General features: G+C 37.5%; 50 protein-coding genes, 1 tRNA gene and 2 pseudogenes (1 of these 53 running past the window's edge). 27 read left to right on the top strand and 26 right to left on the bottom strand.

Going from position 1 to position 57,671, the window contains the following annotated elements; all coding sequences use genetic code 11:
- The first annotated feature begins 211 nt into the window (after positions 1-211).
- The 7 genes from VXS03_RS15390 (at position 212) to chbG (ending at position 6,642) form a co-directional block, all read left to right on the top strand.
- Positions 212-1,219, top strand: a complete 1,008-nt coding sequence (locus tag VXS03_RS15390; protein WP_327764773.1) for a LacI family DNA-binding transcriptional regulator — start codon at positions 212-214, stop codon at positions 1,217-1,219.
- 245 nt (positions 1,220-1,464) lie between these two features.
- Entirely contained in the window at positions 1,465-1,788 is a 324-nt protein-coding gene (locus VXS03_RS15395) for a PTS sugar transporter subunit IIB (RefSeq protein WP_327764774.1), read from the top strand.
- Between the two features lie 4 nt (positions 1,789-1,792).
- On the top strand, positions 1,793-3,127 hold the full coding sequence (locus VXS03_RS15400; protein ID WP_327764775.1) for a PTS sugar transporter subunit IIC: 1,335 nt from the start codon (positions 1,793-1,795) through the stop codon (positions 3,125-3,127).
- Positions 3,128-3,508 (top strand): PTS lactose/cellobiose transporter subunit IIA, encoded by a 381-nt coding sequence (locus VXS03_RS15405; RefSeq protein WP_327764776.1) that lies wholly within the window; start codon positions 3,128-3,130, stop codon positions 3,506-3,508. It begins immediately after the preceding gene.
- Entirely contained in the window at positions 3,489-4,370 is an 882-nt protein-coding gene (locus VXS03_RS15410) for a DUF7916 family protein (RefSeq protein ID WP_327764777.1), read from the top strand. Before VXS03_RS15405 ends, VXS03_RS15410 begins: the two co-directional genes overlap by 20 nt.
- 160 nt (positions 4,371-4,530) lie before the next feature.
- Positions 4,531-5,841, top strand: a complete 1,311-nt coding sequence (locus VXS03_RS15415) for a 6-phospho-beta-glucosidase (RefSeq protein WP_327764778.1) — start codon at positions 4,531-4,533, stop codon at positions 5,839-5,841.
- Between the two features lie 63 nt (positions 5,842-5,904).
- The gene (chbG, locus tag VXS03_RS15420) at positions 5,905-6,642 is read left to right on the top strand and encodes a chitin disaccharide deacetylase (RefSeq protein ID WP_327764779.1); all 738 of its coding nucleotides are present in this window, start codon (positions 5,905-5,907) and stop codon (positions 6,640-6,642) included.
- A gap of 114 nt (positions 6,643-6,756) precedes the next feature.
- On the opposite strand, the gene norW is transcribed toward chbG, so the two are convergent.
- From norW to VXS03_RS15435, 3 genes are all read right to left on the bottom strand, one after another.
- Positions 6,757-7,902, bottom strand: coding sequence for an NADH:flavorubredoxin reductase NorW (gene norW / locus VXS03_RS15425; protein ID WP_327764780.1), 1,146 nt, complete (start codon positions 7,900-7,902; stop codon positions 6,757-6,759).
- Positions 7,903-7,919: 17 nt separating this feature from the next.
- A complete protein-coding gene (norV, locus tag VXS03_RS15430) occupies positions 7,920-9,440 on the bottom strand; it encodes an anaerobic nitric oxide reductase flavorubredoxin (protein ID WP_327764782.1) in 1,521 nt (506 codons plus the stop codon).
- 206 nt (positions 9,441-9,646) lie between these two features.
- Entirely contained in the window at positions 9,647-9,979 is a 333-nt protein-coding gene (locus VXS03_RS15435) for a hypothetical protein (protein WP_327764783.1), read from the bottom strand.
- A gap of 246 nt (positions 9,980-10,225) precedes the next feature.
- On the opposite strand from VXS03_RS15435, the gene VXS03_RS15440 reads away from it, so the two are divergent.
- Together VXS03_RS15440 and VXS03_RS15445 are read left to right on the top strand one after the other, a co-directional pair.
- Positions 10,226-10,316: transfer RNA gene (locus tag VXS03_RS15440), tRNA-Ser, on the top strand.
- A gap of 281 nt (positions 10,317-10,597) precedes the next feature.
- Positions 10,598-11,026, top strand: a complete 429-nt coding sequence (locus VXS03_RS15445) for a hypothetical protein (RefSeq protein WP_327764784.1) — start codon at positions 10,598-10,600, stop codon at positions 11,024-11,026.
- Here the strand turns inward: VXS03_RS15445 and VXS03_RS15450 are convergent.
- From VXS03_RS15450 to VXS03_RS15470, 5 genes are all read right to left on the bottom strand, one after another.
- Positions 11,023-11,169: a hypothetical protein gene (locus tag VXS03_RS15450; protein ID WP_297476840.1), complete on the bottom strand. Its 147-nt coding sequence runs from the start codon at positions 11,167-11,169 to the stop codon at positions 11,023-11,025. The genes VXS03_RS15445 and VXS03_RS15450 overlap by 4 nt on opposite strands.
- Positions 11,170-11,183: 14 nt before the next feature.
- Positions 11,184-11,489 (bottom strand): hypothetical protein, encoded by a 306-nt coding sequence (locus tag VXS03_RS15455; protein ID WP_327764786.1) that lies wholly within the window; start codon positions 11,487-11,489, stop codon positions 11,184-11,186.
- A gap of 260 nt (positions 11,490-11,749) precedes the next feature.
- Positions 11,750-11,932 (bottom strand): hypothetical protein, encoded by a 183-nt coding sequence (locus VXS03_RS15460; RefSeq protein ID WP_327764787.1) that lies wholly within the window; start codon positions 11,930-11,932, stop codon positions 11,750-11,752.
- A 232-nt stretch (positions 11,933-12,164) separates the two neighbouring features.
- On the bottom strand, positions 12,165-12,458 hold the full coding sequence (locus VXS03_RS15465; protein ID WP_297476838.1) for a hypothetical protein: 294 nt from the start codon (positions 12,456-12,458) through the stop codon (positions 12,165-12,167).
- Between the two features lie 176 nt (positions 12,459-12,634).
- Entirely contained in the window at positions 12,635-13,393 is a 759-nt protein-coding gene (locus VXS03_RS15470) for an enoyl-CoA hydratase/isomerase family protein (RefSeq protein WP_327764788.1), read from the bottom strand.
- Positions 13,394-13,518: 125 nt separating this feature from the next.
- Between VXS03_RS15470 and VXS03_RS15475 the strand changes: the two are divergent.
- Together VXS03_RS15475 and VXS03_RS15480 are read left to right on the top strand one after the other, a co-directional pair.
- Positions 13,519-13,632, top strand: a pseudogene (locus tag VXS03_RS15475) (LysR family transcriptional regulator); the annotation flags it as partial.
- Between the two features lie 362 nt (positions 13,633-13,994).
- Positions 13,995-17,321, top strand: coding sequence for an Ig-like domain-containing protein (locus tag VXS03_RS15480; protein ID WP_327764789.1), 3,327 nt, complete (start codon positions 13,995-13,997; stop codon positions 17,319-17,321).
- 130 nt (positions 17,322-17,451) lie between these two features.
- On the opposite strand, the gene corA is transcribed toward VXS03_RS15480, so the two are convergent.
- Positions 17,452-18,405, bottom strand: a complete 954-nt coding sequence (corA, locus tag VXS03_RS15485; protein WP_327764790.1) for a magnesium/cobalt transporter CorA — start codon at positions 18,403-18,405, stop codon at positions 17,452-17,454.
- Positions 18,406-19,177: 772 nt separating this feature from the next.
- Between corA and VXS03_RS15490 the strand changes: the two genes are divergently transcribed.
- From VXS03_RS15490 to VXS03_RS15530, 9 genes and pseudogenes are all read left to right on the top strand, one after another.
- Positions 19,178-20,404, top strand: a complete 1,227-nt coding sequence (locus tag VXS03_RS15490) for an acyl-homoserine-lactone synthase (RefSeq protein ID WP_327764792.1) — start codon at positions 19,178-19,180, stop codon at positions 20,402-20,404.
- The gene (locus VXS03_RS15495) at positions 20,397-23,327 is read left to right on the top strand and encodes a hybrid sensor histidine kinase/response regulator (RefSeq protein WP_327764794.1); all 2,931 of its coding nucleotides are present in this window, start codon (positions 20,397-20,399) and stop codon (positions 23,325-23,327) included. The genes VXS03_RS15490 and VXS03_RS15495 overlap by 8 nt, the downstream gene beginning before the upstream one ends.
- A 640-nt stretch (positions 23,328-23,967) precedes the next feature.
- The gene (locus VXS03_RS15500) at positions 23,968-25,347 is read left to right on the top strand and encodes a D-alanyl-D-alanine carboxypeptidase family protein (protein WP_327764795.1); all 1,380 of its coding nucleotides are present in this window, start codon (positions 23,968-23,970) and stop codon (positions 25,345-25,347) included.
- Positions 25,348-25,705: 358 nt separating this feature from the next.
- Positions 25,706-25,831, top strand: coding sequence for a hypothetical protein (locus tag VXS03_RS15505; RefSeq protein WP_327764796.1), 126 nt, complete (start codon positions 25,706-25,708; stop codon positions 25,829-25,831).
- A gap of 109 nt (positions 25,832-25,940) precedes the next feature.
- Positions 25,941-26,756, top strand: a complete 816-nt coding sequence (locus VXS03_RS15510; RefSeq protein ID WP_327764797.1) for a hypothetical protein — start codon at positions 25,941-25,943, stop codon at positions 26,754-26,756.
- 259 nt (positions 26,757-27,015) lie between these two features.
- Positions 27,016-27,318, top strand: a pseudogene (locus VXS03_RS15515) (GIY-YIG nuclease family protein); the annotation flags it as partial.
- Between the two features lie 308 nt (positions 27,319-27,626).
- Positions 27,627-28,496 carry a hypothetical protein gene (locus tag VXS03_RS15520; RefSeq protein ID WP_327764798.1) on the top strand — a complete coding sequence of 290 codons (870 nt, stop codon included), beginning with the start codon at positions 27,627-27,629 and terminating at the stop codon, positions 28,494-28,496.
- Positions 28,497-28,612: 116 nt separating this feature from the next.
- A complete protein-coding gene (locus VXS03_RS15525; RefSeq protein WP_327764800.1) occupies positions 28,613-28,888 on the top strand; it encodes a type II toxin-antitoxin system RelE family toxin in 276 nt (91 codons plus the stop codon).
- Complete coding sequence (locus tag VXS03_RS15530) at positions 28,885-29,511, top strand: Shedu anti-phage system protein SduA domain-containing protein (RefSeq protein WP_327764801.1); 627 nt, start codon at positions 28,885-28,887, stop codon at positions 29,509-29,511. The genes VXS03_RS15525 and VXS03_RS15530 overlap by 4 nt, the downstream gene beginning before the upstream one ends.
- Positions 29,512-29,719: 208 nt before the next feature.
- On the opposite strand, the gene VXS03_RS15535 is transcribed toward VXS03_RS15530, so the two are convergent.
- Positions 29,720-31,588: an ABC transporter ATP-binding protein gene (locus VXS03_RS15535; RefSeq protein ID WP_327764802.1), complete on the bottom strand. Its 1,869-nt coding sequence runs from the start codon at positions 31,586-31,588 to the stop codon at positions 29,720-29,722.
- A 346-nt stretch (positions 31,589-31,934) separates the two neighbouring features.
- On the opposite strand from VXS03_RS15535, the gene VXS03_RS15540 reads away from it, so the two are divergent.
- Positions 31,935-32,555, top strand: coding sequence for a cold shock and DUF1294 domain-containing protein (locus VXS03_RS15540; protein WP_327764803.1), 621 nt, complete (start codon positions 31,935-31,937; stop codon positions 32,553-32,555).
- Positions 32,556-32,635: 80 nt separating this feature from the next.
- On the opposite strand, the gene VXS03_RS15545 is transcribed toward VXS03_RS15540, so the two are convergent.
- The 3 genes from VXS03_RS15545 to VXS03_RS15555 form a co-directional block, all read right to left on the bottom strand.
- Positions 32,636-33,955, bottom strand: coding sequence for a DUF1501 domain-containing protein (locus VXS03_RS15545; protein WP_327764804.1), 1,320 nt, complete (start codon positions 33,953-33,955; stop codon positions 32,636-32,638).
- Positions 33,952-35,466 carry a DUF1800 domain-containing protein gene (locus VXS03_RS15550; RefSeq protein ID WP_327764805.1) on the bottom strand — a complete coding sequence of 505 codons (1,515 nt, stop codon included), beginning with the start codon at positions 35,464-35,466 and terminating at the stop codon, positions 33,952-33,954. The genes VXS03_RS15545 and VXS03_RS15550 overlap by 4 nt, the downstream gene beginning before the upstream one ends.
- 191 nt (positions 35,467-35,657) lie before the next feature.
- Positions 35,658-35,990, bottom strand: a complete 333-nt coding sequence (locus VXS03_RS15555) for an SMR family transporter (RefSeq protein ID WP_442957457.1) — start codon at positions 35,988-35,990, stop codon at positions 35,658-35,660.
- Positions 35,991-36,511: 521 nt separating this feature from the next.
- Here VXS03_RS15555 and VXS03_RS15560 point away from each other — a divergent pair.
- The gene (locus tag VXS03_RS15560) at positions 36,512-37,000 is read left to right on the top strand and encodes a septal ring lytic transglycosylase RlpA family protein (RefSeq protein ID WP_327764807.1); all 489 of its coding nucleotides are present in this window, start codon (positions 36,512-36,514) and stop codon (positions 36,998-37,000) included.
- Positions 37,001-37,057: 57 nt separating this feature from the next.
- Here VXS03_RS15560 and VXS03_RS15565 read toward each other — a convergent pair whose 3' ends face one another.
- Positions 37,058-37,843, bottom strand: coding sequence for a DUF2076 domain-containing protein (locus VXS03_RS15565; RefSeq protein ID WP_327764809.1), 786 nt, complete (start codon positions 37,841-37,843; stop codon positions 37,058-37,060).
- Positions 37,844-38,248: 405 nt separating this feature from the next.
- A complete protein-coding gene (locus tag VXS03_RS15570; RefSeq protein WP_327764810.1) occupies positions 38,249-38,968 on the bottom strand; it encodes an HAD family hydrolase in 720 nt (239 codons plus the stop codon).
- A gap of 249 nt (positions 38,969-39,217) precedes the next feature.
- Here VXS03_RS15570 and VXS03_RS15575 point away from each other — a divergent pair, with 249 nt between their 5' ends.
- Positions 39,218-39,556: a hypothetical protein gene (locus VXS03_RS15575; protein WP_327764811.1), complete on the top strand. Its 339-nt coding sequence runs from the start codon at positions 39,218-39,220 to the stop codon at positions 39,554-39,556.
- A gap of 55 nt (positions 39,557-39,611) precedes the next feature.
- Here the strand turns inward: VXS03_RS15575 and VXS03_RS15580 are convergent, their stop codons facing one another.
- Positions 39,612-39,935, bottom strand: a complete 324-nt coding sequence (locus VXS03_RS15580) for a hypothetical protein (protein ID WP_327764812.1) — start codon at positions 39,933-39,935, stop codon at positions 39,612-39,614.
- 232 nt (positions 39,936-40,167) lie between these two features.
- Here VXS03_RS15580 and VXS03_RS15585 point away from each other — a divergent pair, with 232 nt between their 5' ends.
- Positions 40,168-41,907 carry an amidohydrolase gene (locus VXS03_RS15585; protein ID WP_327764813.1) on the top strand — a complete coding sequence of 580 codons (1,740 nt, stop codon included), beginning with the start codon at positions 40,168-40,170 and terminating at the stop codon, positions 41,905-41,907.
- 125 nt (positions 41,908-42,032) lie between these two features.
- On the opposite strand, the gene VXS03_RS15590 is transcribed toward VXS03_RS15585, so the two are convergent.
- Entirely contained in the window at positions 42,033-42,530 is a 498-nt protein-coding gene (locus VXS03_RS15590) for a hypothetical protein (RefSeq protein WP_327764814.1), read from the bottom strand.
- 186 nt (positions 42,531-42,716) lie between these two features.
- On the bottom strand, positions 42,717-44,102 hold the full coding sequence (locus VXS03_RS15595; protein WP_327764815.1) for a class II fumarate hydratase: 1,386 nt from the start codon (positions 44,100-44,102) through the stop codon (positions 42,717-42,719).
- Between the two features lie 310 nt (positions 44,103-44,412).
- Here VXS03_RS15595 and VXS03_RS15600 point away from each other — a divergent pair, with 310 nt between their 5' ends.
- The gene (locus VXS03_RS15600; protein WP_327764816.1) at positions 44,413-44,712 is read left to right on the top strand and encodes a PepSY domain-containing protein; all 300 of its coding nucleotides are present in this window, start codon (positions 44,413-44,415) and stop codon (positions 44,710-44,712) included.
- 133 nt (positions 44,713-44,845) lie between these two features.
- Here the strand turns inward: VXS03_RS15600 and VXS03_RS15605 are convergent, their stop codons facing one another.
- The 4 genes from VXS03_RS15605 to VXS03_RS15620 form a co-directional block, all read right to left on the bottom strand.
- Positions 44,846-45,028 carry a hypothetical protein gene (locus VXS03_RS15605; RefSeq protein ID WP_327764817.1) on the bottom strand — a complete coding sequence of 61 codons (183 nt, stop codon included), beginning with the start codon at positions 45,026-45,028 and terminating at the stop codon, positions 44,846-44,848.
- Positions 45,029-45,391: 363 nt separating this feature from the next.
- Entirely contained in the window at positions 45,392-46,651 is a 1,260-nt protein-coding gene (locus VXS03_RS15610) for a GGDEF domain-containing protein (RefSeq protein WP_327764819.1), read from the bottom strand.
- Between the two features lie 128 nt (positions 46,652-46,779).
- A complete protein-coding gene (locus tag VXS03_RS15615) occupies positions 46,780-47,379 on the bottom strand; it encodes a DUF1415 domain-containing protein (RefSeq protein WP_327764820.1) in 600 nt (199 codons plus the stop codon).
- A gap of 108 nt (positions 47,380-47,487) precedes the next feature.
- On the bottom strand, positions 47,488-49,500 hold the full coding sequence (locus VXS03_RS15620) for an exoribonuclease II (RefSeq protein WP_327764821.1): 2,013 nt from the start codon (positions 49,498-49,500) through the stop codon (positions 47,488-47,490).
- A 744-nt stretch (positions 49,501-50,244) separates the two neighbouring features.
- On the opposite strand from VXS03_RS15620, the gene VXS03_RS15625 reads away from it, so the two are divergent.
- Positions 50,245-52,188 carry a DEAD/DEAH box helicase gene (locus tag VXS03_RS15625; protein ID WP_327764823.1) on the top strand — a complete coding sequence of 648 codons (1,944 nt, stop codon included), beginning with the start codon at positions 50,245-50,247 and terminating at the stop codon, positions 52,186-52,188.
- A gap of 68 nt (positions 52,189-52,256) precedes the next feature.
- On the opposite strand, the gene VXS03_RS15630 is transcribed toward VXS03_RS15625, so the two are convergent.
- Positions 52,257-53,174 (bottom strand): LysR family transcriptional regulator, encoded by a 918-nt coding sequence (locus tag VXS03_RS15630; protein ID WP_327764825.1) that lies wholly within the window; start codon positions 53,172-53,174, stop codon positions 52,257-52,259.
- Between the two features lie 234 nt (positions 53,175-53,408).
- Here VXS03_RS15630 and VXS03_RS15635 point away from each other — a divergent pair, with 234 nt between their 5' ends.
- Positions 53,409-54,143, top strand: a complete 735-nt coding sequence (locus VXS03_RS15635; protein ID WP_327764827.1) for a beta-ketoacyl-ACP reductase — start codon at positions 53,409-53,411, stop codon at positions 54,141-54,143.
- Between the two features lie 558 nt (positions 54,144-54,701).
- On the opposite strand, the gene VXS03_RS15640 is transcribed toward VXS03_RS15635, so the two are convergent.
- The 3 genes from VXS03_RS15640 to VXS03_RS15650 form a co-directional block, all read right to left on the bottom strand.
- A complete protein-coding gene (locus tag VXS03_RS15640; protein ID WP_327764829.1) occupies positions 54,702-55,502 on the bottom strand; it encodes a TOBE domain-containing protein in 801 nt (266 codons plus the stop codon).
- A 179-nt stretch (positions 55,503-55,681) separates the two neighbouring features.
- A complete protein-coding gene (locus tag VXS03_RS15645; protein WP_327764831.1) occupies positions 55,682-57,025 on the bottom strand; it encodes a TldD/PmbA family protein in 1,344 nt (447 codons plus the stop codon).
- Positions 57,025-57,671: the 3' end of a TldD/PmbA family protein gene (locus tag VXS03_RS15650; protein WP_327764833.1), read on the bottom strand. Its footprint extends 739 nt past the window's final position; only the last 647 of its 1,386 coding nucleotides appear in the window; its start codon lies off the right edge, out of view; the stop codon is at positions 57,025-57,027. Before VXS03_RS15650 ends, VXS03_RS15645 begins: the two co-directional genes overlap by 1 nt.

The raw sequence follows: 57,671 nt of genomic DNA on the forward strand, positions 1-57,671 counted from the left end.
TTGAAATTTGTCAATTGTGAATGATAAAGAAGCGAATCCTTCTCCCACCATCATATAATTTCTTCTTAGTTCAGTTGGTACTCTTTATTGGGGAGCTTAGCGGCCTGTTAATTTAAATCTTATTATTGTGACCGAAGGTAATCTATCTGTTAAATAAATATAATTCTGGTATTCTGCATTGGTAGTAAATTAATGCTTAACAGAGGAATGAATGGCAACAATTTCTGATGTATCTCGTATCGCTGGTGTGTCAAAAGCAACAGTATCACGTGTAATTAATGGCACAGGGCAAGTAAAAGAGAGTACGAATTTATTAGTTAGACAAGTAATGTCTGAATTGAACTATAAGCCATGCTCGGTAGCTCAAACCTTAGCAACAAAAAGAGGTAATAGTGTCGGATTGGTACTTTCTGATTTTACGGGTAGTTACTTTGGCATCTTATTGAAAGAAGCCTCAATGAGTGCTGATCGCATGGGTAAGCAGCTATTGATTGCCGATGGAAAAAATCATGCAGTATCTGAATTAAAAGCAGTACACTCTTTAGTTGATAAGAAATGTGATGTTATTGTACTTTATAGCCGTCAATTATCCTCTGAACAAGTTGTCGCACTTAATCAGTCAATTGATATTCCATTAGTCCACATTGGTAGAGAGTTACCTGTTGAGGCTGGTTATTCTATTTCATTTGATCAAAAGCACGCAATTGAGTTAGCGGTTGATCATTTAGCTAAAGCTGGACACCGATCTATGATGTATTTAGGTCCTGAGCCAACAACACCCACAGCAATGTCACGTTTAAATGGTTTTAAACAAGCTATAGAAAGACGTTCAGAATTAGACATATGTGTTAACTATGCTATGAGTGGATTCGGTTATATTGAAGGTTATAATGCAACGAAAGATATACTAAAAAATAGAATTTTACCATCAGCGATGGTTATAGCGTCAGACGATATAGCGATTGGCTGTATAAAAGCATTAAGTGAAAAAGGTATATTAGTACCTAAAGATGTTTCTATTGTTAGTATTGATAATGATCCTTGTAGTCTTTTCACTATACCATCACTTACTACTGTCGATGTGCCAATTCAAGAAATTATGGCTCAAGCGATGTTAGTTGCTCAACAATTATCTGAAGGTCAAAATAAATTTAATTCTGAAATCATTCGAGGAAAATTAATTCAGCGCGATTCAACACAAATTGTAAATATAACTTAACTCATATTTTATTTGCATTCGCTTGGTTAGATTTTCGTATAAGTAAAGCGTCTTCTAAATATGCCTACCATCTCAAATCCCATAATGTTACTCACTTAGTTGCACTATAAAAAATTGACAGCACTTGCATTTACTATTAATTAAAGCTGCATAGTTATTCATTGCTTGTTATAAATGTAACCGGTTTCTGAAACCGGTTACATTTGTTTGGTTATTTAAATTATAACGACCTAAGGATGGATAATATGAAGATATTTCTTTGTTGTGCCGCTGGTATGTCAACCAGTATGCTCGTTAGTCGCATGGAACAAGCAGCGAAAGAGAAAGGAATTGAGTGTGAGATTTCAGCTCATTCTATTAATGAATTTAATGATTGTATTCAGTGGGGAGATGTCTGTTTAGTTGCACCACAAGTAAAATTTAAATATGAAGAATTTAAACATATCGCTAATGAGCAAGGAAAGGGATGTGCGCTTATAGATATGATGAATTATGGTTTATTAAAAGGTGATCTTGTGTTGGATCAAGCTGTGAGTTTATATCACAGACATGCAATTGTAGAGGGATAAAACAATGGCTATATTTGATCGTGTCCTTATTTTTGTAGAAAATGTTGTTGCACCAACAGCTGGGAAAATATCAGCACAAAGACATATTAATGCAATTAAAGATGGTTTTGTTTCTACGATGCCATTTCTAATTGTTGGATCATTATTGCTTGTATTAGCATCACCACCATCGACGGGTAACTTCTTTTTTGATGGTTGGCATGGTTTAATTGAGATAATTGGTAAAGATAATATCTTGGCACCATTTCAATTAAGTATGGGAATATTTGCATTATATGCGGCATTTGGTATTGGTTTTAGCCTAGCCGAGTCATATAAGTTACGCGCGATGAATACTGGTATGTTATCGATGTTTGCATTTTTACTTGCTGTGGCTCCGATGATCAGCATAGAAAGCGTTGGTGGTGTGATACCGAGTACGTTTTTAGGTGGAATGGGCGCTTTTACTGCAATTATTTGTGGATTACTTGTTCCTGAAATGCAACGTTTATTGATCAAATATAATATTCGAATCAAAATGCCTGAAGCTGTTCCTCCTAAAATCTCAGCTTCATTTGATCTTCTTATTCCTATCGTATTTATTTCCGCTATTGTTATGACAATTAATATTTTTCTAGGTGGATACGATCTTCAAATTCCATCTGCAATTATGAAAATATTTCAGCCTATTGTTTTAGCATCTGATAGTTATATTGCTTGTTTGATTGCAGTATTACTTGTTCAGCTATTATGGTTTAGTGGAATTCACGGTGGTTCTGTTGTTGGTGGCATTATTGGCCCGATGTTACTTATAAATCTTGGATTAAACCAAGATGCATTAGCTGCAGGTCAACCGTTACCATCAATATTTATTAATCCTGTTATGGACTTCTTTATTTTTGTCGGTGGGGCTGGCGGTACATGGGGATTAGTCGTATTAATGATGCGATCTAAAGCAACGCAGCTTCGAACTATAGGTAAAATGTCATTTGTTCCGGGCACATTTAATATTAATGAACCAGTAATATTTGGTACGCCTATTGTAATGAATCCAATCTATTTTATTCCATGGTTACTTGCTCCTGCACTAAATACAACTATTGTGTGGTTAGCATTTAAAACAGGATTTGTTGCCAAAATTATTGCAATTCCACCTTGGACAATGCCTGCACCTATTGGTGCTATTATCGCAACAAATTCAGGAACTGCTGCTTTAGTTGTATTAAGTAGTGTTGTGGTAAGCAGTATAGTTTTCTATCCATTCTTAAAAGTTCATGAAAGGCAATTACTTGCTGAAGAAAAAGCAATAGATGTCGTTACTGAACAAACAGATAATTTAATACCTAGGGAAGCGAATTAAATGAATACTGTTATTCAATGTAGTGAAGATATCACCGAAGAATTTTTAATGATGCTGTTATGCCAAGTCGGGGAAGCCCGTTCTGCTTGTATGGAAGCTATGCGTGCTGCTCGTCAAGGTGATCACTCTAAAGCGCTTGAGCTATTAAAAGAAGGTGATAATTCTTTAATTGCTGTACATAAAACACAGACATCTTTAATTGGATTTGATGAAGGTATCGGCAAAGTCAAAATGACTCTGATTCTTACGCATATTCAAGATCATATAATGACGACGATGCTTTGCCGAGAACTGGCAGAAGAAATTATTGCGATACAAGCAAAAATACAGCATCAAGCAATACATCAAAGGAGTGATAGTTATGCAGAAGAGAATATTTGATTATACAGCACAAGATTTTAAAACAGCGTCGCGTAATCAATTGGTTGATAGCATTAAAAACTCTGAAGGTCGAACTATCATGGTTGAAAATGTTGTTGCTATTGCACCACCAATAGATATGGTTTCAGGAGCTGAAATTGCTGCTGCATTTGGTGCTGATATGATTACATTAAACTGTCTGGATGTAATGAATCCGATAATTAAAACGTTGTCTGAATCTCCTGACGATGTGATGAATATCGAACAAATTAAAGCATTAACAGGACGTTTAATCGGGTGCAATTTAGAACCCGTACCAAGTAATGTTACTCATGTTGATGTTGGTCGAACGGTAACTAAAGAAACGATTGAGCAAGCTATAAAAATAGGACTCAATTATGTAATGCTAACGGGAAATCCGGGTAATTGTGTCACTCAAGAGACTATTCTTGATGCGATATCTCTAGTACGTAGTGTATCGAAAGATATCATTGTTATCGCTGGTAAAATGCATGCTGGCGGCGTTGGTAATGATTATAATTTGAGTATTATTGATCAATTTGCCGAGGCTGGAGCTGACGTCATGATGTTCCCTGCGCCATATACTACGCCCGGTGTAGATTCGAATTTAGCAAAAAGTATGATGATGAAAGTTCATGACAGTGGCATGTTAGGAATGTTAGCCATTGGTACTTCTCAAGAAGGTGCGACTGAATCATATATAGAAAAGGTTGCAATGGCTTGTAAGGCTGCGGGGGCTGATATTGTTCATATTGGTGATGGCGGTTATAGCGGTATTGCACCACCAGAAAATATTATGCGCTTGGGTATTACTTTGCGTGGTCGACGTCATCAATATAAGCGAATGGCAAATAGACGTTAATCATATTTAAATAATGTAAATATTTCATCATCGATATATAGAGGCATCTGTATTTAGCATTTGCCTCTGGTTTAGTGTATATGCAGATTATACCTGAATATGTTTATTATGTGGTTTCTATTAATAAAAAATCATACCATGTAAATATGAGGATTAAATAATGATTAGAAAACCGATAAAATTAGCAGTAATTGGTGGGGGGAGTAGTTATACCCCTGAGTTAGTTGAAGGTATATTAAAAAGAACTAATTCATTACCTATTACTGAAATTCATTTTGTTGATATCGAAGCAGGTCAGGAGAAGCTAGATATTATTGAAGCACTAGTTCAGCGAATGGTATTAAAAGCAAATGCTAATATTATCGTTAAAGCTTCCCTTGATCGTCGTACGGCAATAAAAGATGCAGACTTTGTTATGACTCAATTTCGTGTTGGTGGATTACAAGCACGAGCTAATGATGAACGTATTCCTCTTAAGTATAATGTAATTGGCCAAGAAACAACAGGTCCAGGTGGATTTGCAAAAGCATTACGTACTATTCCTGTAATCTTAGATATCTGTAAGGATATTGAAGAGTTAGCACCTAATGCTTGGATGTTAAACTTTACAAATCCTGCAGGCTTAGTGACTGAAGCGATATTAAAATATACTAATGTGAAAACAATAGGTCTTTGCAATGTGCCAGTCGCTATGACGATGATGATTGCTGAAATGATGCAATGTTCTACTCGTGATTTATCTTTAGAATTTGCAGGATTAAATCATTTAGTGTGGGTTCATCAAGCTTGGCTTAATGGTAAAAATATTATGGTGGATATTTTAGAAAAGATAGCTGATGGTGCTAATTTTAGTATGAATAATATCTTTGAAGAACCTTGGGATCCTGATTTTATTAAAGCATTAGGCGCAATTCCGTGCCCATATCATCGCTATTTTTATCAAACAGAGGAGATGCTAACAGAAGAAAAGTATGCCGCTCAAAATGAGGGGACTCGTGCAGAGCAAGTTATGCTAACAGAAAAAGATCTCTTTAAGTTATATCAAGATCCTAATTTGGCAGATAAGCCAAAGGAGCTTGAGCAGCGTGGTGGCGCATATTATTCTGATGCATCATTGAATTTAATGGATGCGATAGTTAACAATTTGAATACAATCAATGTCGTTAATGTGCGTAATAATGGTACTATTTCAGGGTTGTCTGATGATGTAGTGATCGAATGTAGTGCTATTGTTGGAAGTTGGGGGGCTCGACCTTTAGCTGTTGGTGAATTAAATCCAGAAGTAAGTGGATTAATTCATCAAGTAAAAGCCTATGAGCAATTGACAATTGAAGCTGCAGTGCATGGTGATTATAACAAAGGCCTAATTGCGTTAGTTAATCACCCTCTCGTTGGGGGGATTACTCAAGCAAAAGAAATTTTGGATGATATATTGCGAACCAATCGTGATTATTTACCACAATTTAAATAATACATAGATAGTTAACAAATCAAATTGCCAAGATGCCCCAATACTTTATATTTAGGAGATATCATGCATGTTATTTTTAATGCCGATGATTTTGGCTTAACTCCGGGGATCAATTTAGGGATTATTGCAGCTAATCAGGTTGGCGTTGTTCGTTCAACTACTTTAATGGTCGGTATGACCGCAGAAAAACAAGCGATTGAGTTAGCAAAAAATACACCATCACTTCATGTAGGTATTCATTTACGCTTTACAACTGGAGTTCCGTTGACTTCGGCATCAAGCTTAACTGATCAGAACGGAAGTTTTTTTTCTTGCCACCAATTTAGACAAAAACAACATTTCAGTGAACAACAGATCACTGATGAAATTACAGCTCAGATAGAATATTTTCTGACAACAGGAATACAACTGAGTCATATAGATAGTCATCATCATGCACATGTCCACCCACAAATATTACCTATAGTGAAAGATTTCGCGCGTTATTATAATGTACCATTAAGAGAATCTGGTTATCTTAATTCAACTAAAAAGCAAGCAAAGTATTATTTTTATAGCGGTTTTTATGGTGAGAATGCTACGATCAACACCATTTTAAATATTATCAATCAGCATCGTAATGATACAGATATATTAGAAATAATGTGTCACCCTGCATATATAGATCAATTATTATTAGATTCTAGTAGTTATGCTCTTCCCAGAGCAAAAGAGCTAGAAATATTAACCGATGAAAAATTTATTATGCAGTTACAAGAACAAGATATTATATTAAGTGATTATTCTGTTTTATTAGATTAATCGTGATGTAATAGGGTAATTATAGTTGTTTTAGATGGAGTAAACTTGATTTTAGTAAGTAATACCCAGCAATAAGCCCACAAGAAAGTGGGCTTAATTGTAATATTGTTCTGTTTATAATGCAGGCGGTAACTGTCTTAATAATGCAAAGACTTGTTTTTGTTTATTATGAGAAGCGATAAATCCAATAAGAGTCTGATCTGCTGTATGTGCCTTTGCAATATAGCCTTCATGATCTCGTTCAACTTGCCAATGAATATCTATAGCGGTTGTGATTCCCGCTAAACTTAACGGTAACCAAGGTGTTTTTGCTTTGATTAACATTGGAGGCAGAGATAATTGCGTTGGTGTACCTGCTAATGTTTTTGCAAGTGCCATTGCTGATAACATAATAGGCTGTATAAATGCACTGACTTTACCGCTGATTTCAGCACAATCGCCAATAGCATATACATTCTTAGCGGAGGTTTGTAGCATATTATTGACTATAATGCCTCGATTAGTACTGATTCCAGCTTGTTTTGCTAAATCAATTCTTGGTGCTAGTCCCATCGCTGCAATAACGATATCTGTATTTATATCCTTTCTACCTTGCTGTGAAATTATCATCTTTTCGCCATCAAAATTAATTTCATTTATGGTAGCGTTTAGCTGAAGATCTATTTCTTTTTGACTTAATATTTGCTGCAGTTCTGCGGCAATAAACTCCGGCAGTAAAGCGGGCATCATGGCAGCGGCTTTATCACACAGTGTAATTTTTTTACCCGCGGTAGCTAAATCAATTGCTATTTCAGTGCCAATTAAGCCAGCCCCTAAAATAGTAATATGTTTTGCGGCATTTATTTGTAATTGGTTCTGCTGAAGCTCAGATAGACTATTTAATGTGATTATCTTATTTGTCGCATTACCTGCAAAATTTGGTATAAATGATGTAGCACCCGTTGCAATAATTAATGAAGAATAGTGCAATTGTTGCTGATCAAAATATACCCATTGTTGTTCGGTGTTAATTTCGTTAATAACTGTTTCTGTTATTAATTTAATATTCTGCTCTGCCGCAAATTCAGCCGCTGTTTGTTTTATAAGATCTGTCGCTTGTTGGCTACGACTAAATACATGGCTTAATTCAGGTTTAGAGTAATCCGCACCTTGATCCGCGGTTACTAAAGTAATGGCAGTTTGTGGATCTAGTTTTCTAAATGATTTCACCCATTGGTAAGCAGCGAAGCCACTACCAATGACAATAATTGGATTTGACATTGTTAGCTCTCATTTATTTAGTTGATTGGCTCAAATACTTCTTTACCAATACCACATTCAGGGCATAGGAAACTATCAGGTACATCTTCCCAAGCAGTACCAGGGGCAACATCTTGATTTGGTTCACCAAGTGCAGGATCGTAAACCCACTGACAAACCGTGCATAACATTTTCTGGCCACCCGCTGCTTGTGCACAACATTTAACTGCCATCTCAGTTGTTGGCTCTACTTCAACAATACTTGCTTGTTCGATTATTTCAGGAACATCAATCGCGACTTGTATTGTCGCAGCTGGCGTTACTTCAGTAGTAAAAGGTGTGTAATGATCATAAGGGCGTACACTTTGAGCCCATTCTTTAGCGATTTTTTTACCATGCTCTCGACATTCTTGTAATGCTTTACCATCTGGGCGCCATTTAGTTTTAAGACCAACAGTCGTGAAGAAACCTGCATCAGTTAAACGCGCGTGAATACGATCAACAGCACCACCATTCCAACCGTAACTACCAAAGGCACCAGCTTTTTTATTTTTAAAACGTAAGCCTGTGATTTCTTCTAGTAAACCAGCAACTTTAGGCATCATAACGTTATTCATTGTTGATGAGCCAACGAGTACCCCTTTAGAACGGAACATATTAGCAAGAATTTCATTTTTATCATGACGAGCAACATTGAAAATACGCACAATTACTTGGTCGTCTTCTTCAGTGATCCCTTGGGCAATAGCATCAGCCATCATGCGGGTATTATTTGACATAGAATCATAGAAAATAGTGATACGGTTTTCTTGATATTGATTAGCCCATTCAAGGTATTTTTCAATAATTTGAGTTGGGTTATCACGCCAAATAACACCGTGTGAAGTGGCAACCATATCAACTGGAAGGTTAAAGCTTAGAACCTCTTTAATCTTATTGGTAACAAGTGGACTAAATGGCGTCAAAATATTTGAGTAATAACGTAAACACTGATCAAGCAATTCGTTTTGGTCAACTTCGTCATTAAATAAACGTTCATCACAGTAATGTTGACCAAAAGCATCATTACTAAATAGAACGGCATCTTCAGTCATGTAAGTCATCATACTATCAGGCCAGTGCAACATTGGCGTTTCAATAAACACTAATGCTTTACCATTACCAATATCAAGCGTGTCACCCGTTTTTACGGTGTTGAAGTTCCACTCTGGGTGGTGATGATGACCAACGATTGAGTCAATTGCGTTTTCAGTACAATAGATAGGTGTATTAGGAATACGGCTCATTAATTCACTTAGCGCACCAGCATGATCTTCTTCTGCATGGTTAATAACGATAAAATCAATGTCGTTAAGATTAATTTCTTGTTCTAAATTTTGTAGGAAAGCTAATGTGAATTTGTGATCAACGGTATCGATGAGCACATTTTTGCCTTCACGAATTAGATAACTATTATAGCTCGTACCACGGGTTGTTTTATATTCTGTGCCATGAAAATCACGTACTTCCCAATCACGTTGTCCAACCCAAGTAATATTGTTTTTAACATGAACAGCCATTTTTAAATTCCTTTAGCGCTTTAAGTTGTATTTTGAATGCATGTTATTCTTCGGATTGGTGGTTGTCAATGTAAAGAGTCATTTAAAATACATGTTATAAATTATTTGTTTATTATCATTGTGTTATTTGTTTGAACCGTCAGTGAGTTGGCGGTTCATTATCGAAAGGAAATAATGTGAGGCGAGAAACACACTAAGGAGGATGGTTAGTTAAGATTAAAAACGAGCCCTACAATAGTGATAAGACTCACCGCATTGAGTACTGAATAGAGAATTGTTTTTGGCATGCTAAATGCCAAACTATTAAAATCCCGTTTTGAACCAATAACTGTAATTGTTAAGGGTAATATAACCAATAAGCCAAATATCCAGCGGATAGTATCAGTGATGGCGTAACCTATTTGAGTTTCAGCAATAACAAAACCTAGGATAGATAAAATGAGAGTAGTGAGTGAAACTGCAAAGGTTCGATTATAGGAATCCATTAGCTGAGCAAAAGCTTGATATTCTTCTTCCGTAAAATCGGGTTTGTTTGCCATGTGTTTTTCAGCCTAGTAATGAGATAACTGTTTCTATTATAACGGATCATTACTGAGATAACGAAAATAAAGATAGCAACGCTAAAAGAGAAACATAGAAAGTGATCATTTAATAAGCATAGATGAGCGGTTTTAGTTATTTATGTGTGTGACTTTGGTAAAAAACGCTAAAAAATGTTTTAAAATTAATCAGTTGACAGTTTTTGAGTTTACAGAATTAAATGGTAATTGTATTATACGCCCCATGGAGAGATGGCTGAGCGGTTGAAAGCACTGGTCTTGAAAACCAGCATACGTTTATAGCGTATCTAGGGTTCAAATCCCTATCTCTCCGCCAAATTACTAAAAAAGCCAACATTTAGCTGTTGGCTTTTTTTCGTCTGAATAAAATAGTGATGTATTTAATTGGTGCAATAAAAAGCGGGTTCAAATCCTCTAATGCCCAAACCAACCCCACTAAATAACTTGGTTATTTGACTGGTACTATAAAGTGGACTTAAATTTTCGCACCTCGCACCTCGCACCTCGCACCTCGCACCTCGCACCTCGCACATAAATAGATGAAATACATCACTATTTATGTGAATATAGGCGTTATTTATTTGGAAAATACCAATAATGACTTTTGAACAATGGGCTTTTGTTGCTGATCTTTATACTCCAATGATTGCAATAATGTGCGTTATTTGTATGACGCGATTAGGACGTGAACAGGGGATGAGAAGTAGGTTATTCGCGCTGGGTGGGGTCTTGCTGTCAACGGCTTTTATTTATGTGGTTATGTTTGTTGATAATACGTTGGGGATTTGGCCGGCATTTAATTTGGATTACAGTACCCATACCGCCATTGCGCTTGTTTTTATTGGTTACTTTCTTGTATATACCCCTAAATTAAGAGGGGGGATGGTGCTTTCTATGGTGGGTTATGCCGCTTTAATGATGCATCAGAAGTACCATACGTTAAGTGACATTATTACTACTACTGCCTGCGTTATGCCTGTAATATTGTTGTGCCAATATAAATTCGCTGTTATTGCTAAACGTTAGTTTTTCTTAGTAATAATAACGTAATTGAATAAGATTAATCCGAGTACAAAACAACCAAATTGAAAAGTGGGCAATACTGTTGCAACGGAACCGATAAGTAATCCTGAGCCTAGTCCAAGTGCAATTTTTTGTCGAGTATTCATTATTAAAATCCTTTTTAGTCATAATTTTTTTTTGTAGTATGTGAATTGTATTTTTCATTATGGCGATGATATTTACGTTCATTCCAGCACCAAAAAAAAAGGCCAACTAATGGAATTATAATGCTAAGAGTCATAAATGTGATTAATAATTCTTTGGCGAACAGTAAATCTAAATCATTATCAGAGAATGATAATCTTTCCAGTGTTTTTCCTCCTAAGAAACCTAAACATCCTAGAAAATAATGGCTTATGATAAAATGAAATAGCCCTTTTTTACGTTGTTGCCGCCATTGAGATATTTTAAGATCAGAATCTAACATTAATTTATCCATGAAAATGTGAAAGTTATGGTTATTATAAGAGGTGAGCTTTTTATATCAGGTGCCGATATGTGAATAGAGAAGCTAGTGACATTATTGGTGATATGACAGGATTAATTACATCAATAATTGAGACATTGAAGAGGCTGTGTACATAAGGTTAGTTTGCTGTTTTTTCAAACCCGCTGTTGTAACAGCGAGTACGGTATGAATATTGAGTGATGGTAATCAAAGATTAGTTGGATAGAATATGAGTAGAGTTAGTCTGTTAAGATCTCGCTTTTATTAAAATGAATACTGATAATATCGTTAAAATGTGTATGCTCATAAATGAAAGGTAATTTAATATCAATAGCCTCAGATGGACTCAGTGGTAACCATTGGCCATCAGTTGTAACTTTCCAAATAATACCGTCTAGTTTGATATAAATTTTGAGTTGCATCCTTTGCCTTATGCTATTTATCATAGAATAGCGATTATAAGTGATTGGTACCCTATGGTATCGAACATAAATCAATCTTCAATTGATATTTATAATAATTAGAGATTTTAATGCAGAATTTGCTTATGGAACATTGTTCATTTGGCTAATCATTGTAATAGAACATGTTATTTATAATTCAAGGCTAACAGTAATAACGGTTAGCTTTGAATGTTAGTTGTTAGCCGTGGGGCTAATCTTCAAAATCAACAATTAGCTCATCTTCTAAGTAATCAATAAGACAACCTAGTGCGGGAGCAGAAACAATATAAGATGTTATTTCAGCAACTTCAGGTGTTGCTAATTGTAATACATCTAATACTGTATGTTCTGGGTTATAAGCAACATCAAATTCTTTGGCAATGGTGCAACTGTCGTTATATTCATCAACAGATAGCTCAATTTTACCATTATACTCGCCAATATCTGTATCAAAATTATCTACTAATATTTCGATCATAGCTTCATAGTAATGTTGGTAATCCATTGATTATACCTTAATCTTATTTAGAAAAATTGCTATCTAATACGTTAGCAGTATTGGCGCTATGTTACCTTATTTTAGAGTGACAAAAAGCTTTATTAGAAAATAATTGTAGTTTTAATCATTATTGTTTTTAGACGCTTATCTTATTTAATAATAGGTCTGGTTTATTGGTATGCCTAAAATAATGAAGGCCCAGTAAATTGTTTATTAACAAGGCCAACAAAGATACCTTGAATATCTTTTGCTCGCTCTAAAAAATAACGTAACTCTAGTTCAGCACCTGCATTTTCATCTTTAATTGAAGCGGCGATGATTTCTTTATACATCACGATATCACGTACTTCTAAGTGGCAAATAGTTCCAAGCGTCGTCGCCAAAAATGCATCGATTTCAGCTTTAGGAACAAATTGAGTAATAATATTTAATTTTTCAGCCTGTTGTGCTGTAAAATCATTGCCTAATAGCAATGCTTGTAATGCTTTATTTTTACCCATTCTTCTTACAAATTGAACAGCACCTTGGCCTCCTGTTGGAATGTTAACGTGAACTTCTGGTTGAGCAAATGCCGCATTCTCAGTGGCATAAGCAAGATCACATGCCATTACAAATTCATTACCGCCACCACGAGCAACACCATCCACTAAGGCAACCGTTACTTGTTTCATCGCTTTAATATTCATGATCATATAATTGAATTCAATCGACGCAGCTTGTCCTCTTTGCGTACCATTAATCACATTAAGATCAAGATGGGATAAAAAAAAGGTCTCATGTAAAGATTTAAAGACCACGACTTTAGTGGTTCGATCATCTTTTAAAGAAAGTAGAAACGCATTAATTTCGTTGATTAAGTTAATTGTTAAAACATTCACTGGCGGATTGTTGATAGTCACAGTTGCAATGCCGTTTTGATTCGTAATTGATAATGTTTTCATAATAATTTCCTTCAAATACTCGATAGAATGTCTAAATTTCCTAACTCTAAAAAGCTTTACTCTCAGTTAGTGAGATGACTATAAGTAATCTATTAGATGAAAAAATAGCATTATTTTCAGTAGGGAATTTCGGCACTCTTTATGCGGTATACCCACATCGAGATGCTCCTATAAAAACCAAATTATTTATTGATGTTTTAAAATCTATCATTGGGAATGAGTCGCCTATTTGGGAATAAAATAGACCTCAATTTGAAACATTATATGGGCATTAGCCTTTATTTTATTATTGGCGCTGTTATTGATGACTTAAGACCTAAAACATAGATTCAGTATAAAAATCGCGTGTTAATGCTCACCGATGGTCATTGTTGTTACATATATTGCAGTATTCTAATTTTTTGTTACATATTCTATCGATAAAATTAATTATAGATATAATATTTAATTATAAACTATATGCAACTGCATTGGTTGATGACGCTTCATAAGTGAAAACAAAGGCTAAATATAAGTAAGTTGTACGGAATACAACAATGATACTTATAAAGGATAAGCGCTTTAGGTTTGTTAAAACGAGTGAGCATACTTAGGAAATTAAGTGAAAAAAATAAATAAAATAACAGCAGCTATTTTTAGCGCGATTCTTAGCGGTAATGTTTATGCTGCTGATGCTCGTATTGTCTCTTTTATTCCTGGAGAAACGATCGTTCAGAACGGTGATATGGTTTCTTATAATGGTACCTGTTTTGTTGCCAAAAATAATCCTGGAATATGGGAATCGCCAAGTGCTGATTCATGGTTTTGGAATAGCGTAGAATGCTCTGGTGAACCAAATCCGAACCCAACCCCCGATCCTGAACCCAACCCTGATCTTGATGGAATTATTCCTTTCATTCCAGGCACAACACAAGTCAAAAATGGTGATGTTGTATCCTATGACGGGCAGTGCTTTATTGCTCAAAATAATCCAGGTATATGGGAAGCACCAAGTGCCAGTTCATGGTTCTGGAAGTTAACCGAATGTTCTGATGAGCCGTCGCCTGAGCCTGATGTGACCGAGTTATCAATTTTATCACCAGTGACTGGTCAGTTAGTTAAAGTTAATGAAGCTGTTGTAATTAAAGCAAACATTGATGGCGAATTAGCATCTAAAGTTGAGTTTTGGGTTGGCAATACTAAATTAGCGGAAAAAGCGATTGACCAAAACACTATGCTTTATTCTCAAACTTGGACGCCAAGTGAAGCGGGCAGTGCTGTCATTAATGTGTTTGTGTTTGATAAAAATAATCAAAAGATCGAACAGCAATCTGTTTCTGTGACAATTGAAGCTGAAACTACTGAAGATTTTACTGCGCCAGTGGTGAGTTTTAGCTCTCCAGCAAATGGCTCAACCATCAATAAAACAGACACCGTTTCAATTGCAGTTAACGCATTTGATGCAGATAAAGATTTAACGACAGTGGTTGTTAATGCAAATAATCAACAAATTTGTAGTTTTGATGCTGCAGCAACAAATACATTTAGTTGTGATTGGCTGCCAACTCAAACAGGTAGTGTAACACTGAGTGCTATTGCAACGGATGCACAAGATCTTTCTGCTACTACAAATTTAATTATTACCGTTAAAGAAGAAATCGTGGAGCCACCGGTAACACCACCAGGTGGGTTGTGTGAAGAGTTTAATGTTTACCCAGACTGGACGCGTGGCGATCATGCAACAGGTGGTGACATTATGGTACACAATAATATTGCTTACTCAGCTATTTATTGGACTCAAACAGCACCAGGTAGTGATAGCTCATGGGCGCTTCACCTAAATTGTGATGGCTCAGAACCTGGCACTGCGCCACTACTTTCGCTACCAAACCCGATGGATCCTGTTCGTTTAGAAGTTGCTGGTTGGCCAAATACATTTGTCGTTGCAAGTCCATCTTCAACGGCTCCTGCTACATTAACTTTTGAAGCAAGCAGTAGTGCAGATTTAACCAATGTTGATAAGCTAGTAGCATCGTTTGTATCGATGATTGAAACAGCGACTCAAACGGATTCTGCATCGATTATTATCAGTAGTGATGTGCTTGATAAGGCAACACAAGATAAGACTTTATCATCACAAAATATTGCGGTTAAAGAAGCACTAATCAAAGCCGTTGATAGTACTGGTAGTAACATTGATATTGATGCGATCAATGCCCTGAGCAATGATCTACAAGGCTGGGCGCAAGCACATAACTTGATCGTATCAACTGTTGCACCACAATCTTCATTTGGTTGGTCACTATCGATTGGTGATTTTGCCTTTAATACCTATTCAGGGCGTCAGTCAGTATGGGATGCGGCGTCTAATCATACGGCTGATCTATTAGATAAGTTAGCACTTTATAAAGCTGATAGCGCAACTAAAGCTGATTTCATTGCATTTACTAAATCAAGTGCAACGGCATCATTATCAAGTGATCAATGGCACAATGCACTCGAGTATGTAAAGCAAGTTACTGATTACATAAAGACACCGGCTATGCTGGCAAATATGTCAACAGATCAAGCTGCCAATTACTTTATGGGTGATACAACGCATCAAGCACAAATCCGTAAAGCGGCTTACAGTAATGTTTTTGCATTATTATTTGATAAGAATAGTGCTAGTTTAACGGCACAAATTGAATCTTACCAGAATGCTAAAGTACCACTATATTATGTCGGTAAAGAGTTAGAAAAAGGCTCGTTAACCCGTATTGAAGCACTGAACCGTGAGTTAACAAATGCAGCTGATGTGATGGATAACGAAGCGTTCCTTTATGAAACCCCACAATCACAGTGGATTCCATCGACCGTTTATAAGTGGAATGATTTCCTTGATGGCTTAAATGCAATGCATAACATTGGTGTTGCAGGTAATAAATTCTGGCTATTAAATGATGACGCGGATGATGCAACGAACATTACTTACGCTAAAGTTGCGATTGCTGCATTCTTAGCTCAAAGCATGCAAGAAACTATCCGTTACAATGCGTGTGACGAGAATAACTGGTCTGAAGTTAAATATGGTGCACCTGCAGACTATCCAATGTCGGCAAGTTGTGGTCAGTTAGGTCAGAAATACGCAGATTATGGCGTAAACCCTAATTCAGGCTTAGATTATGCCTACTCTTGTCCTCGTGATAACAAAATGGAAGTCAGTGCATTAACACATGCTAAATGGTACGGCGCCCCGGCTCCTGTATTTGCAGCACCTAATGCGGTATTAGAAGAGCGTGGCTTGCTGGTTAATGGGTATGTTGGGCGTTGGACTAACAATGGTCACTGTAATGATGTACCAGATAAAGTGGATACTTCAAAGCAAGTGTGGGAACGTGATACGTGTAAAACTTATGTAGGTCAAAAGGCGGGTACATTCCTTTGGGATGGTAGTAGCCAAGAGAGTGTTGAAGGTTGTGGCTGGTGGGGACGTGGTGTTATTCAAACTACGGGTCGCCAGAACTTTGGTACGCTTAACCATTACTTAGGTCGCTCACATGTTGATCCTGCAACGATTGGTCAAACAATTGATGGCGTAACCGTTGAAGCACCACCGGCAAACCCACTGTATGCTGATCTTGATTTTTGTTCAAATCCGGGCTTGATTTGTAGCTCAGAAGAGAACAAAGAGATCAAGTGGATCGCAGGTTTATTCTACTGGGTTACATCGGTTCAAGCATATTCTGATGAAGGTGGTCAATATGCAGATTGGAATTACTATAACGAACTGAAAAAGTACGTTGATGGTGGCCTAAAAGGGACTGATTTTATTGATGACGTTTCAGGTATTGTGAACCGTGGCTGTCCTGACTCTGTTTGTTCGACTGGCGAAGTGCATAATGCCAAAGAGCGTCAAGCTAACTTTAAGCTAGTGTTAGAAAAGTTAGGTCTACACCCACAATTATAACGGTTAGCAAATAACAGTTATTTTAAACTGTCAGTTAGTGAAGATTGACGATAAATACTAAAGAACCCTGCTTTGAAGTAGGGTTCTTTTTTTATAAATAATTAGTCGTGTCGCAAGGATAAATAGTGGCTTATAGCCACCCCTTACGTTTGAAGAATAAGTAGGGTGCAAACCCCGCCAGCACCATCAATCCTAATGCATAGGGATAGCCCAGTTCCCAGTGAAGTTCTGGCATAAACTTAAAGTTCATACCATAGCTAGAGGCAACCAGTGTCGGTGGTAAAAATACAACCGATACCACAGAGAATATTTTAATAATGCGGTTTTGCTCAATATTAATAAAGCCCATGGCCGCATCCATTAGGAAGTTAACCTTTTGGAATAAAGATTCATTGTGCGGTAGCAAAGAATCAATATCGCGTAACACTTCACGGGCTTGTTCTAATTCAATTTCAGGCAAACGCGCTTTGCGTACTAAAAAGCTTAATGCTCGCTGAGTATCCATTAGACACAAGCGTATTTTCCATCCCGCATCTTCTTGTTTTGCAAGATGTGATAAAGCCTGATCAAAATTAGCACCAGGTTTATTGCCACCTAAAATGGTCTTACCAATTGATTCTAGTTCGCTGTAAATATCTTCAATAACATCGGCAAGTTGCTCTATTTTTGTTTCAAATAGATCGAGCAATAATTCATAGGCATTACCTTGCTGTAAACGCTGTGTACGCGCTCGCATACGGTAAAGACGAAAAGCGGGTAATTCACGTTCGCGCAAGGTAAATAAGCGACTATCACGAATGGTGAAAGCAACTGTCGCATTACTTACATAATCATCTAGATCTTCAAAATAAAAAAATGAGTGAATATGTAAGCCATCTTCATCTTCAAAAAAACGCGCACTGGCTTCAATGTCTTCTAGCTCTGGACGAGTAGCAAGGCCTTGACCAAGCTCTTCTTGAACGCGCTCTCGTTCTGCTTCATTGGGCTCGATGAGATCAACCCATAATGCTGATGAAATAGGATCTTGGGCGTCTAAATCTAAACGTTGTAAACGTAGGTCGTTTAATGTGTATGCGTTCAGCATGTCTCATATCTCCACTAATGGCGATGATATCAAGAACACTTTAAAACACGATTTGAAACTGATAAATACAGGATCTACCAATACAAAACTGGAATAATAAGATTTAAACAGAAGCAATGAACATAAGGGATTGTGCATGCTGGCAGTTAAACATAGCCAACTCACACGCAAAAGCAGAAGAGGGCAGATTAACGAGGAAAAATCTCATTCCAGTACCGACTGGGTGTGTTCAAAGCGGTGTCCTCTCTAAATAATGGTGTGCGCATGTTACGTCTGACGGGAAAAGGGTTCAAGTTACGCTATTGCAACATTAGATTTTCTTCTCGGTGTGTTAAGTCAAAATTCCATTCATGCACGATTAAGGTTTATTAACCATCTGTTTAATTAATTATAATAAGATATTGTTGTTTTGCGTGATTAAATGTGGAACTAAGTAGGGTTATTGTTATTAAAGGTTAAATATCAGCCTAGTAGTGGTGTTTAACCAAATATTGAGTAAAAAATGACAAAAGACACAAAGTTATGTTTGATGTAGAGAGTGATATTGGGTACTTTCATCAGATCTTGCAAATTTAATAATTAGGTAAGTTTACCAAGTGAGAGCATCAAATCGAAAACTACAGGATGTAATGCAACTGAATTTATATGACTTGAATCACATTAAATGAAACCGTTTAAGAAATAACAGAATTGGTTAATAAATAAGATTGTCAAAAGAAAAAACATAAATAAAATAAACGCATATTTTTACTTCTTGATATGCATATTAATTATGAACCTGATTGATTCTTTAATGACTTGTTTTCCAATAAAATCAGCTGATTTCCACTCTGAGTCTCAAAAGCAACTTGGGTTAGATTTTATTCATACTTATATTCATCAAAATGGTGAATATGATATTTTCTCAAAAATCGTATCCCATCGTATGGCACAGATCCAAACCTGTGAAAATTATAGCGGAAATTTACACCAAATATTTACCAGTGATATAGCTAATCAAATTTGTGGACATAGCCTTTTAGAAGGACTACCTGAAATTTATCTGGATATAGAGAAACTCGCAATTTCTCTATTTGGTAATATATTATATTGCTGGGCTGAATATGAATCATATAAAATTATTAACCGTGTGGAACAATATCAAAATAATCGTATAGCGGCACTAAATAAAGTACATACATGTGCGCCAAATGAGTTTATTTCAGAAATTGTAATGCATATTGAAAACGATGAACGTCTATTTATGACTCATCATTATAATAAACCTATGCTTCTGTCAGATGCTATTGTCTTGACAAATATTGAAACATTCATAAAAGAGCAGCACTGGTATGAAATGCTGTTTTATTTAGAACTTTCGCAAAAAGGCCAACATTTTATTATGCTGCAAGGTGATGATAATGGTTTAGCAACTATTACTTCGACGGCATTAATTCAAGGTTGGGAACTAAGAGATAATTGGCTGACATTTGATCCATTTTTCCAAAATAGTCGCTGGCAAGTTGATGTAAATGAAAAGAAACTAAACGCACTACGTCAGACAGGCGTTTTTTCTGATGCCCTTAGTTTTACCTTCCACCCTTCTAGTATCTTGGAATTTGAATCTCAATTAGTCGATACACTCATTGATTATAAAGCCATTTGTGAGGTATTAAGATTGACGGTTAGTGGACCGTTAGCTAAACGTTCATTCTTTTTGTATCAGTGTCAAAAAATGATAGCTCAAGCTCTTTGTGAACGAGGTTACGATATCGTCTTTACTATTATTGAGCAGCCTACAATGATTCTGTTTTATAATGCATTAAATCAAGACTCTCATCTAATGCCATCTTACATTAATACCGGTTATCAGGACGTTAATGAAAATGGCTGTATTACGTATAAAGGTTTTTGGCTAACAAAATGTATAAATGAAGGTTTTAAGAAAAATAGCTATAAAGATTATAAAAAGAAAATTGTAGTTATGCGTAAAGTTATGAGAGAGACCGTTAATGTCTGATATTTTTCATTTACTTTTATCTGTATCACGCGTCGCATTATTATTTTTCGCTGCTAGTATTGTTTTGGCTTGGATTGGATATTTTAGCTTTACTTTATTTACCTCTCGGTCAGGAGTTAAGCAGAGTGTGTATTATCCCTATTTAGCTTATTCTATATTTATCGTTTTATGGATATTGTCTAATGCTTATTTTCAATCAGAATTACTTACTTTTTTTAGTGAAAATTCAGCCATTAAAATAGCACTTTTTGCTAATTTAACCTCTTTTTCTGCTTTTATTTGTGCTTATCTCTTTTCATGTAGCTTAATTTCTATACGTTCTAATAATAAACTATTATTACACCAAAAACTAATTTGTATAGCTTTATTACTTTATTCTCTGATGGTTAACTTATTACCTAATCAGGCAGTTATCGATGTAAAGGTTATTGCTGCGGGGGATTTCGTAATTACATTTGGTCCACAAGCATCAGTGCTTTTTCTTTGTGGTGCAGTGCTTTTAATATTAACATTTCGTAATTTTCTAATTTATAATCGCTCTAACTCTGCTCTTATACAGAAAAAATCTCAGTATATGATTATAGGTATGGTTATCTTTATGATAACTACACTGATAGTACATTCGTTTGTTCCCTTTGCTCTTGGTGATTTTTCCCTTGCTTGGCTACCGCCAACATTGGCTATTTTTGAGACGCTCTTAATTGGATATGCGTTGCTATTTAATCGGTTTTATTCTTTACGTTATATCGCATTTCAATGTGTTAGCATCTTAAGTAATGTATTTGTTTATTTGTTTATTTATTCTTTTTTTTCAAATCTTATTTTCGATAACGATCCTCTATTTATTATTTTATTAATTGCCTTAGTTGGATTTAGCTGGCAATTATCATTAGCTAAAATTAAGCGAGGATTGAATCGATTATTTTATGGAAAGAATGGGAATCCGTCTGAAAATATTCAAAAAGTTATTTTTCATTTTCAGCACTCAACTGAACACGGTATTATTCGACTTAACGAATTACTTAATACAAAGAAAGGACAGATTCTAAATATTAATAGCCATTCAGAATTTTCTGCATTTAAAAAATATTTTGCAGGTAATTACTCAGTATTGGTAAAAGATGAACTGGAATTTCAGATTCAGTATGAAAAGCATACAGAACTTAGTAATATTAGTCAGCTCAAGCAGGATATGGATGCCAGTAATTCTGCGTTAGTTTTGCCTATAGTGAGTAAAAATGGCGATATATCTCATCTATTTATGGTGTCAAAAAAAGACCATAATAGTTTGTTCTCCAGTGAAGAAATTGAGGCTCTACAAGTTTTATTTGAACAAGCTAACCAATATATTCGCTCAGAAGAACAAGTAAGGAAATCACAAGTATTAGCGGGCTCTATCGCCCATGAGATTAGAAATCCATTATCAAAAATTCAATACCATTTTGAGCGTATTGATGCTGATTTATTAAATGTCAGCAATAACTCGGCACATCCTTTTTTAAATGAACAAATGAAAGATTTCTATAAAGAGCTAACTGAAAGTAAAAAAGCGGTTCAGCTTGGAAGCCGGTTTATTGATATTATTATTGATGAGATTAAAGGCAATAGTATTAACCCACAGACATTTAGTGCACATTCAGCTAGCCGATTAATAAAACAAGCGCTGAATGAGTATGGTTTCGCTGGAGACTCTCATCAAGCGCGTGTAATAACTAATACTCAAAATGATTTTCAATTTTTGGTGAATGAGACTCTATTTAGCTTTGTGATGTTTAATCTAGTTAAAAATGCAGTTTATTATTTTTCACAATACCCATTGAGTACGCTTTCTATTCATCTTGAACGTGGCGAATTAGAAAACTACATCATTGTTACCGATACGGGACCAGGTATTGCTGATAATGCCATTCCACAAATTTTTGATGACTTTTACACATCAGGAAAAAGTAATGGTACAGGACTTGGATTAGCATATTGTCGTCGTGTAATGAAGGCTTTTGGGGGCAATATTCACTGCCAATCAAAATATGGCAGTTATACTCGCTTTAGATTAACGTTTCCTATTATCAACGAAGAACATATTCCTGATAATTTATTTAAGGAACTAAAAGATGTATTAACTGGCAAACAAGTTCTTGTGATGGGCAAAAAAGAGAATACCACTCTTATCTCATCTCTACTTTCTAGCTTTAATATCCTGGTATCTACCTTTGATAACTGGGAGAGTGCAGCTCAGCATATTGTTAATAGTAAAGTGGATTTTGTGATCTATGATCTTTCTCTATCGCAAACGCAATTTGAAGCATTTAAGAGCATCCGTTCGGGTGATTTTGGTAGTAACGTACAGAAAATACCATTAATTGCATTGACCAGTGAGAATACAAGCTGTCTCTATTTTGACTCTAATCTTTTTCAGGGTGATTTTAGGGTCAGTGATAGCCCGATGTTATTTGCTCAATCATTAAAATCATTGGTCGACAGTGGATCACTCAAACCCCTTGGGCACTTGATTGGAAAACGTGTATTAGTTGTTGATGATATGCAAGTTAATCGTATGTTAGTACACAGCTATTTAATTAAAGAAGGGATCACGGTACTACAGGCTAATAGTGGGAATGATGCATTACGCATCGTTGAGCAAGCACTACCTGATCTCATTTTGATGGATATTCATATGCCTGAAATAGATGGACTGGAAGTGACTAAAATCTTGCGGAAAAAGGGCTGTAATATACCTATCATTGCTCTGTCTGGTGAATATTGTAGTAAAGTAACGAAAGATATTAATCAATATATGAATGATCATCTGGTTAAACCTATTATTCGCCAACAACTGATACAAAAACTTCAGTATTGGATTCCTGAATCAGACGCCAAAGAAATGATTGTAAAACGAGATGTTTGTATTAATCACTCCATATAACGCTGATTTATTTGAGTAAGTCTGTGAGCCTAACGATTAACACAAAATAGTAGTCAGTTTTAATTGGCAACGATAGTCAAAAACTACAACGAATACGTGAAGGCAATTACCACCCGCACGTTATCGAATAATTTCCATTACAGTCTTATAAAGCTTAATCTTGCTAGGAATAGAGCATAGATCGTTCTCATTATTCTATTTCCATAATAAATGTCTATCCCATGTTTTCTCTATCGTCAAAAAGAATTACTTGCTGGGTTTTATGCGGTATAAACATCATTGCCGTTCAGGTTTCTATAAAGAATCTGCTGGTAAAATGGAAATAGACAATATATGAGAGGCTATAACCAATATGAGGTTTAATGATCTGCAGAGAAAGCAGGACTTACGCGCCATCATTTGGGTATAGCCATCAACGGGATTAAGGTCATATAGGCATAATGATCGAAACATCATTATAGGAATACGATCTGTAACCAAAGTCATTGTAACGCTGATCAAGAACGAAAAGGCATTCCCCGTTTTTGTGGTTGTGATGGATAGACTCTGCAAGGCATTAATCCCTTACTGGAGTCAGTATTCTATCTAATCGCTTTTTTCTATCGCGCTTTTAGTAAGTAACTATAAATTAAGTATTCTTATGACAATAATCAAACAACTTTCCTTAGCAGCAACTATCGCCGTATTATTTACCTCTAGTACCGTATTTGCCACATCTAGCAATAATACAACGAACACTATGCCCGATAGTGATTACTTCGCGGCAACGCAATACAAAGAAGCTCAAGCTCCACTTAATAGCTTTGGCGCTATCGACGTAAAAACCAGTATTCCAGAAAATATACAAGTGCCTTCTGCACCACCAGAAGCGGGTAGTAATAATGGGATTCCAGAAACACTGGTGCAAAAATGGGCTCAGGCAGGAATATTCTCACCTCAAGTTGAGGCACGCGCTTTCATTTTAATGGATGCTAATACGGGACAGATTATTGCCGCTAACGATGCCAACGTGCGTATGGCCCCAGCCAGCACCACCAAGTTAATGCTCATGTACATTGTTGAACAAAAACTGGCTGACGGTGTAATTTCACTAGACTCAAAAGTACAAGTACCAGAAGTCGCGTGGCGCACGGGTGGATCAAGAATGTTCTTAAAGCCTGGCTCTTTTGTTTCAGTAAAAGATCTTATCTCAGGTGTCATTGTTGAATCAGGCAATGATGCCGCTGTCACTCTGGCAAATTACATAGCGGGTTCGCAATCTTCATTCGTTGCAATGATGAACGCGACAGCTGTTAAGCTCGGTATGCACAATACCCATTTCACAACTGTCATGGGTCTGCCTGCGCCAGCACATTTCTCAACCGCTTATGATCTTGGGCTGCTTGGACAGCATCTCATGAATGATTATCCTCAATACTTTCCTTTTTTCAGTCAAAAGTATTTTGAATACAATCATATCCGCCAACCAAATTTCAATCGCTTATTGTTCACTTATCAGTATGCGACTGGCATGAAAACAGGCAGTACAGAAGCTGCGGGCTACTCACTGGTAAGCTCCGCTAAGATACCCAATAACCCAATGAAGTTGGTGGCAGTTGTTCTAGGCACAAAATCACTGAATGATGTTGCTGCTCAAAGTAAGGCACTATTTAATTACGGTTTCCATTTCTTCAAGCAAGACACCTTGTCTGCAGCAAACAGTAATCTTTCTGAACAAAACGTTTGGGGCGGAAAACAAGATACTGTTTCTTTAGGCCTTGATAAGCCATTAACCTTGGTTCTTCCTTCCAGTGTTGATGAGAAAGATCTGCTAACTAAGCTTCAAATTGACCGTGATATCAAAGCACCGGTTGAGAAGGGTGAAAAATTAGGTGAAATTACCGTAACCTATAAAGACAAAGTTATTCAATCGAAGCCACTTGTCGCACTCAACAGCGTTCAACAAGGCGGCTGGTTCACTCGAACTTGGGCAAGTATCTCACTGTATTTCCATAATTTGATAGCATCTTTCGGTCTGTAACGTTAAAACAACCGCAATAGTTATCATACAAATAAAGCCAATACTCTTAGTCGAAAGTGAATAAGGTATTGGCTTTTATTTGGATATAACAATGCTAAAAAATAAAAAAATAATGGACACCCATAACTTTTTCTCTCGCTGCTGCGATTCTTAATAACACATGCCTGCGTTCAAACATCGTTATTCCCTACAATATATGCAGAGTCCAAATGCCATCATTCCCTACAGTGAATGCCCGCGAGGGTGATAGGGAATCTACTATTTGCGCGTTGTAGAGTTATTTTTTCGTTGGTGTTTGTAATACCCAAACGTGTGGTGGATAGATCACGGGTAGTCTTCAAAGAAATATGGCTGTCCCATGTTTCTTTTATTGGCTGCTGGCCAACTAGAAGTTGAACAGAACCGTGGTTGTAACTTTGACTTAAACAATAAATTTTCAGATGAAATTTGTTATTTCACTCTGTTATTAATTGCAACAACATAGTCACGATCATGATAACTTTTATAAACAGTCGTAAATGTTATAAACATAATTTATCTCTTTTTTTTATCATAATAAAATGCTCTCGAAATTTAACCATCAAGAGATAAACATGAAAAGAGTACTATTATTAATTATATTTATATTCTCACACAATACATCCATGGCTTCTGAATTATGGGAAGATAACAAGCAATATGAAACAGGTGATATTATATCATGGGAAGATATGACTTATATTGCAACCTCGCGGAGTTTTAATTACAAGCCAGAAGATAATACAGACAATCTAGATGGCTGGGTAACATTTGACACGTCAAAAATTGAACTCTGGGAGCCATCTGAAACGTATTCCAAAGGGGTTTTAGTTAAGCATAAATCTAATTTTTACTTATCGAAATGGTGGAATGAAAACGAAGAACCTAGCTTCGGTGCATCTAATTCAAACGGCCCATGGTTTGAACTTGGAATATCTTCTGAACTTACAGACAAAGAGAGAATAGATCAGCTGGCTGAATCAAATTTAATACCAAACTTAACTGATAGAAGTGATGAGTTATTAGGGATTGACATAGATGGCAATGGAATTAGAGATGATGTTGATAATTTCATTGAAATCAACTATCAAGAAGAGTCTCATAAAAAAGCAGCTCAACAATTAGCAAAAGGACTTCAAAAATCACTAGTGGTTGATACTGGGAATATAATTAAAGTCAAAGAAATAAATCGAATTAATTCCAGAGCTATAAATTGTATTTTCTTTACATTTAATGATTCAGGGAAAAATGCAGTTCATCCAACTCGCGTTGCTTCAGAGTTAGAATCGGTTACAACAAGTACTAAAAAACGGTTATTGGCCTACCTTGAATTTAATAAAGCTCTCGACGGGACAACGTGGTCTATTCCTGTAGGAAATACCTGTGAATAAAAAATAATGGACACCTATAACTTTTTCTCTCGCTGCTGCCATTCTCAGCAACAATGCCTGCGTTCAAACTTCGTTATTCTTTACAACATATGCCGTGTTCAAATTCCGTCATTCCCTACAGTAAATGCCCGCGAGGGCGATAGGGAATCTACCATCCGCGCGTTGTAGAGGTATTATTGTCGTTAGCTTCTTTAATGCTCAAACTCGTGTTGCATAGATAATGGATAGACCTCATGAAATTTATGGCTGTCCTATGTTTCTCTCCCGTCGTTTAGAGCCTATGGATAGGGTTAAAGAACTTGGTGATGCAAGTGTACCATTCCCATTTGATGTACATGCAATGATTTACACCGATGACGCTCCAGGTCTTGAAACTGCGCTACACCGAGAGTTTAATTCTAAACGTGTAAATGCTGTAAATCTTCGCAAAGAGTTCTTTAATGTCGATCTAGCATCTATCCAAGAAGCCGTAGAAAAGATAGTCGGAATAGACGCTGAATTTAAAATAACTGCTTTGGCTGAGGATTACTATGAAAGCTTGAGATTAAGTGAAGCAGCATAGTTATTTTAGGGGCGTGTTTTTTTGCTAATAGAGATCGAATAGGGGCATGTTAGTAAACTTATTTATGCCCCATTATGCGTTAGACCTTTTACTCATTCATATTGTATTAACGTGATTTTTGATTAGTTTTAATTATACCTTTTATTTTACTGTTAGCTTACTGTCTTCAAAAGTAATAAAGCGTTACTGCGATAATGACACCGCATGCACATAAAAAGTATAATTGCCTAAATATTTAGTCACTAAGCAGTGTATAAAGAAAGAATACGTTAATACACTGTTAGGTACCGTCAAATACGGAGACAATTTTGAGTGAAACCGCCACAACAATAATTAAGCTTCTTTCGGCACTGACATCGCCGAAAGCTGCTTTGAAATACATTTCAGTTGCTGTGTTCATTATCGTATCTTGGAAATACTTTAGTGAGCTTGCAAAGTCCTTCGGAACGCCAGAAGAAAATATTTCTATAGTAGTCCTACTGGCAGGTGTTGGGTTTGGTTCGATTATTGGGCAAATTATTACTTGGGTGGGGGAGTTAGTCTGGAATTTTGTGAATGGAAAAATCGAGGCCAAAAAGCTGGCCAAGCAAGATCTTGAAGAAAAAGCCGAGAATGAAAGAAAGAAAGCCAAAGAGGATGAGGCTCTCTTGCAAAAATATACAGAATCATTTTCCCATTTAGGCTGGGAGTCGAAAGAAAAACTTCGTGAATTAACACTGAGAGATATAACTCTAGATTTTTCAAATCTGGCATTTAAAGCGTTACTCGAAAACAAATACATCAAAGTAGTTTCGCAAATATCAAATAGAACTTATGTTGTTACGCTCAACCTTGTTATTGCTGAGGTAACAAAGACAACCTGGGAGCAAGAGATTAAGGGAAACGTCGATGACTATTTCCGTGATATGACACCAGAAAAGCAAAAGGTTTTGGAGGTCATGGTTTACAGAGATGATGACGATGACTCGGTAATAGATTTCGATATCAAGTCTACTGTATCTCCGTATTATTCTTGTATCAGGAGAGAGGCGGAAGATGAGAATGGATTTTGGTTATGCTTCAGATCATATTATTTAGATGAGTTTTCTAAGCGCACGGGAAAGGAATATCAAGATGAGACTTGGATAGACAAGGCTAGAATTTTACTGCCAGTGAAAACCGAGGCAGGAAATACCTAACAAAGCCAGCTGGACCCAAAAAACGCCGCTTCGCTCTATTTTTCGGCCCAGCTGGCGGCGTTAGGTTTAATGCGTATTAATCTTTTCACCTTATATAAGTAATCACTAAGAGTCAGATGAGCATATTGATAAAATTCACTCAAAGGGCAATGGACTCCTTTGAATCACTTCCTACAGAAATACAGGAAAAAGCACATAGAGCCATAAATCTTTTACAAGAAGGTAAAGAAAGGGAAATCCACTCATCTGTTTTGAAAGGAGGCAGAAAACTTTACTCCGGAAGAATAGACAATAAATTTAGAATAATCTACTCAAAGAAAAACAAAGAAATATTTATTGTTGATTTTATTAAGATTGATGGCATTTCAAAGATAATGAGGTCAGAAGCATGATCTCATTAAAATCAAATCAACTAAAAAGCACTCAATGTAAAAATGAGCTTGATGAATTCGAAAGCTTGCTAAAAAATAACTCAGAAATAGATGAAACACAGCTCCTTAATTTCTTTAAAAGTAGACCTCAATTAATTCTACTTATGGGCCGCGTGGTCGGTATTGATGCCCCTAGAAACTACAATAATGAGTTGCCTTTAATTGGAAAATTTAGAGCTGATTTTGTTGTGGCAAATGGAGCTATGCAAGAGTTTGTGTTTATTGAATTTGAAGATGCAAAGGATAACTCGATTTTTACAAAAAAAATAAATAAAAAAACATCGGTGCATTCATGGGCTGCAAGGTTTGAAAAAGGTTACAGTCAAGTTGTCGATTGGTACCTACATTTAGCTGCAAATAATCAGACTCAAAATATGAAATCCGAGTTTGGGCACTTTGAAATAAAATATAAAGGGGCATTAATTATAGGGAGGCAAAGCTCCTTATCACGAGGGGATTGCAATGAGCGTTTTGAGCAACGAAGAAGTAAATCTCTTATTGATAGTAAGCATATTACTTGTTACACGTTCGATGAACTCTATGAAGCAATGGCTGATCAATACGCTATCCTTGAATCATTCTAATTCAAAACTAACAATATAATCCAGATGATACCTTCAGCGCACCTGAGTTAGGCGTTACTCTTACTTTTTCTAATGTCTACTCACTAGAATAGAGCAAAGAATCTAAACAGTTTCTGTCCACAAGTAAGTTAGCTAATCAGCTAACCCACCATAAAGCATTCAAAAAATAAGCCGCTAAAAAAGCGGCTTCATTGTAGTGGTAATATCTTTATATATTCCGATTCAAATCATCAGCGCTGTCAGAAACATTCTGCTCGCCAATAAACCCACCCGTCTGATGCGCCCATAATTGTGCATAAATTCCATTTTGCTGTAATAACTCAGCATGGGAGCCTTGCTCAATGATTTGGCCTTTATCAAGGATAATCAAACGATCCATCGCGGCAATGGTCGATAAACGGTGGGCAATGGCTATGACGGTTTTACCTTGCATCAATTTATTAAGACTGTCTTGAATCGCGGCTTCAACTTCAGAATCTAACGCTGATGTGGCTTCATCTAGAATCAATATCGGAGCGTTTTTAAGTAAGACCCGTGAAATAGCAATTCGCTGACGTTGTCCTCCTGAAAGTTTAACCCCACGTTCACCCACTTGAGCATCATAACCGACATTACCAAAAGAATCGGTGAGCGTTTCAATAAACTCATGCGCATGTGCTTGGTGTGTTGCCGCTAATAAACGTTCTTCACCAGCATCAGGGGCGCCATAGAGTATGTTTTCACGAATGGAGCGATGCAGCAATGAGGTGTCTTGGGTAACCATACCAATGTTACAACGTAACGAATTTTGAGTGGCAGAGGTAATGTCTTTACCATCAATACGTATCTGTCCGCCTTCAACATCATGGAAGCGCAATAATAGGTTAACTAAGGTTGATTTACCTGCGCCAGAACGCCCGACTAAACCTACTTTTTCTCCGGGTTTAATATTAAGGTTAAGATGGCTGATCACGCCTTTATTTTCGCCATAATGGAAGCTAACATCATCAAATTCAATACCACCTTGAGTGACGTCTAATGGTTTAGCATCAGGGGCATCTTCAATCGAAATTGGCTTTGATAAAGTTTTCATGCCATCTACAACCGTACCGATGTTTTCAAATAACGCACCCACTTCCCACATGATCCACATCGACATACCATTGATGCGTAATGCAAGGCTGATAGCAATCGCGATCGCACCCACTTGAATAGCATCGTGCATCCATAGATAAATCGAGATCGAAGAAATAGCAAACAGCAGGGTATAGTTAGTTAATTGAACGCAGAAGTTAAATCCTGTCACTAACCGCATTTGTTTATGAACAGTGCTTAAAAAGCCCTGCATACCTTTTTCAGCATATTCGGTTTCGCGCTGATCATGAGAAAACAATTTTACGGTGGAAATATTGGTGTAGCTGTCCACAATTGAGCCCGTCATGGTTGAACGTGCATCAGCTTGTTTAGCAGCAATATGTTTAAGCTTGGGAACAAAATATAATTGAATGCCGATATAAGCGGCTAACCAAAATAACATTGGTAGCATTAATAACCAGTCAGCTTGGGCTAGAATGACTAACGATGACGTAAAATAAACCGCAACATAGACAAATACGTCAGCGGTTTTCATTACTGTTTCACGCACCGCAAGTGAGGTTTGCATAACCTTGGTCGCGATACGGCCAGCAAAATCATCTTGATAGAACGACACACTTTGCTTGAGCAAGTAACGGTGTGCTAACCATCGAATTGACATCGGGTAGTTGCCCAATAATGATTGATGGGTAATTAACGATGAAATTAATACCAGTGTTGGCATTAATACCAAAATAACCAACCCTAACCAAAACAGACTCGTACCATTTTGAGCCAGAAAAGTATGTGGATTACTTTCTGTTAGCCAATCAACCAGTTTTCCCATAAAACCGAATAATACAACTTCGAGAATAGCAACAGTTGCACTAAGGATTGCCATTATAAGCAATGGTTTTTCAAAGCCTCGGCTATAGTAACGACAAAAAGCAATAATACCTTGTGGTGGTTGCTCTGGGTCTTGTTTGGGAAATGCATCTGTGAAATTTTCAAAGCGTTTAAACATGGTTCACCTAATTTGATGAAAGGCGCAATAAGCAAATTAACGAGATGTATAGATGAGTATTAAGCCGTGGTTACGACAATTATTTTAATAACAATAATGGAAGAGGGTGTGTTGCTATTGTATGCATTACTTTAATCACACTCAACAATTGTGATATTTTTAGTGATGAAAGTATTAACTTGATAGCAAAAAAAGGTTTACGGCAGTGTAATGTCGTTATAGCCGTTATTAAACAAAGTATTCATTGATAATTGTTATAATAAAGCATCAATAATTCATGGTGTTATCTATTATTCATCGTTAATTAATCTTCGTTCTGTTTACAGTGTAAAACGATAGGTAAAACATGAAATATAAAGGCACGGTTGTGCAATGGAATCATCAAAAAGGCTTTGGCTTTATTCAGCCTCAAGCGGGTGGTGAAAATGTGTTTTTTCATATTAGCGCACTAGTGGATCGCCAAAGCCGCCCTCGAGTGAATGAAAGTGTACATTATCAATTGGGTCGGGATAATAAAGGTAAGCAAGCTGCACAAGCTGTTGAATTTGTTAAGCCTCATTCTGGGTTAGATAAATATACGGCTCCAATGAGTAAGGCCCAAGGATTCAGTGTGTTGTTTCTCGGTTTGGTTAGCCTTTGTGTATGGCTATTTCAGTGCCCGTATTGGGTATTAATTGGTTATGTCTGTTTAAGTATTGTGACCTTTGCTGTGTATGCGCATGATAAACGAGCAGCACGCAAAGAGGCATGGCGAACCAAAGAAGCAAGCCTGCATTTATTAGCATTAGCTGGTGGTTGGCCCGGTGCATTATGGGCACAGAAAATCCTGCGTCATAAATCACAAAAACAGCCGTTTAAAGCCATTTTATGGTTAACAGTTTTCATTAATATCAGCATTTTTATCATTGTATTTACGCCACTAGGGCAGCACTGGTTACATAACGTTATTGCTTCTATAGGCTATTAATTACCGCGGTGTTGGTGGTTGCTGTATTAGTGTTAAAAAACACAGGCGAAAGTATGTAAATCACCTGTGTTTTTTTTCTTTTAAATAAATGGTACGTATGGTTTATCAAATTGAATTAAGTGGGGGAATAGGGTTAAGATTTGTTGATCATTAAGCCCAAACCATCGACATACTGATGCATTAATTTGATCGGCTGCCATACTTGGAATAATACGACCATTATTAAAGTCATCTTCACTGCCAACCGTTAAATCTGGCCATGAGCCATAAGCTTGCCCACCTTTAATTGCACCACCCATTACCAATTGATGACCAGCCCAACCGTGATCTGTTCCTGATTCATTAGCTTGAATACGGCGTCCGAAATCAGACATAGTAAGTGTAGTTACTTGCTGGTGGATGTTTTGAGTGTGCATATCCTGATTAAAGGCTGCCATAGCTTCGGCAATCTCTGTATATAATTTATTATGTGCTACTTTTTGATTGACATGAGTATCAAAGCCACCGCGGCTAACAAAAAATACTTGGCGCTGTTGGCCTAGAGTTTTACGCGCATCGATCAAACGTGCAACCATTTGAAGTTGCTTACCTAATTGAGTGTCAGGATAAACTTGGGTTGCTGGATGAGCTGCTAATATTTGCTTTAATGCTTCATTATCAGTAACACTTTGTTGCATTACTTTGGCGAAATTTCGACTGTAAATATTGTCATAGTTACGTTCAGTAAAGTGTGCAAAATACTGATCGATTTTAATAGGATCTCCCCATTTAGAATATTTATTAACACCTTGATCGTTAATAATTGTTTGCCCACTAGAGAGACTACGTAACATTCGTTTATCACCATTTAGGCCAATAAGCGGGGATAGTTCACTGTTGAGGTTTAACATATCCATCATTTTCCCTGCCCAACCTAAAGGGTTGTTATGGGCATGAGTCCCTGTTTGCCACAAATTTTGTCGCATATTATGTGCCATTAAAAATTGCGGTAACTCTACTTGATTATTCGCTATTGCAGTTGCGGTTGTTGGTGCTAGTAGTTGGCCACTATTAATCAGTGCCGTTATTTCGCCATTGGCAAATAATGGCGCTAGCATTGACATTTTATGGTGAATGCCAATACCTATGTGGTTATCTGTTTTTATCGGTAATGGAATTATTTCTGTTTCAGTTAAACATAACTTTGGACGTGCAGCATGATAATCAGCATAAGCATTCGCTGATGTTGGAACAATCATATTATAAGCATCGTTACCACCGTGTAAGAAGATCACAACGAGTGCTTTATATCCATCTACTGCGTTCATTTGTGGTGACGCTAACGCCGGTGCAGATAATGTTGCTGCTGATAATGCGGCCGTTGATTGTAAAAAACGACGACGTGATAATTTAATTGTCATGCGTTAAACTCCTGACAAAAGAACTCTGGTGAAGTAAAAGCAGTATATAAGGCTGTTTCTACACGACGAGGTGGTGATTTAGTAGGAATTTTATTAACTAAAAGATCCATTAATTGGTTACGGAGTGATGTAGAAATTGCACCAGCAAAGATACGGTCGTTTATTAAATCAACGAAAGCAAACGGATCATGGTGTACAGCAATAAAAGGATTAATATTGTAAAACCATTGCTGTGGTTTGGTGGCTCTGTAACCATCAATGACGGCACAAATACGGTTATGAATCGATAGCATTTGGTGGTTAGTTAATAAACTAAACTCTGGCGAAGTTAAATTATTTGAACTTATTTCGCCTTGAGGAGCAAAGTCAGGTAAATAGAAATTAAATACAGTTTCTGATTGTAATGGCCCTTGTCCAAAATGGCGGACATTGTTTGTTACTTCCCAGTAATCACCCAACGATGTCACATTAAGTGCACGAGCTTGATTGGCAGCCATCAATATAGGCTCTTTCAGCAGTCCATTATGGCTGTGAGAGCTAGCTTGTCCTTTTAGTACTGCATGATCAGTTAATATTGCCCACAATACTGACTTAAGATCGCCTCGAACACCATTGCCATTGTCAATGAAAGCCTGCGCGACACGGCATAAGTATTGCTGAGTAGGGTTACTAGTAACGAAACGTTTTATCAATAAATTAGCAATGAAAAATGGTGTGTTTTGATGATTGAATAACACATCAAGTGCTTGATCAAGATCTTGTTCTGTTGTTTGTCCTGCTGCAAAGTAGTGATCAAGAATCATTTTTTGATCTGTATCGTGATCCTGTTCGCGTGGTTCCATTGGGTATTCATTATGTCCACCTTGCCAACCTGTAAGCGCGCGTGCTAATTCTTGGACGTCATTTTGGCTATATGCTGGAATATTATTGTCATTATGGTCAACTAGAGGTTTCCCGTCACTCCCCAGCTTCCATAGACCAATAGTAAATAATTGCATCAGCTCTCGTGCGTAGTTTTCATCTGGAAAAGTGTTATTTTTAGGGTTAGCTTTAGCACTGCGACGTAAAGTAAGGTAACGCCCCATTGCAGTATTTATCGTAATAGATTTAAGTAGATCTCGAAAATTGCCAAAACTATGCTGAATTAATAAATCATAATACGCGGCGAGCTCTTCGTGGCGGTTACCGACTCCAACACTTGATACAACTAAAATTTGGCTAAGGGCATAAGCCATACGTTGTCTTAGTTGATCTTCGCCTGTTAACGCATATTGCCACCATACACCAACACGTAAGTTAGTTGTTGCTTTTGGTTTATTTGATAGCAGTAGCGCTTGTCGCAATTGGGGTAAATGATAAGATGCAGGAGCGTTATATTGAGCCTCAAACCATTGGCTTATATCTAGATCAAAGAATGTCTTTATTTCATTAATTTGTGGACCAAACGTTGCGCGATATAAAAGAGCCGCCATTTGATGTTGGTGGGTTAATTTTAATGATGGATGTGACATAAAATATCCTTATTCACGGTGCAGAATACACCGTCACTTTGGTAGTCTATTTTATATTTTTTATTGAAAATGTTATTGATTTAATGTTTCAAAATATTTTTTGTAAAACACTGGATATAAACAGCTTTATAAATAGAAAGAAGATTAACTATTCTTCTTTCTATGAATAAAAATAAAGATGAGATTGTCACTTAATGCGAAACAGTTTTTGATAAAAGGTTTACGACTAATACACCCGCAATAATTAATCCAATACCAATAATAGCGGGTAAGTCTAAGCGTTGCCCATAAACAATATAGCTAATGGCGGCAACCAGAACAATGCCTGAACCACTCCAGATAGCATACACAATTCCTACTGGCATGGTTTTTACGGTGACAGATAATAAGAAAAACGCAATCGCGTAACCTGTAATAATAATTACACTGGGTACCAGTTTCGTAAATTGTTCTGCTTTAGGTATAAATGAGGTGGCAATGACTTCAAAAATAATAGCAATTGATAATGCGACCAATGGTGGCATTGACGTTAATAGCTTAAACATAAAATATATTTGTATTGATTGAAAACGTGCATTTTAAAGGGCTTTTTAGCACGCGACTAGGGCAATTTTAAGTAATTTATATTTACCTTGTTTCAATAATGCACAGAGATATGCAATGCATTTTGCACTGTTATATATAAACACTATCCACTGAGAGAATATTATTTGTATCATAAAGGCTGTGATGGTAATAGTTAATGGGAATTTTATCGATCTTAAGCACAATAAGATATTGGTATACAATTTGCTTTATTTGATTGTCATTGCTTATTTTTACAATGGATGTAGAAATAAAAAATGGTGCGAGAACAGTATGTTTTATAATTTCCTTTTTGTAACCGACATTATTAATAATGTCGGTTTTTTTTATTTTAAAACTGAAAATAGTAATTTGTTCAAATTTAAGTCACATTTGGTGATAAAATTTATTAAGCGTTGGCTGTTTTATATTGATCGATAACTAAACAGCTGAATCATAATGTTTGGTGGAGGTCATTGGTATGAATGGATCTATGATTCGAAATTGGAGTTTAAGTGCGGCTATTTTGATCATCGCATCAGGGTGTGCAAGTCCAGATATTCCTGATAAAAAAACGGAAGTAGAGACACAACGCCCAGTGTTGATTATAAAACCTGTAGAGTATAAAAAAGATATTAAACAAGAGGCTAAAAAAGTATCCCCCCCAAAATCATCATCAAAAATTATTCATGGTAAAGCGTCTTTCTATGCCAATATGTTCCAAGGACGAAAGACAGCTAATGGTGAAATTTTTGATCAAGGTAAACTTACCGCAGCCCATCGCACATTGGCTTTTGGTACTAAAGTTAAAGTCACCAATATCAGTAATCATAAAAGTGTGATTGTTACGATTAATGATCGTGGGCCTTTTATTCGTGGTCGTATAATTGATTTATCAAGCTCAGCATTTAAAGCGATAGGTAATCCTCGTACTGGCGTATTAAATGTCACGATGGAAATTTTAAAATAAACATAATCTAAAAAAAGAGCGCATAAGCGCTCTTTGTTGTAGGTCAGGACAAAGCGATTAGAAATCGTCGTCGTCGCCACCAAAATCACCGCCAAAGCCGCCGTCGGTATCACCAAAACCGCTATTGTTAGCAAAGGTGTCGTCGTTGCCAAAACCACTGTCGTCACCGAAACCTGAAGTACCAAAGCCGTTATCATCACCGCCGAAGCCTGAATCACCAAAGCCGCCATTGTTATCGCCAAAGCCAGCATCACCAAAACCACCGGTGTAGTCAGAAGCGAAGCTGTTTGAGTCGTCATTTAAGAAGCTTTCATTATCAGCTTGTGGATCAGTCGTTGCGTCAGCGGCTGTATCCGTTTGTGCTGTGTCTGTTGCTGCAGTATCTGTTGCCGCGTCAGCTGCTGGTGCTGGATCTGCCGCTGCTGTTTCAGCTGGCTTATCATCAAACAACATATTACTGATCACGCTGCCTGCAACCATACCCGCCGCTACGCCCGCTGCTGTCTGCATGAAACCACCAAAAGCACTTGGTTGGCGAACTGGGGGTTGTGGTGGCTGTGGAGGTGCTTGGCGAGAACCACCAAACATACGACTCATGGTGCCACGGTTTGATTCTTCTTTGTAATAGTCAGCGTTTTTTTCTAGGTAGTCGTTCTTTTCTTTTAATTGCTTTAATGCCATTTCTTGCACAAGAACCGCTTGTGTTAGTTTGTAGATGGCATCTGGCTGTGCGCCAATTTCAGTGTTAATAAATTGCTCTGCTTCTGCATCTTTCTTGCTTTCAGGGCTTTTTTGAAGCTTAGCAGCAACGCTTTGAATAAGTTCTTTTTCTTGTGGAGTCATTATAATTACCTTCTCAATACCCTGTCATTGGTAGGGTGTACCGTTGCTTGGTTGATGACACTTTCGTTAACATCAGCCTTGCTAAATAAGATTATTCACAAACTATAGTATTCCCATACCGATGTTGAATAGGTGATGAACACTACACCATAATTTGTCAATCGAAATAGAATGCACGAATACTGTATTACGTTCGCTGTACTACATCTATAGTTTGCTACAAGAAATTTAATTTAGTTTGTTACTATCTGTAAATGGGTACTGACAAATGTATTATCAAGCGTAATGATATAATTTATTGATTGATAGGTAATCAGCTCTCAACGTTGAGAGCGTTTTATCCTGATTGTAGTGCTTAGTTTTAGGGCGAGATAGGAAGGTGTGAATTTGGTAGGGGAGAATGCGTTAACGCAAAATATTATTGTCGTGACGCCAATCCATGATGGTCCATTCTTGCATTTGAGCATGCATCGCTAACGTTGGATCAGGGTTAACAGCAAAAGGTTTATTTACTCGGCTAAGTAACGGTAAATCATTGATTGAATCACTGTAGCCATAACTGCCTTTATAATATTGATCTTGTTGTTGTAACCAAAGTTTTAAACGTTCAACTTTACCTTCTTTAAAACTTAATATGCCTGTGGTTTTTCCGGTATATACGCCATTATTTTGTTCAATTTCAATCGCAATAACATCATCAATACCAAGGGCGGTAGCTATCGGCTTAACCAGATGTTCGCCTGTCGCCGATATAATTAAAATATGATCACCACGCTTTCGGTGCCATTCGATACGATCAAGCGCTTGTGGGTATATTGCTGGCGTAATCACAACACGAATGAACTCATCAACCAGTTGCTTTATTGTGTGAGGCGTTTTTCCTTTTAGAGGCTCAAGTGTGATTGTCATGTAATTATCCATATCAAGCGAGCCTTTTGTATAGGCGGCCATCATAGCGTGTTCATGGGTCAGTAATGAGGAAGGAGCAAGCCCTTTTTCAACAAGAAAATGGTTCCATAGGCGGGCAGAATCTGCTGCAATGAGTGTTTCATCTAAGTCAAAAATAGCAAGATAAGTCGGCATGGCTGTTTCTATGTTCGTTATCGTTTGAGTGGTAAATGACAAGTGCGATTCCTTATTTTGTTGTTATGTTCAAGTTAATGTGCAATTAGCCATTAGAGAGTAGGAAATAACGATGACATTTTTATGATGTTCCGATGTTGTTTTTACTACATGTGATAACGGGATGTATCTGTGGTTAATATTGGCTGAGTACTATTGGGTTATGCAATATAAAAATGATCATATGTTATTTTCACAATTGTAAGCGTAATTTAGATTTAACGACGAATATCTATACAATAGGAAATAATGATGAGTAATAGCGTAGTGACGATTACAACAAATTGTATTAATGACCTCGATCTTGCTTATGAATTGGCACAACAGCATGTCGTTGTTACTGATATTGAGCAAATACAGATTCGATTAGCGGATAACACTTGTGTAGTTTTTCAAAAAGATGCCGCTTTACAGCATTATATGAACACGCTTTTAGGAACAGATTTGAAGCGCGTATTTAGAAATAATGCTCACCAACTTAATCACTTAACTGAAAAATCAGTGAATATAGATGGAACGTTACTTTTATTAAAAGCTGATGGTGATTGGTTACGGATGCAATCTGATAATGGCACGCTAGCACAGCTATAACGGGCTAAGGTGAGGCCAATCTAGAATCAAAGGATAGATTGGCCATTAGTGCACATTAGCAAATCACTTCGCAGACGCGTTTATTGTTGGTGTAATAATAACGGTGGTGGCTAGCGGGAGTATTGTCAGCAAATTCTTTATCGATAACATAAGGCGTGCCTTTGGCAAAAAGCCAGATAAATTGCTCGATAGCTTCGTCGAATTGGGCTTCAGTAGCATGTAGTGCTGGTGCTGAAAATTTAAATTGCGTTAACTTTGTTGTATCGACGATTGAACAACGCTCAAAGTCATTAAAACCCAATTGTTTAAGATTTGGATACGGCATACCACCTGGCACCATATGTGACGGTACTGTCAGTACAACTTGAGCAAGATTCATCGTATATTCTTCCTTTATAATATCAATCTATCTACAAATAACTTTAACTGAGTTTGTTGTTTCTCTCTAGTTTTAAATATAAATAATCATACGCAATATAGTACAGGCATTATTAATATAGAATGGGAATAGTTGTTTGTGAAGAATGTTTTAAAATCAATAAATTATTTGTTTTTTAATAAGGAGCTAGTATATGTTTAATACACGTTAGATTTAAGGATAAATCATGTGTATGAACCAGACTAAAATAGTGTCATCTTTATTATTTTTATCTTCAGTTATGTCTTATTCGGCCGTTGCGGCTCCATCTACGCTCCCGGCGACAACCATTTTTTATGGCGGTCCAATTATTACCATGGAAAAGGCAAAACCAACAGCAGAAGCTGTGGTAACGAGTCAATATGGTAAAATTGTTTATGTTGGTTCAGAGAAAGAAGCATTAAAACAATATCCAGATTCTAAAAAGATAGATTTGAATGACAAAGTGTTAATGCCTGGCTTTATTGAACAGCATTTACACCCATTTTTAGGTGCGTTGACATTAAACATGCCCGTTATTGCACCAGAAGAGTGGCAGTTACCCAATAAAACGTGGCCAGCAGTGACCAATCATAATGATTATATTGCTGCGCTAACAGCTCAAGAAAAAGAATTGAAGGATCCTAATGAAACATTATGGACATGGGGTTTTAATAACTATTTTCATGGTGAGCTGTCACGTCAAGAACTGGATAAAATCTCAACAATTCGCCCCATTGGAGTATGGCATCGCTCTGCGCACGAGTTTTATGTCAACTCAGCATTTATTAAAAAATATAACTTAAACCAAGCAGATGTAGATAAACTAGGAAAAGAGGTTGTCGCGCAAGTTCATTTAGATAAAGGGCACTTTTTAGAAGGTGGCGCATTAATTTATTTATTACCTCGAATTGCGCAGGATCTTGGGAATAAACAGCGTTTTACCGCAGGGTTAAAGCAAATGGTAACCATGTTACACCAAAAAGGGGTGACGGCTTATAACGAGCCTGGTGCTTTTATTCCTGATTACATGATTGATACTTACCTTGATGTGTTAGGCAGTGAATCAACACCTATGTATTCATTTTTCACTCCTGAAACTAAAACACCTTATTTAACAAAAGGAAAAGAGGGTGTATTAAGAGAAGTTGAGCGTATTACAACGACGTTACCAGAAACGGGTAAGGTTCGTTATTTTGATAGACAAGTTAAATTGTTATTTGATGGTGCGATCATTTCGCAATTAATGAAAATGAAAGACGGCTATCAAGATGGGCATCATGGTGAATGGATTCAAACACCAGAAGATGTTGAAGCTATCACTAAAATCTTCTGGGAAAATGATTATCAAGTATTAGTGCATGTAAATGGTGATCTTGGTGTTGAAAAACTCATTGGTATATTAGAAAAACGCCAAGCAGAATATCCACGTAAGGATCACCGCTTTACGATTATCCATTTTGCTAATTCAACGGATGCGCAGGTTAAGAAGCTAAAATCCTTAGGTGCAATTATTAGTGTAAATCCATATTATGTTACTGGTTTTAGTGAAAAATTTGGTGAAGTAGGTTTAGGAAAAGAGCGTGCTCATGCGATGGTACGTTTAGCGACGATTGAAAAAGAGAACATTCCTGTATCACTTCATTCGGATGCTCCAATGGCGCCATCTGACCCATTATTATTGGCGTGGAGTGCCGCTACGCGTATTACTAATTCAGGTAATGTCGTACGGCCAGACTTAGCTTTATCTCGTGATGCAGCTTTGCGTGGTATCACGATTGAAGCCGCTTACTCTTGGGGACAAGAACAAAATCTTGGCAGTATTAAAACAGGTAAAATTGCGAACTTTACGATTTTAGAACAAGACCCTTATAAAGTTGAGTTGAAAAAGTTAAAAGATATTCCTATTTATGGTACTGTTTTTGAAGGAAAATTATTTCCAATTGATAAATAACTATTAATGAAGATCTTGAAAGAAGAGCTTTAATTGATAGTGCTGAAAAAAAAGTACTATTATAAATAGAGTGTAAAAAAAACCGCCTACTGAGGCGGTTTTTTTACGACAGTTGGAATAGAGAATTAATCTTTAACCCATTGATCATTTACTTTTTTCAGTGATACCGTTTCATTTACAGTATCAACAGTTTGTCCTGCCTTGAAATCACCGTATTTAGCACTAAATGCAACAACCATTACTTCAGCTGCAAGGTTGTTCTTTAATGAATGTAGCGCAGATGTCATGTCATCTTTTGTAGTATCGGCTGTCGTATCTGTTGCTGGCGCTTGTGGTTTTTCAGCAATCGCTTTCATTGAGCTCTTAAATTCATCTAGGCTCTTATTCGCAACCAAGTCGTAACTTACTTCTGCTTTATAGTCTGTTTTAGTATCAAGTAATACTTTAGTAATCTTGAGGTTTTTTACTTCAAAAGGCGTAGTTTTTGCCGTAATACCTAGATTAGGTTGTTCATATTGACTTGTTTGAACAACATCAGTAATTGTGGACTCGTCAACTTTATCACTACAACCTGCTAAAAATAGTGTTGACGCGATAGCTGCAGCTAAAACAAATTTTTTCATTAATAATGCTCTTTACTTGTAAGAGATACCCAGTACAACGTATTGAACTGGCGTCTATTTATATTATACGTTACATCCAGTTTTACATATGGACAAGTAACGGCAGTGATTAATTGCTTAATGCTAGTACTTATTATACTAACATTTCAAAATTGAACAATGTTTTATATTTAAAACAGATACAGCTTATTTTGCGATACCGCCTTGAGTGAGTTTTTTAGGATCGAGTAATGATTCAAGTTCAGCGCGACTTAACTCCGTCTCTTGTTCGGCAACATCAATAATAGGACGTTGTTCTTTATAGGCTTTTTTTGCAATAGCTGCCGCTTTTAAATAACCAATAACAGGGTTTAAGGCGGTGATAAGAATTGGGTTTTTACTCAGAGCTTGTTTGAGTTGTTCATCACGAACAGTGAAGGTCATTATTGCTTTGTCTGCTAATTGAACAGCTGTGGTTGCTAATAAACTTATGCTTTGCAGTAAATTATAAGTAATAATCGGCAGCATTACATTGAGCTGGAAGTTACCTGATTGACCCGCGACTGTAATTGTTGCGTCATTACCAATCACTTGCGCTGCTACCATTGCAGCAGCCTCTGGAATCACGGGGTTTACTTTGCCAGGCATAATTGATGAACCAGGTTGTAAAGGTTCTAATTCAATTTCACCTAAGCCTGCGAGTGGGCCTGAATTCATCCACCGAAGATCATTGGAAATTTTCATTATTGCCACAGCAAGAGTTTTTAATTGGCCAGACAAAGCAACAACAGCATCTTGGCTGCTCATACTATAAAAGAAATTGCTGCTGGTCGTAAAAGGAACGGCAGTTGCGATTGCTATATTTTTAGTAAAAATAGCTGCAAAATGTGGATGAGTGTTGATGCCTGTTCCAACAGCTGTGCCGCCTTGCGCCAGTGCAGACACAGTATCTAGTGCTTGTTCAATACCACCTCGCGCGTGTTCAATTTGGCTTTGCCATCCACCTAATTCTTGCCCTAGTGTAATTGGCATCGCATCCATTAAATGCGTGCGACCTGTTTTTACACAATCACTAAATTGCTGACTTTTTTGTTCTAATACTTGCTCTAAATATTTTAATGCGGGTAAGAGTTGTTGGTGGCAGGTGACTGCGGCGCTAACTTGAATCGCTGTTGGAACCGCATCATTACTACTTTGACCACGGTTAACGTCATCATTGGGACTTACTGTAATACCTAGTTGTTGTGAGGCTAGAGTCGCAATTACCTCATTAACATTCATATTTGAACTGGTGCCCGAGCCTGTTTGAAATACGTCGATAGGAAATTGGTTTAAGTAAGCACCGTCAATAATTAGTTGGCAGCTGTCAATAATGGCATGCGCAGTTTTATCATCAATCAATTGTAGTTCAAGATTCGTTCGTGCTGCGGCCTGTTTAACATAGGCAAGAGCCTGAATAAAAGCATCTGGCATGGTTAAATCGCTGAAGACGAAGTTGTTGATAGCACGTTGTGTTTGCGCTTGGTATAACGACTCTTGTGGTACTTCAACGTCACCCATGCTATCCGTTTCGATACGATATGATTCTGACATAATATTATCCTTTAAATTGCTGATGCTCCATAATGGTAATGCATGCAAATTTGACACTAACGTTACCTATTACCATAAGCAGATAAGTTATTATAGGCCACTGTTTGGGCGGATTTTTATTGATATCATAGTTTGCGAATACACTGCTATTGTTTTTAGTTGTGGATGCTTTTTATGGTGTTTTCACTACGACATATAATAATAAATAAGCGATTAGAATTACTGGTGCAATTCTTGCTTTAAAATAAGAGAGATAATGTTGATATGCTCAAGGCTAACTTTAGCAATAATGCTATTTAAGGGGGGACAAATGATCAGAAATATTAAAGTGTTATTTATTAGTACTAGTATGTGTTGTTTATTACAAAGCTATATTGCCCATGCAGATCCTGTCGATACTAGTGCGGTTAACATGCTAAGTGTACCGAGCGCAATGAAACAACTTGAATCTAATGGTTATTATGATTTTAGAATGATAAAAATTGAACGAAAGCATAATGAAATTGCAGTAAAAGCACGGAACAAGGTCGGTGAGTCAGTTGAGTTAGAAATGGATTTATATTCTGGTGTTATTTTACATGAGAAAGTATATGGGGAAGGGACGCCATAGTGATAGTGTGCCTTTATGTTAGAGAATTGTGATAACTCACAAATACCACTATTAGATAATGGGCGCTTTGTATGTGTAATAAAGTATGCAATGGATAAGTAATGGCGATGGTCGTTACTTATCCATTGATATGCTACTCGTCGTCATTAAATATTCGGCCTTCTAGGGAGTATGGGTCGTTTTCATCGTATAAATTATGATGACCGCGAATACGCTTGAGTGTCTTTTCAAGGGTTCTAGCTTGTTCAAAATGACCTTCTTGGTAGGCAATAGATATTTTTTGTTCCATATCTTCAATTCTATCTTGGTTGTTCATTTTAATCCTCCCATTGAGTGACTATTCAATACTACCCTTATTATTTTATACCAAAATGTAAAACAATGAATTGTTACAAAATAAGTGCGTATTTATTGTGCTTTTTTTGAGTGAGTATCCATTTTCGCCTATTTTATTTAGATTTATAACTTCGTGTTTATTTGTTAATCAAATGATATGTTTATGTGTTAATGTTGTGTTATAAATAAAGGTAAATGTAGTTGTTAGCATGAGTATGGCCGCTGAAAACGCTAACAGTGCTTTTATTATTGCGCTTTCCTCTTTTGCTAATGTTACGCAAACATGCGTAAATTTTTAGTAAGCCCGACTTCTTTCGGGCTTTTTATTGCTTGACTTTTACTGTTAACACACGCTGTCGCCATCATTTGCTGCGATATAGATTTGCTGCTTTTTCTTATTCTTCTGCCGTGCCTCGTGCAATACATCAATGGCCTGTTGCAATACTGTTACGGCTGTTTGTTCAGTATTTGCATAACAGATCCCCGCACTAACACTGACTTTGATGGTTTTTTTTCGTGGTTTTTTAATTTTTGCAGCTGTTTGTTCCGGTTGAGGTTCGATCATAATAGGGGTTAATGTGTGTTTTTCTGCACTAATTATTTGTTGTACCTGTTCTATTATTGCCTGACAGTCTGCTATTTTTTTTTGCTCAAAAATCATAATAAATTGCTGCGATGCAAAATAGAGATGTGGTGATAGCTGACTCTGTTCTATTAAGAGGGCAGCAATAGAGCGATGTATATCGTTAATAGCTGAGGATTGATGTTTATTAATGATGGTGGTTGGATTATCGATATCCAATACCGCAACCGTACAGTCATGGTGCAGCTGGGGAAGTGCTTGCGTAAGGGCACGGTGATCAGCTAATTGAGTAAGAGGATCGCGAAAACTTTGTTGGTAGTGACTATAGCCAAGATCAATTAACAGAAATACAGCGCATAGAATAAAAGCACTACTTGATATAAGTGGGTAATGGAAAAAAATAAAAGTGGTGGTTGCTAATAGGGTGCATACAAAAATATGACGGTCTATGCGACGATGATATTTAACGGCTAATGCTCCCGCTCCACAACATACTGCAAGATTAAAAATAATTAAAATTAACGGCAGTGATGAAATGTTGTGATAGGTAAAAAGATGGATCTGCTGCCAATTTTCAAAATCAGCTTGATATAAATAGCTGATAGTTGCGCCAATGCTATATTGAATCATCATCAGTAATAATAATGCAGCGGTACCAATAGAGAGTAACTTTGGTAGGGTTATAAAACGCAATAATAGAAGATTAAGTGGTAATAATGTTGCGAGTAGACAAAAAATTAATTTAGTGTTGGCATTGGCTAATGACGTTTGTAACCAATATAGAATAACGCTATATGCCACTAACATAATGATAGCAATAAACCCACTCTGTGCTTGAGGGTGTTTATAACTGCTAATAATAACGATACTTAATAATATAAAGGGAAGGTTAACCCATACTGATGAATGGCTCACCACAAAAGGGGAGAATAATGGGTAACAAGTAACCATGAGTGCAGTGATAAGCAAGGGCATGATGAAACGTGAATTGGGTGATCGTAGACGAAACAATGACAACATTTAACAATGAGCCCTATGAAGAAGATGTTATGGGCTATTAAGATAACAAATAAATAGCGACAATAATTGAATATTGTCGCTATTTTATGACTTCAACGTTTAAGGCTATAACGTTAAGAAAAAGCGACCTATTTTTTGATTAGATAAGGAAACAATTGACGCATTTGTTCGGGGGTTAAATTTTCAACGCACTCGATATTACGGTCAGGAATGGCTTCTGGATTAGGGTAGTGTTTAATCACTTTAGCCATGCTTTCTTCACGGATAAGGTGAAATACTGGGTAGGGTGAACGGTTAGTGAGATTTTCTGCATCATCAGGTTCTGCACCATAGAAGCAGTAATCAGGGTGGAAACTGGCAATTTGGTAGGTGCCACTTTTACCTAGTTGAACGACTAACCCTTCAACAAGATCGAGAAATTGATTATAGTCATCAAATTCTTCAAATAAGTAGGGCGCAACCACTAGAATCGTTTCAAGTGTTTCTGCTGGTGTTTCATCTAATTCTTTGAACTGCATATAAATAGTTTCAAGCAGATCGTTTTCGTTTTTGTCTTCACTGACAAATATTTTAATTTGTTTATTGCGATTAGGTTTTGCAGCAAAAGGACATAAATTGAGGCCGATCACGACATCTTCAAGCCATTGTTTTACTTGTTGCTCGATCAGTTGACGTTGTTCTGACGTGTTGTTTTTTTTGTTATCGCTTGCTGGAGTATGGTTTGACATTGAGAGCTGACTTCTATGAATTATTTATATTGGAATAATAGTGTGAAAGGTGTAAAAAAGGCCAGCATTCACTGGCCTTTTATATTGCGATAAAGCCGATTTACATCGTTATGCTTTTTCTGGTGCGTCTGTCGTTTGTTCCGGCACAGGTGTTACTTCTGGTGCTGGGTACTGTTGTACTGGCTTAGCGACTAATTGACGTGTTGCTGCGCGAACTTCCGCTAGTTTCACATCAAAAGTATCACCTAGTTGGTATTCTTTAACACCATCAATGTTGATAATGCCAAGTTCACCGCTACATACAATACGCTCTTTGTTATCAACAATTAGCGACCCAGGAATAAAGGCTGCTGCGCCATTTTCAAGTAGGCGTACACGCATACCCGCACGGTTAATATCAAAGATTTCAGCTTTAAAGATCGTTTCGTTCTTCACTGCATCTTTAAGTAAACGGACGTATAGCCAATCAGACACGTCACGTTCCGCCATGCGATGATGACGACGGTGATTAGCGATTTCATCACCCACATTATCATCAGGCTTTTGCGTTGGTTCATTGCCTGTGATCAATGCCTTAAGTAAGCGATGATTGATCATATCACCGTATTTACGAATCGGTGATGTCCATGTTGCGTAAACATCCAGACCCATTGCATAGTGAGGTGCTGGTACATTAGCAACTTCACTGTATGCTTGGAATTTACGTAAACGGTTATCAAGATAGGTGCTATCTAGTGTATTTAACCAACGACGTAATGCACTAAAACCTTCTAAAGTAACAATTTCTTCTTTAGTAAATGGGGCTTCAGCATTAGTGATGAACTCCATTGCAGCATCAAGTTTTTCTTGATTGAAGCCGCTATGAACGTTAAACACACCTGTTGCAAATTTCTCTTGTAAAGCACGTCCTGCACAAATGTTGGCGGTGATCATTGCTTCTTCGATCATACGGTTTGCAATACGACGTAAGTCAGTGTGAATAGCAACAACATCGTTATCTTCACTTAACTCAAAACGGTAATCGGGACGATCTGGGAATACTACCGCATTTGCCATGCGCCAATCCGAACGTAACGTTGCAAAACCTTGTAGAGCAACGATTTGCTGTTCTATAACTGCGTTTGGTGTCCAGTTATCACAATGGCCATTTTCAAGGAAATCAGACACATTGTTGTAAGATAAACGGCCTTGAGATTTGATCCACGCGCCAAAGAAAGAAATATCGTCTTGAATAACACCCGTATTATCGATAGAAACACGGCAGCATAAAACTGGGCGTTTTTCATTTTCGATAAGCGAGCATAATTCATCACTTAACTCACGTGGCAGCATTGGAATATTACGGCCTGGAAGATAAATGGTAAATCCACGCTCACGTGCTTCATCATCCATCTTATCGCCAACGGCAATGTAAGACGTAGGATCCGCAATCGCGATGGTGATTTCATAGCTACCGTCATCTTTAGCGACAGTATACAAAGCATCATCCATGTCTTTAGTTGATTCACCATCAATAGTAATGAAAGGTAAATCAGTTAAGTCTTGGCGTTCAATGCCTTCATCTAACATGGTCCAGCTTTCTTGCGGAGCTGGCTCTGCATTAGGTAGCTGGTGGCGAGCAAGCGTAACCCACCATGGTGCAATCTTGTCATTACTGTCAGTGATTTTTTGGTTCACTTCGCAGAAAAACGGTTGATTATCACCAGCAAGAGGGTGGCGAGTAAGCTCAGCAACAACCCAATCACCTTCTTTTAGTGTTTCTGGGTTAAGGCCTTTTGCTGCACGTGCCTTAATCGCTTCTTTTAATTGAGGGTGATCAGGTACAACGTGTAAGCGATTACGAATGAGTTTTACACGGCCAATAAAGCGTGTAATTGCTTGTTCAACAAGTTCTTGTGGTTCAGCAACTTCGCGATCCTTTTCGGTACGAAGAACGGCGATAACACGGTCACCGTGCATAACGTTTTTCATATATACCGGTGGAATAAAGATGCTTTCTTTGTTATCAGTTTCTAGAAAGCCAAAGCTACGATCTGTGGCTTTGATATAACCTTCCTTCTTAGGAAGTGTTTCTTGGATTTGCTTTTTTAGCTGTGCTAACAGCGGGTTATCTTGAAACATTATGTCTGGTCTCAGATTATCGACACAGACACTATACGTTTTTGGTCATATAAAACCAAGATTTGACTGTTTTAATTTTCATCTTGTCTTATGATTGATCATATAATCAATGGGTTATGATTTTTATTTTGCATTTTGTGTCATAAAGTAAATATTTAATGACAACATATGATGATAAATATAAATAATAAAGAAAAGATCAATTAGAAACAGAAAATAACCTTAAAATGGTATATCTGGATTTTTTACGTTTTGGTAGCACTAAATTCACATAAATCAATGTTATTTTCTCTATTTAAAATCAATATAAAACATAAGCTTAATTGTCTTTTTTTGTAAAGATGATCACTCAGGGTAAAAAATCAAAAAAAACACTAATATAAAGAAGGAACAAAAAAAGCAGCAATATAAAAACACTAAGAAAAGATTACTCTAATCTAATATGAAAATTAACTTTAATAGATTAAGTTTGACGGCGGTGTTAACTATTGCTCGTATTTTCAACAACATAGTTAATTGGTAATCGATGAAAAGTTCTGAAATGTTTATCAGGCGTACTATTTGTTCAATAAATGGTTGTTTGTGAGTTATTTTGTGACGTTGTTCAATTTTTTCTGGCTTTTTATCAAGTATTAGCCCACAATACGCCCCCTATTAGTCGAGGCCCGTGCTAGTGGTTGCTGTTGCAGAACCCTCTGTAGCAAAGGGGCCCCGTTTTTAAGTTGATCATATATTGGGATCCCAATGCAAGAAACTGTTACAGAATTTCGCCAATTAGATTTGGCCGACACGCTTTTATCCGCACTAGACTCTATGGGTTTCGTATCGCCTACACCTATCCAGGCGGCGTCAATACCTCTACTTTTAACAGGTACGGATGCGCTTGGTAAAGCACAGACTGGTACTGGTAAAACAGCAGCGTTTTCGTTGCCTGTACTGAACAAAGTAAATCTTTCTCAGCATAAGCCACAAGCTATTGTTATGGCTCCAACACGTGAGCTTGCAATTCAGGTTGCTGCAGAAATCAAAGTACTTGGTCAAAATATCAAAGGCCTTAAGGTTCTTGAAATTTACGGCGGTGCTTCAATCGTTGATCAAATGCGTGCACTAAAAAATGGTGCTCACATTGTTGTTGGTACTCCAGGTCGTGTTAAAGACCTTATTTCACGTAAGCAACTTCACCTAGACGAAGTATCTACTTTCGTTCTTGATGAAGCTGATGAAATGCTAAAAATGGGTTTCGTTGACGACGTTACTTGGATCATGGAACAAGCACCAGAAACTGCACAACGTGTACTTTTCTCTGCAACTATGCCTCCAATCGTTAAAGAAATCGTTGACCGTTTCTTACGTGAACCAGCACGTATTGACGTTGCAGGTGAGAACCGCACAGTATCTCAAGTATCTCAACAATTTTGGGTTGTTAAAGGCGTAGAGAAAGACGAAGCAATGAGCCGTCTTCTTGAAACTGAAGATACTGATGCATCAATCGTATTCGTTCGTACTCGTCAAGATACTGAGCGTCTAGCTGATTGGTTATCTTCTCGTGGCTTTAAAGCTGCGGCACTTCACGGTGATATTCCTCAGTCGCTACGTGAGCGTACTGTTGACCATATCAAACGTGGCGTGATCGATATTCTAGTTGCAACTGACGTTGTTGCTCGTGGCCTTGATGTTGCACGAATCACACACGTATTCAACTACGATATCCCATTTGATGTTGAGTCATACATCCACCGTATCGGCCGTACTGGTCGTGCTGGACGTGAAGGTAAAGCGATCCTATTGGTTCGTACTAACCAAATTCGCATGCTACGTACTATCGAGCGTGTTACTAAGTCTCGTATGGAAGAAATCCAACTTCCTCTACGTGATCTAGTTGCTGCATCTCGTCTAAACCGTTTAGGTGAAGAACTAGCTGCACAGAAAGAACAAACAAATGTTGATGCATTCGTTGAACTAGTAGCAAAACTACAAGAATCAATCGATGTTGATGCAGCAACACTAGCAGCAATGCTTCTTCAACGCCAACAAGGTAACCGTCCTTTATTCTATAAAGGTCCGGACCCAATGATCGCAGCTATCGAGCGTGAATCACAACGTCGTGAGCGTCGTGGTGATCGTGATGACCGTGGTAGTGATCGTCGTGGTGACCGTCCTGATCGTGGCGAACGTCGCGGTGAGCGTGGTGGTGAGCGTGGCGAACGTCGCACTTTCAACAGCGCTGATTGGGATACTTACCAATTACAAGTTGGCCGTGAGCAAGGCGTTCAAGTTAAAGATATCGTTGGCGCAATTGCAAACGAACTTGGCTTAAGCAAAGAGTTCATCGGTGCAATTAAACTTGCTCCTTCACATACTTTTGTTCAACTTCCTAAGAAGATGACAGCAGAAGTTGCAGCACAACTGAAGAAACTACGTATTCGCCAGAATGACGTTAAAGCAGTTGTTGTTGAAGGTGAAGTACTACGTGAACATCGTCCACGTACTGGTAATCGCGACGGTAACCGTGGCGGTGAGCGTACTGGTCATCGTGGTAGCCGTGACGGCAACCGTGGCGGCGAGCGTGGTGGCGAGCGTCGTTTCGATCGCAACCGTGGCAACGACACCCGTGGTGGCTACCGTGGCAACCGTGATGGTGCAGCAGCACGTCCAGCGGGCGACCGTAAGCCACGTACTGACGCTTAATTTGCGCTAGCGTAATAAAAAAAGCCAGACGAAAGTCTGGCTTTTTTATGTCTTTTTTTTTGAGGGTATCAACTTACATTACGGCTAAGGTTAATGTCTGCGACGCGTTTTAATAGATACTCTTTAAAATTAGCACAGCGGGCTGGCATGTATTTTCTAGGTTTGTAATATAAGCTCAGTTCAAACTCACTGCTAATATAGTCATTAAGCACTGATACTAAATTGTTTTGTTGTAAATCTTCTTGAATCAAACTATAAGGTAAATACGCAATTCCTCCGCCAGAAAGTGCAATACTTTTTAAAATTTCACTGTCATCAACTTCGACGGTACGTGAAATCTGTACTGAGTTATATTCCCCATCTTGCTCAAAAATCCAACGATTCCCACCAACAAGCGTGGTCGCAAATAAGCATAAATGATTTTTTAAATCGTTAGGAATAACGGGTTGCCCATAACGCGTAATATAAGCGGGGGAGCAACATGCTTTTAGCGGTTCACGGAATAGTGTTCGCTTTACTAATAAACTGTCTTTATCTTGAAAACCACGGTAAGTCGCATTCGCGCGTATCGCAAAATCAACTTCATGCACATTATCGACTTCAAAAGCTGTTTCAATCACGACAAAATTAATGTTGGGATTATCACTGACGTATTCACCAATAATGACACTTAAATAATGCTTGGCAAACAATGGGGTACAGGCAACTTTTATGGTGCCACTATCTTCTTGGCTGAGGGTTTGTATTTCATTAAGTACATCGGTGATCTGATTATTTATTTGTGTAAAACGTTGAAATAAGTGTTGCCCAGCCTGAGTAACAGAAATTTTGCGTGTGGTTCGTTTCACCAGACTGATGCCCATCATTTCTTCAAGTTCAGTGATCCAACGGCTTCCTGCTGATGCTGAAATACCATATTGCTTAGCAGCCTCGGTAACTGATTGACATCGTACAACATGAAGAAAAAAGATGATTTTATCTAGCATTACTTTCTCTGTATCAAATGGATTAATTAGTATTAATGCGTAATGATTAGAGTACACTGATACGCTACTGGTTGCACTTTGTGGTGGTGAGATTTGGTTGCAATATCTCATTTTTGCAATTGTGTCTTGTGATATTAGGTCTAATGTTCTCGCTAGAGTTATCTAGAATAAAGATTAAGCACTTAGTTTTACTTCGTGTAATAGGATGATAATAAATACAAAGAGGGGAAAAATATGTTAGCAGGTAAAGTATGTCTTGTAACTGGTGGGGCTCAAGGAATTGGCCGTTGTATTGTTGAAACGTTTGCACGTCAAAATGCAACGCGTGTTATTGCTTGTGATATGAATATGGGCATGATGGCGGATCTAGAACAACAGTTTTCAAATGTGACCGCTTTAGAGCTTAACGTGTGTGATCGGCAAGGGGTTGCAGATGCTATAAAGCAACTAACAGAACAATACGGACATATTGATGTTTTAGTGAATAATGCTGGCATCACGCGTGATAATTTAATCGACAAAATGACAGAGGCTGACTGGGACCTCGTCATGGATGTGAATCTCAAAGGTGTTTTTAATATGACCCAAGCGATTGCACCGACGATGATACAGGCAGGCAGTGGTTCAATTATAACTATGTCATCAGTGGTGGGAACCGACGGTAATATAGGTCAAACTAACTATGCAGCGACCAAAGCGGGTGTAATTGCAATGACAAAGTCATGGGCAAAAGAGTTTGCGCGTAAAGGTGCACAAGTACGTGCAAATTGTATTGCTCCTGGGTTTATAGAAACACCAATGACCATTGATTTACCTGAAAAAGTGATTGATCATATGAAATCAAAAACGCCATTAAAGCGAATGGGTAAAGCACAAGATATTGCAAACTGTGCATTATTTTTAGCAAGTAAACAATCAGGCTTTATTACGGGACAGGTATTAAAAGTTGATGGTGGGTTAGTTATTTAGTGATTAATTATGATTAAGGTTGTTTTAAAACCATTGTATCTATTGATTATGAATATCAATAGATGCAATGTTTTTTATATTTATTAAGTGAGTGGTATGGCTATATAAACATCATTTTTATCAATATATCTGTATTTATGTTAGCTTACTGTCAAATAAGTATGTTTTTGAAATAAAAGTGAAGGTTTAACTAAAAAAAGCGTTAAAATGCTAGTAGCGTAAATTGCACTTACTGGTTATGTCATAATGTTATTTTCATCAGCTACACTATGGTTTATAAGTATTGCTTGTGTCCCATTATCAGTCACCTTTTTTTTATGTTCACTTAAGCAAAAAAACCTTTGGTGGAATATAACAACTCTCGCGTTCGTTTTTATTGCCTGTGGTCTGATTGTTGTGCAGCAATATGAAGATTATGCTCGTTTTACTGACTGCATAAGAAAAGGTTTTAACTACAATGCATTTTCGGCTGAATGCAGTGTGGGTATTCAATATATAAAATAAACACTATTTGCCTAGCCCATTCCTTTGAGCATGAAATTATTATTAATTTACGGTTTAACACATACTAGCAACAATAACCTGAGTTGAATGAAATAAGCCGTAAATAGGCATACCTAAACGTAAGGTTTCATCCATCAAGTCTTGATTATCAACGAACGCACAAATACTGATTTCATCGGTTAAGCTTATTGTGATTTCGGTTGATTGTTTATCTTGTTTCATTGCCGTAAGTGTACCGAGCAATTGGTTATCAAACCGATCTCGCTTTCCATGAATAAGATTGTCTTCGCTACACACCGTAATTGCAGGCCCCTTGATTAATGCCACCACATCTTTATTGGGCTTAAGATGTAAGCGTAGAGTGCTGCCATGTGTGATGGTTGCTTGAATCTGGTGCTGGTCGGTGATCGCAATAGTGACGACGTCATATAAGTCATGGGTTTCTATAGCGCTAATATGGCCAAATAATTGATTACGTGCGCTGGTTTGTAATGAAAAGCGACTCATGACACCGAGTAGGCTATCAAGTGGTGCATTCTCATCATTAAGTGCTTGTAAGCCCATATCTTGAATTTTATTCAACAGATCATACATTTGGATAAGACGTTGACCAAATCGCGTCAGTGTTGCGCCACCGCCGCCTTTACCGCCTTTCTCACAGTTAACTAATGGCTGTTCGTTGCTAGTGTTCATATCTTTAATTGCATCAGAAGCCGCTTTATAGCTAATACCTGCTAATTTAGCACCTTGGCTAATTGAGCCGGTTACATCAATGGCTTTTAATAGTGCGATACGGCGAGGATTGGCAAACATTTTATTATTCATTTGCAGTGTTGCAATAGCGGTAAGATTCATAGTCTTATTCTTATTCTTATTAGGTGTTTTTTCTATGTTATCGCATTTTGTGACAGATTTTAAATCTAATAATAGTGATTGCTAGTTGCGAGGATAATAATGGCGATGTATTTGAGTTAGCGCAAAAAAACCTTACTGAAGTGGATCATCAGTAAGGTTTATGTGAAGTAAATTGTATTTTATTTACCCGCAATGTTTAGGCGGTTAAAACGTATTTTAGGGGCATAGAAACTGCGGCTATAGTCATTGTCAAGTTGATTGCCAACTGCATCAATTTCTTTGATCATTTGGTAGAAATTACCTGCAACAGTAATACCACGAACCGCTTGTACGCGTTGACCATCACGACATAGAAAACCGCTAGCACCAAATGAGAAGTCACCACTTACGGCATCAGCACCTGAGTGAACGCCTTGTAATTCAACTAATTCAAGGTATTCACCAGCGGTAATATCTGCCTCTGAACTACTGCCAGCTTGAATAACGGTATGAGAGCCGCCAACACCTAATCCACCTTTGGCTGAACGAGAGCCATTGGCTGTATTCTCGATGCCAAAATAACTTGCGGTGTGACTATTGTGTAATAAGCTCTGAAGCTTACCTTCACCAATTAATAATGTATCACGGGTTGCAAACCCCTCGCTATCAAATGCTTTAATTGCAAAGCCGCCATTCACATACGCGGTATCAGTAATCGTTAGCAGTGGACTTGCAACTTGAGTATGAAGTGCATCACGCCAAGGGTTTATCCCTTTCATTGCCGCTTGTCCTGATAGACACATGCCATAAGCTGAAAAGAGGTTACTCAAAGCACTAAGGGTAAATATTACTGAGTAGTGCTTACTGGCAATGGGGGCACCGTCTAAGAGTGCTTGTGCCATGTCATAGCCGTGGTTAATACAATATGTTGGATCTAACTGATGAAATAAACGTCCTGATGACATACCACCATGCATGGCTTGTTTGCCGTCTTTTTCATATAGAGTGTAAGCATAGCAATATGTTGAACGCTCATTATGGCTGCATAATGTGCCTTGAGTATTGGCTAAAATAACATGGCTATCTGATTCAGCAAAGCCGTTGTAAGGTGCGCTGGTTGCATTCGGCTTGCTTACCACACCTTGCTCTAATGATAACGCAAGTGCGATTTTGTCATCAACTGTTGCTGTTTCTATTTGGTACACTTCAGGTTCAATTGTCGCTAATCGGCTATCAAGACAACTGATGTTCTGATGAGGATCTTGTTGAGAATACTCAGCATTAATTAACGCATTATTAATCATTAAATCAAGGCTAGCGACATCAAGAGATTCTGAATAACTGGTAGCGGTACGTTGATCTTTAACCACTCGTACACCAATGACTTGACCTGATGTTACCTTATACTCATCCAGTTCGCCTTGATTGGCTTTCAATGAAAAATTGTTACTGCGGTTTGCTATAACATCGGCATCAGCTTTATGTGCTTTAACGCTATCAAGTACGTAATCAATGGCCTGTTGTAGTGCGTTTTGATCTGTCATTAGTTGCCACCTCCCACAAGGATATTATCAACTTTCAATGCAGCTTGGCCGACAGTTGTTGGTACTGAACCGCTTACCGAGCCACACATACCTGCTGCAAGTGCAAAATCATTACCTATCATGCTGATTTCTTTTAGCACTTTAGGGCCGGTACTGATTAATGTGGCTGATTTTAGCGGTTTGGTGATTTTTCCATTTTCAACGAGATACGCTTCTTGAACAGCAAAGTTAAACTCACCCGTACCAGGCTGTACAGAACCACCGCCCATTTTCTTAGCATAAATACCGCGTTCAACGCCCGCAAGCATATCATCTAGAGTGCTTGTACCGGGTTCAATAAAGGTATTACGCATACGTGAAGTAGGGGCGAACTTATAAGATTCGCGGCGGCCTGAGCCTGTGCGTCCATAGCCTGTTTTTAAGCCTCCCATACGGTCAACCATAAAGCTGGTAAGTTTACCGTCTTTAATTAATTGAGTACGTTGAGTTTCCATGCCTTCATCATCAATGTTGATTGACCCCCATTGATTGGTCATGGTGCCATCATCGACGGCACTCACTACTGAATTGGCAATCATTTCGCCCATTTTATCGTAAAAAACCGAGGCTTTTTTAGCAACAGAAGTGGTTTCAAGTAAATGACCAC

The sequence above is a fragment of the Photobacterium sp. S4TG1 genome (assembly GCF_036040035.1).
Classification (GTDB): Bacteria; Pseudomonadota; Gammaproteobacteria; order Enterobacterales; family Vibrionaceae; genus Photobacterium.

Excerpts from the sequence above, each read along its gene's own strand:
- VXS03_RS15565 (WP_327764809.1), bottom strand. The coding sequence starts at position 37,843 with ATGACTCCACAAGAAAAAGAACTTATTCAAAGCGTTGCTGCTAAGCTT.
- VXS03_RS15635 (WP_327764827.1), top strand. The coding sequence starts at position 53,409 with ATGTTAGCAGGTAAAGTATGTCTTGTAACTGGTGGGGCTCAAGGAATT.
- VXS03_RS15530 (WP_327764801.1), top strand. The coding sequence starts at position 28,885 with ATGATCTCATTAAAATCAAATCAACTAAAAAGCACTCAATGTAAAAAT.
- VXS03_RS15500 (WP_327764795.1), top strand. The coding sequence starts at position 23,968 with ATGACAATAATCAAACAACTTTCCTTAGCAGCAACTATCGCCGTATTA.
- VXS03_RS15595 (WP_327764815.1), bottom strand. The coding sequence starts at position 44,102 with ATGTCAGAATCATATCGTATCGAAACGGATAGCATGGGTGACGTTGAA.
- VXS03_RS15575 (WP_327764811.1), top strand. The coding sequence starts at position 39,218 with ATGAGTAATAGCGTAGTGACGATTACAACAAATTGTATTAATGACCTC.
- VXS03_RS15585 (WP_327764813.1), top strand. The coding sequence starts at position 40,168 with ATGAACCAGACTAAAATAGTGTCATCTTTATTATTTTTATCTTCAGTT.
- VXS03_RS15395 (WP_327764774.1), top strand. The coding sequence starts at position 1,465 with ATGAAGATATTTCTTTGTTGTGCCGCTGGTATGTCAACCAGTATGCTC.
- VXS03_RS15640 (WP_327764829.1), bottom strand. The coding sequence starts at position 55,502 with ATGAATCTTACCGCTATTGCAACACTGCAAATGAATAATAAAATGTTT.
- VXS03_RS15400 (WP_327764775.1), top strand. The coding sequence starts at position 1,793 with ATGGCTATATTTGATCGTGTCCTTATTTTTGTAGAAAATGTTGTTGCA.
- VXS03_RS15495 (WP_327764794.1), top strand. The coding sequence starts at position 20,397 with ATGTCTGATATTTTTCATTTACTTTTATCTGTATCACGCGTCGCATTA.
- VXS03_RS15605 (WP_327764817.1), bottom strand. The coding sequence starts at position 45,028 with ATGAACAACCAAGATAGAATTGAAGATATGGAACAAAAAATATCTATT.
- VXS03_RS15600 (WP_327764816.1), top strand. The coding sequence starts at position 44,413 with ATGATCAGAAATATTAAAGTGTTATTTATTAGTACTAGTATGTGTTGT.
- VXS03_RS15620 (WP_327764821.1), bottom strand. The coding sequence starts at position 49,500 with ATGTTTCAAGATAACCCGCTGTTAGCACAGCTAAAAAAGCAAATCCAA.
- VXS03_RS15415 (WP_327764778.1), top strand. The coding sequence starts at position 4,531 with ATGATTAGAAAACCGATAAAATTAGCAGTAATTGGTGGGGGGAGTAGT.
- VXS03_RS15645 (WP_327764831.1), bottom strand. The coding sequence starts at position 57,025 with ATGACAGATCAAAACGCACTACAACAGGCCATTGATTACGTACTTGAT.
- VXS03_RS15470 (WP_327764788.1), bottom strand. The coding sequence starts at position 13,393 with ATGAAAACATTATCAATTACGAATCAAAACGGCATTGCAACTGTGACT.
- norV (WP_327764782.1), bottom strand. The coding sequence starts at position 9,440 with ATGGCTGTTCATGTTAAAAACAATATTACTTGGGTTGGACAACGTGAT.
- VXS03_RS15405 (WP_327764776.1), top strand. The coding sequence starts at position 3,128 with ATGAATACTGTTATTCAATGTAGTGAAGATATCACCGAAGAATTTTTA.
- VXS03_RS15625 (WP_327764823.1), top strand. The coding sequence starts at position 50,245 with ATGCAAGAAACTGTTACAGAATTTCGCCAATTAGATTTGGCCGACACG.
- VXS03_RS15460 (WP_327764787.1), bottom strand. The coding sequence starts at position 11,932 with ATGCAACTCAAAATTTATATCAAACTAGACGGTATTATTTGGAAAGTT.
- VXS03_RS15525 (WP_327764800.1), top strand. The coding sequence starts at position 28,613 with ATGAGCATATTGATAAAATTCACTCAAAGGGCAATGGACTCCTTTGAA.
- VXS03_RS15445 (WP_327764784.1), top strand. The coding sequence starts at position 10,598 with ATGACTTTTGAACAATGGGCTTTTGTTGCTGATCTTTATACTCCAATG.
- chbG (WP_327764779.1), top strand. The coding sequence starts at position 5,905 with ATGCATGTTATTTTTAATGCCGATGATTTTGGCTTAACTCCGGGGATC.
- VXS03_RS15535 (WP_327764802.1), bottom strand. The coding sequence starts at position 31,588 with ATGTTTAAACGCTTTGAAAATTTCACAGATGCATTTCCCAAACAAGAC.
- VXS03_RS15510 (WP_327764797.1), top strand. The coding sequence starts at position 25,941 with ATGAAAAGAGTACTATTATTAATTATATTTATATTCTCACACAATACA.
- VXS03_RS15550 (WP_327764805.1), bottom strand. The coding sequence starts at position 35,466 with ATGTCACATCCATCATTAAAATTAACCCACCAACATCAAATGGCGGCT.
- VXS03_RS15560 (WP_327764807.1), top strand. The coding sequence starts at position 36,512 with ATGAATGGATCTATGATTCGAAATTGGAGTTTAAGTGCGGCTATTTTG.
- VXS03_RS15610 (WP_327764819.1), bottom strand. The coding sequence starts at position 46,651 with ATGTTGTCATTGTTTCGTCTACGATCACCCAATTCACGTTTCATCATG.
- VXS03_RS15465 (WP_297476838.1), bottom strand. The coding sequence starts at position 12,458 with ATGGATTACCAACATTACTATGAAGCTATGATCGAAATATTAGTAGAT.
- VXS03_RS15630 (WP_327764825.1), bottom strand. The coding sequence starts at position 53,174 with ATGCTAGATAAAATCATCTTTTTTCTTCATGTTGTACGATGTCAATCA.
- VXS03_RS15435 (WP_327764783.1), bottom strand. The coding sequence starts at position 9,979 with ATGGCAAACAAACCCGATTTTACGGAAGAAGAATATCAAGCTTTTGCT.
- corA (WP_327764790.1), bottom strand. The coding sequence starts at position 18,405 with ATGCTGAACGCATACACATTAAACGACCTACGTTTACAACGTTTAGAT.
- VXS03_RS15490 (WP_327764792.1), top strand. The coding sequence starts at position 19,178 with ATGAACCTGATTGATTCTTTAATGACTTGTTTTCCAATAAAATCAGCT.
- VXS03_RS15580 (WP_327764812.1), bottom strand. The coding sequence starts at position 39,935 with ATGAATCTTGCTCAAGTTGTACTGACAGTACCGTCACATATGGTGCCA.
- norW (WP_327764780.1), bottom strand. The coding sequence starts at position 7,902 with ATGTCAAATCCAATTATTGTCATTGGTAGTGGCTTCGCTGCTTACCAA.
- VXS03_RS15390 (WP_327764773.1), top strand. The coding sequence starts at position 212 with ATGGCAACAATTTCTGATGTATCTCGTATCGCTGGTGTGTCAAAAGCA.
- VXS03_RS15555 (WP_442957457.1), bottom strand. The coding sequence starts at position 35,990 with ATGCCACCATTGGTCGCATTATCAATTGCTATTATTTTTGAAGTCATT.
- VXS03_RS15410 (WP_327764777.1), top strand. The coding sequence starts at position 3,489 with ATGCAGAAGAGAATATTTGATTATACAGCACAAGATTTTAAAACAGCG.
- VXS03_RS15545 (WP_327764804.1), bottom strand. The coding sequence starts at position 33,955 with ATGACAATTAAATTATCACGTCGTCGTTTTTTACAATCAACGGCCGCA.
- VXS03_RS15505 (WP_327764796.1), top strand. The coding sequence starts at position 25,706 with ATGTTTCTTTTATTGGCTGCTGGCCAACTAGAAGTTGAACAGAACCGT.
- VXS03_RS15615 (WP_327764820.1), bottom strand. The coding sequence starts at position 47,379 with ATGTCAAACCATACTCCAGCAAGCGATAACAAAAAAAACAACACGTCA.
- VXS03_RS15540 (WP_327764803.1), top strand. The coding sequence starts at position 31,935 with ATGAAATATAAAGGCACGGTTGTGCAATGGAATCATCAAAAAGGCTTT.
- VXS03_RS15450 (WP_297476840.1), bottom strand. The coding sequence starts at position 11,169 with ATGAATACTCGACAAAAAATTGCACTTGGACTAGGCTCAGGATTACTT.
- VXS03_RS15455 (WP_327764786.1), bottom strand. The coding sequence starts at position 11,489 with ATGTTAGATTCTGATCTTAAAATATCTCAATGGCGGCAACAACGTAAA.
- VXS03_RS15590 (WP_327764814.1), bottom strand. The coding sequence starts at position 42,530 with ATGAAAAAATTTGTTTTAGCTGCAGCTATCGCGTCAACACTATTTTTA.